58 protein-coding genes and 2 pseudogenes (1 of these 60 cut by a window edge) are annotated in these 55430 nt (G+C 44.6%); 26 read left to right on the top strand and 34 right to left on the bottom strand.

Annotation, left to right across the window (positions count from 1 at the left end):
• Positions 1 to 78: 78 nt before the first annotated feature.
• Entirely contained in the window at positions 79 to 762 is a 684-nt protein-coding gene (locus tag AC3CH3_RS18525) for an SDR family oxidoreductase (RefSeq protein WP_488538943.1), read from the bottom strand.
• A 173-nt stretch (positions 763 to 935) separates the two neighbouring features.
• Here AC3CH3_RS18525 and AC3CH3_RS18520 point away from each other — a divergent pair, with 173 nt between their 5' ends.
• From AC3CH3_RS18520 to AC3CH3_RS18505, 4 genes are all read left to right on the top strand, one after another.
• Entirely contained in the window at positions 936 to 1865 is a 930-nt protein-coding gene (locus AC3CH3_RS18520) for a LysR family transcriptional regulator (protein ID WP_048610092.1), read from the top strand.
• Between the two features lie 113 nt (positions 1866 to 1978).
• Positions 1979 to 2371 (top strand): GFA family protein, encoded by a 393-nt coding sequence (locus AC3CH3_RS18515; protein ID WP_017070209.1) that lies wholly within the window; start codon positions 1979 to 1981, stop codon positions 2369 to 2371.
• A gap of 28 nt (positions 2372 to 2399) precedes the next feature.
• Positions 2400 to 2867 (top strand): OsmC family protein, encoded by a 468-nt coding sequence (locus tag AC3CH3_RS18510; protein ID WP_488538942.1) that lies wholly within the window; start codon positions 2400 to 2402, stop codon positions 2865 to 2867.
• A 176-nt stretch (positions 2868 to 3043) separates the two neighbouring features.
• Positions 3044 to 3388 (top strand): ribosome recycling factor family protein, encoded by a 345-nt coding sequence (locus AC3CH3_RS18505; protein ID WP_019819966.1) that lies wholly within the window; start codon positions 3044 to 3046, stop codon positions 3386 to 3388.
• 144 nt (positions 3389 to 3532) lie between these two features.
• Here the strand turns inward: AC3CH3_RS18505 and AC3CH3_RS18500 are convergent, their stop codons facing one another.
• From AC3CH3_RS18500 to AC3CH3_RS18430, 15 genes are all read right to left on the bottom strand, one after another.
• Positions 3533 to 3772, bottom strand: a complete 240-nt coding sequence (locus AC3CH3_RS18500; protein WP_017061273.1) for an RNA recognition motif domain-containing protein — start codon at positions 3770 to 3772, stop codon at positions 3533 to 3535.
• 133 nt (positions 3773 to 3905) lie between these two features.
• Complete coding sequence (locus tag AC3CH3_RS18495) at positions 3906 to 4169, bottom strand: hypothetical protein (RefSeq protein WP_017061275.1); 264 nt, start codon at positions 4167 to 4169, stop codon at positions 3906 to 3908.
• A 246-nt stretch (positions 4170 to 4415) separates the two neighbouring features.
• Positions 4416 to 4958: a DUF3833 domain-containing protein gene (locus AC3CH3_RS18490; protein WP_019819969.1), complete on the bottom strand. Its 543-nt coding sequence runs from the start codon at positions 4956 to 4958 to the stop codon at positions 4416 to 4418.
• Positions 4955 to 5530, bottom strand: coding sequence for a chalcone isomerase family protein (locus AC3CH3_RS18485; protein WP_488538941.1), 576 nt, complete (start codon positions 5528 to 5530; stop codon positions 4955 to 4957). Before AC3CH3_RS18485 ends, AC3CH3_RS18490 begins: the two co-directional genes overlap by 4 nt.
• A gap of 3 nt (positions 5531 to 5533) precedes the next feature.
• Positions 5534 to 6055 (bottom strand): DUF2878 domain-containing protein, encoded by a 522-nt coding sequence (locus AC3CH3_RS18480; protein WP_372090438.1) that lies wholly within the window; start codon positions 6053 to 6055, stop codon positions 5534 to 5536.
• Positions 6033 to 7313, bottom strand: a complete 1281-nt coding sequence (locus AC3CH3_RS18475; RefSeq protein WP_050712261.1) for an SAM-dependent methyltransferase — start codon at positions 7311 to 7313, stop codon at positions 6033 to 6035. Before AC3CH3_RS18475 ends, AC3CH3_RS18480 begins: the two co-directional genes overlap by 23 nt.
• Before the next feature lie 105 nt (positions 7314 to 7418).
• Positions 7419 to 8225 (bottom strand): DUF1365 domain-containing protein, encoded by an 807-nt coding sequence (locus tag AC3CH3_RS18470; RefSeq protein ID WP_488538940.1) that lies wholly within the window; start codon positions 8223 to 8225, stop codon positions 7419 to 7421.
• Positions 8222 to 9493, bottom strand: a complete 1272-nt coding sequence (locus AC3CH3_RS18465; protein ID WP_019819977.1) for an NAD(P)/FAD-dependent oxidoreductase — start codon at positions 9491 to 9493, stop codon at positions 8222 to 8224. The genes AC3CH3_RS18470 and AC3CH3_RS18465 overlap by 4 nt, the downstream gene beginning before the upstream one ends.
• 2 nt (positions 9494 to 9495) lie before the next feature.
• On the bottom strand, positions 9496 to 10227 hold the full coding sequence (locus AC3CH3_RS18460) for an SDR family NAD(P)-dependent oxidoreductase (protein ID WP_488538939.1): 732 nt from the start codon (positions 10225 to 10227) through the stop codon (positions 9496 to 9498).
• Complete coding sequence (locus AC3CH3_RS18455; RefSeq protein ID WP_488519487.1) at positions 10227 to 10658, bottom strand: nuclear transport factor 2 family protein; 432 nt, start codon at positions 10656 to 10658, stop codon at positions 10227 to 10229. The genes AC3CH3_RS18460 and AC3CH3_RS18455 overlap by 1 nt, the downstream gene beginning before the upstream one ends.
• Before the next feature lie 14 nt (positions 10659 to 10672).
• The gene (gene phrB / locus AC3CH3_RS18450) at positions 10673 to 12088 is read right to left on the bottom strand and encodes a deoxyribodipyrimidine photo-lyase (RefSeq protein ID WP_488538938.1); all 1416 of its coding nucleotides are present in this window, start codon (positions 12086 to 12088) and stop codon (positions 10673 to 10675) included.
• Complete coding sequence (locus AC3CH3_RS18445; protein ID WP_019819981.1) at positions 12085 to 13032, bottom strand: YbgA family protein; 948 nt, start codon at positions 13030 to 13032, stop codon at positions 12085 to 12087. Before AC3CH3_RS18445 ends, phrB begins: the two co-directional genes overlap by 4 nt.
• Positions 13033 to 13206: 174 nt before the next feature.
• Positions 13207 to 13887 (bottom strand): ChrR family anti-sigma-E factor, encoded by a 681-nt coding sequence (locus AC3CH3_RS18440; RefSeq protein ID WP_488538937.1) that lies wholly within the window; start codon positions 13885 to 13887, stop codon positions 13207 to 13209.
• The gene (locus tag AC3CH3_RS18435) at positions 13880 to 14527 is read right to left on the bottom strand and encodes a sigma-70 family RNA polymerase sigma factor (RefSeq protein WP_372129570.1); all 648 of its coding nucleotides are present in this window, start codon (positions 14525 to 14527) and stop codon (positions 13880 to 13882) included. The genes AC3CH3_RS18440 and AC3CH3_RS18435 overlap by 8 nt, the downstream gene beginning before the upstream one ends.
• A gap of 110 nt (positions 14528 to 14637) precedes the next feature.
• Complete coding sequence (locus AC3CH3_RS18430; protein WP_488538936.1) at positions 14638 to 15258, bottom strand: LON peptidase substrate-binding domain-containing protein; 621 nt, start codon at positions 15256 to 15258, stop codon at positions 14638 to 14640.
• Between the two features lie 252 nt (positions 15259 to 15510).
• On the opposite strand from AC3CH3_RS18430, the gene AC3CH3_RS18425 reads away from it, so the two are divergent.
• Positions 15511 to 15897 (top strand): tautomerase family protein, encoded by a 387-nt coding sequence (locus AC3CH3_RS18425; RefSeq protein WP_017070218.1) that lies wholly within the window; start codon positions 15511 to 15513, stop codon positions 15895 to 15897.
• Between the two features lie 143 nt (positions 15898 to 16040).
• Here the strand turns inward: AC3CH3_RS18425 and AC3CH3_RS18420 are convergent, their stop codons facing one another.
• Positions 16041 to 16838 carry a DUF4344 domain-containing metallopeptidase gene (locus AC3CH3_RS18420; protein WP_488538935.1) on the bottom strand — a complete coding sequence of 266 codons (798 nt, stop codon included), beginning with the start codon at positions 16836 to 16838 and terminating at the stop codon, positions 16041 to 16043.
• A gap of 326 nt (positions 16839 to 17164) precedes the next feature.
• Between AC3CH3_RS18420 and AC3CH3_RS18415 the strand changes: the two genes are divergently transcribed.
• Both AC3CH3_RS18415 and gltS read left to right on the top strand, forming a co-directional pair.
• Positions 17165 to 17521 (top strand): YibL family ribosome-associated protein, encoded by a 357-nt coding sequence (locus AC3CH3_RS18415; protein WP_017060971.1) that lies wholly within the window; start codon positions 17165 to 17167, stop codon positions 17519 to 17521.
• A 316-nt stretch (positions 17522 to 17837) separates the two neighbouring features.
• The gene (gene gltS, locus AC3CH3_RS18410) at positions 17838 to 19064 is read left to right on the top strand and encodes a sodium/glutamate symporter (protein ID WP_019819991.1); all 1227 of its coding nucleotides are present in this window, start codon (positions 17838 to 17840) and stop codon (positions 19062 to 19064) included.
• A gap of 124 nt (positions 19065 to 19188) precedes the next feature.
• Here the strand turns inward: gltS and norW are convergent, their stop codons facing one another.
• The 4 genes from norW to AC3CH3_RS18390 all read right to left on the bottom strand — a co-directional run bounded on the left by norW (position 19189) and on the right by AC3CH3_RS18390 (position 24284).
• Complete coding sequence (gene norW / locus AC3CH3_RS18405) at positions 19189 to 20376, bottom strand: NADH:flavorubredoxin reductase NorW (protein WP_488538934.1); 1188 nt, start codon at positions 20374 to 20376, stop codon at positions 19189 to 19191.
• A gap of 1 nt (position 20377) precedes the next feature.
• A complete protein-coding gene (gene norV / locus AC3CH3_RS18400; protein ID WP_019819994.1) occupies positions 20378 to 21883 on the bottom strand; it encodes an anaerobic nitric oxide reductase flavorubredoxin in 1506 nt (501 codons plus the stop codon).
• 554 nt (positions 21884 to 22437) lie between these two features.
• Positions 22438 to 23094, bottom strand: coding sequence for an NAD(P)H-dependent oxidoreductase (locus tag AC3CH3_RS18395; protein ID WP_009846099.1), 657 nt, complete (start codon positions 23092 to 23094; stop codon positions 22438 to 22440).
• Positions 23095 to 23417: 323 nt separating this feature from the next.
• Positions 23418 to 24284: a glycerol kinase gene (locus tag AC3CH3_RS18390; RefSeq protein WP_488538933.1), complete on the bottom strand. Its 867-nt coding sequence runs from the start codon at positions 24282 to 24284 to the stop codon at positions 23418 to 23420.
• A 569-nt stretch (positions 24285 to 24853) separates the two neighbouring features.
• On the opposite strand from AC3CH3_RS18390, the gene AC3CH3_RS18385 reads away from it, so the two are divergent.
• From AC3CH3_RS18385 to AC3CH3_RS18375, 3 genes are all read left to right on the top strand, one after another.
• The gene (locus AC3CH3_RS18385; RefSeq protein ID WP_488538932.1) at positions 24854 to 26746 is read left to right on the top strand and encodes a PTS mannitol transporter subunit IICBA; all 1893 of its coding nucleotides are present in this window, start codon (positions 24854 to 24856) and stop codon (positions 26744 to 26746) included.
• A 190-nt stretch (positions 26747 to 26936) separates the two neighbouring features.
• Positions 26937 to 28085, top strand: a complete 1149-nt coding sequence (locus tag AC3CH3_RS18380; protein WP_488538931.1) for a mannitol-1-phosphate 5-dehydrogenase — start codon at positions 26937 to 26939, stop codon at positions 28083 to 28085.
• 50 nt (positions 28086 to 28135) lie between these two features.
• Positions 28136 to 28672, top strand: coding sequence for an MltR family transcriptional regulator (locus AC3CH3_RS18375; protein WP_193835446.1), 537 nt, complete (start codon positions 28136 to 28138; stop codon positions 28670 to 28672).
• Positions 28673 to 28936: 264 nt separating this feature from the next.
• Here AC3CH3_RS18375 and nagB read toward each other — a convergent pair whose 3' ends face one another.
• Both nagB and AC3CH3_RS18365 read right to left on the bottom strand, forming a co-directional pair.
• The gene (nagB, locus tag AC3CH3_RS18370; RefSeq protein ID WP_004732731.1) at positions 28937 to 29737 is read right to left on the bottom strand and encodes a glucosamine-6-phosphate deaminase; all 801 of its coding nucleotides are present in this window, start codon (positions 29735 to 29737) and stop codon (positions 28937 to 28939) included.
• Positions 29738 to 30357: 620 nt separating this feature from the next.
• The gene (locus AC3CH3_RS18365) at positions 30358 to 30711 is read right to left on the bottom strand and encodes a MaoP family protein (RefSeq protein ID WP_017092459.1); all 354 of its coding nucleotides are present in this window, start codon (positions 30709 to 30711) and stop codon (positions 30358 to 30360) included.
• Between the two features lie 156 nt (positions 30712 to 30867).
• On the opposite strand from AC3CH3_RS18365, the gene AC3CH3_RS18360 reads away from it, so the two are divergent.
• Positions 30868 to 31758 (top strand): LysR family transcriptional regulator, encoded by an 891-nt coding sequence (locus tag AC3CH3_RS18360; protein ID WP_004732733.1) that lies wholly within the window; start codon positions 30868 to 30870, stop codon positions 31756 to 31758.
• A 215-nt stretch (positions 31759 to 31973) separates the two neighbouring features.
• Here AC3CH3_RS18360 and AC3CH3_RS18355 read toward each other — a convergent pair whose 3' ends face one another.
• Positions 31974 to 32177 carry a hypothetical protein gene (locus AC3CH3_RS18355; protein WP_017061519.1) on the bottom strand — a complete coding sequence of 68 codons (204 nt, stop codon included), beginning with the start codon at positions 32175 to 32177 and terminating at the stop codon, positions 31974 to 31976.
• 242 nt (positions 32178 to 32419) lie between these two features.
• Here AC3CH3_RS18355 and AC3CH3_RS18350 point away from each other — a divergent pair, with 242 nt between their 5' ends.
• The 3 genes from AC3CH3_RS18350 (at position 32420) to AC3CH3_RS18340 (ending at position 34939) form a co-directional block, all read left to right on the top strand.
• Positions 32420 to 33850, top strand: a complete 1431-nt coding sequence (locus AC3CH3_RS18350; RefSeq protein WP_488538930.1) for a DNA-3-methyladenine glycosylase 2 family protein — start codon at positions 32420 to 32422, stop codon at positions 33848 to 33850.
• 64 nt (positions 33851 to 33914) lie between these two features.
• The gene (locus tag AC3CH3_RS18345; protein WP_488538929.1) at positions 33915 to 34397 is read left to right on the top strand and encodes a methylated-DNA--[protein]-cysteine S-methyltransferase; all 483 of its coding nucleotides are present in this window, start codon (positions 33915 to 33917) and stop codon (positions 34395 to 34397) included.
• Between the two features lie 158 nt (positions 34398 to 34555).
• Positions 34556 to 34939 (top strand): hypothetical protein, encoded by a 384-nt coding sequence (locus AC3CH3_RS18340; RefSeq protein ID WP_488538928.1) that lies wholly within the window; start codon positions 34556 to 34558, stop codon positions 34937 to 34939.
• Between the two features lie 9 nt (positions 34940 to 34948).
• Here the strand turns inward: AC3CH3_RS18340 and nhaD are convergent, their stop codons facing one another.
• Both nhaD and AC3CH3_RS18330 read right to left on the bottom strand, forming a co-directional pair.
• Entirely contained in the window at positions 34949 to 36388 is a 1440-nt protein-coding gene (gene nhaD / locus AC3CH3_RS18335; protein ID WP_108099477.1) for a sodium:proton antiporter NhaD, read from the bottom strand.
• A 331-nt stretch (positions 36389 to 36719) separates the two neighbouring features.
• Complete coding sequence (locus AC3CH3_RS18330; protein ID WP_171311018.1) at positions 36720 to 36896, bottom strand: hypothetical protein; 177 nt, start codon at positions 36894 to 36896, stop codon at positions 36720 to 36722.
• 529 nt (positions 36897 to 37425) lie between these two features.
• Between AC3CH3_RS18330 and AC3CH3_RS18325 the strand changes: the two genes are divergently transcribed.
• The 4 genes from AC3CH3_RS18325 (at position 37426) to AC3CH3_RS18310 (ending at position 40193) form a co-directional block, all read left to right on the top strand.
• The gene (locus AC3CH3_RS18325) at positions 37426 to 38163 is read left to right on the top strand and encodes a nucleoside recognition domain-containing protein (protein ID WP_017082976.1); all 738 of its coding nucleotides are present in this window, start codon (positions 37426 to 37428) and stop codon (positions 38161 to 38163) included.
• Positions 38163 to 38630 carry a YjiG family protein gene (locus tag AC3CH3_RS18320; RefSeq protein WP_004737023.1) on the top strand — a complete coding sequence of 156 codons (468 nt, stop codon included), beginning with the start codon at positions 38163 to 38165 and terminating at the stop codon, positions 38628 to 38630. The genes AC3CH3_RS18325 and AC3CH3_RS18320 overlap by 1 nt, the downstream gene beginning before the upstream one ends.
• Before the next feature lie 643 nt (positions 38631 to 39273).
• The gene (locus AC3CH3_RS18315) at positions 39274 to 39660 is read left to right on the top strand and encodes an MAPEG family protein (RefSeq protein WP_004732742.1); all 387 of its coding nucleotides are present in this window, start codon (positions 39274 to 39276) and stop codon (positions 39658 to 39660) included.
• Positions 39661 to 39668: 8 nt separating this feature from the next.
• Positions 39669 to 40193 (top strand): DNA mismatch repair protein, encoded by a 525-nt coding sequence (locus AC3CH3_RS18310; protein WP_488538927.1) that lies wholly within the window; start codon positions 39669 to 39671, stop codon positions 40191 to 40193.
• A 41-nt stretch (positions 40194 to 40234) separates the two neighbouring features.
• Here AC3CH3_RS18310 and AC3CH3_RS18305 read toward each other — a convergent pair whose 3' ends face one another.
• On the bottom strand, positions 40235 to 40870 hold the full coding sequence (locus tag AC3CH3_RS18305; protein WP_488538926.1) for an START domain-containing protein: 636 nt from the start codon (positions 40868 to 40870) through the stop codon (positions 40235 to 40237).
• Between the two features lie 190 nt (positions 40871 to 41060).
• A pseudogene (locus AC3CH3_RS18300) lies at positions 41061 to 41462 on the bottom strand (YHS domain-containing (seleno)protein); the annotation flags it as partial.
• On the opposite strand from AC3CH3_RS18300, the pseudogene AC3CH3_RS18295 reads away from it, so the two are divergent.
• A pseudogene (locus tag AC3CH3_RS18295) lies at positions 41453 to 41998 on the top strand (helix-turn-helix domain-containing protein); the annotation flags it as partial. The pseudogenes AC3CH3_RS18300 and AC3CH3_RS18295 sit on opposite strands and share 10 nt — an antisense overlap.
• A gap of 232 nt (positions 41999 to 42230) precedes the next feature.
• The gene (locus AC3CH3_RS18290; RefSeq protein ID WP_488538925.1) at positions 42231 to 43109 is read left to right on the top strand and encodes a 6-pyruvoyl trahydropterin synthase family protein; all 879 of its coding nucleotides are present in this window, start codon (positions 42231 to 42233) and stop codon (positions 43107 to 43109) included.
• 124 nt (positions 43110 to 43233) lie between these two features.
• On the opposite strand, the gene AC3CH3_RS18285 is transcribed toward AC3CH3_RS18290, so the two are convergent.
• Both AC3CH3_RS18285 and AC3CH3_RS18280 read right to left on the bottom strand, forming a co-directional pair.
• The gene (locus AC3CH3_RS18285) at positions 43234 to 44274 is read right to left on the bottom strand and encodes an acyltransferase (protein ID WP_488538924.1); all 1041 of its coding nucleotides are present in this window, start codon (positions 44272 to 44274) and stop codon (positions 43234 to 43236) included.
• Between the two features lie 122 nt (positions 44275 to 44396).
• Positions 44397 to 45353 carry an AEC family transporter gene (locus tag AC3CH3_RS18280; protein WP_488538923.1) on the bottom strand — a complete coding sequence of 319 codons (957 nt, stop codon included), beginning with the start codon at positions 45351 to 45353 and terminating at the stop codon, positions 44397 to 44399.
• Positions 45354 to 45514: 161 nt separating this feature from the next.
• Between AC3CH3_RS18280 and AC3CH3_RS18275 the strand changes: the two genes are divergently transcribed.
• Positions 45515 to 46108, top strand: a complete 594-nt coding sequence (locus AC3CH3_RS18275) for a TetR/AcrR family transcriptional regulator (protein WP_004732750.1) — start codon at positions 45515 to 45517, stop codon at positions 46106 to 46108.
• A gap of 193 nt (positions 46109 to 46301) precedes the next feature.
• Positions 46302 to 47150, top strand: a complete 849-nt coding sequence (locus tag AC3CH3_RS18270; RefSeq protein ID WP_029405278.1) for an alpha/beta fold hydrolase — start codon at positions 46302 to 46304, stop codon at positions 47148 to 47150.
• 136 nt (positions 47151 to 47286) lie between these two features.
• On the opposite strand, the gene AC3CH3_RS18265 is transcribed toward AC3CH3_RS18270, so the two are convergent.
• Both AC3CH3_RS18265 and AC3CH3_RS18260 read right to left on the bottom strand, forming a co-directional pair.
• On the bottom strand, positions 47287 to 49821 hold the full coding sequence (locus tag AC3CH3_RS18265) for a glycosyl hydrolase family 18 protein (protein ID WP_019820178.1): 2535 nt from the start codon (positions 49819 to 49821) through the stop codon (positions 47287 to 47289).
• A gap of 400 nt (positions 49822 to 50221) precedes the next feature.
• The gene (locus tag AC3CH3_RS18260) at positions 50222 to 50686 is read right to left on the bottom strand and encodes a DUF2850 domain-containing protein (protein WP_017065063.1); all 465 of its coding nucleotides are present in this window, start codon (positions 50684 to 50686) and stop codon (positions 50222 to 50224) included.
• A 307-nt stretch (positions 50687 to 50993) separates the two neighbouring features.
• Between AC3CH3_RS18260 and ppnP the strand changes: the two genes are divergently transcribed.
• Positions 50994 to 51275 carry a pyrimidine/purine nucleoside phosphorylase gene (gene ppnP / locus AC3CH3_RS18255; protein WP_019820174.1) on the top strand — a complete coding sequence of 94 codons (282 nt, stop codon included), beginning with the start codon at positions 50994 to 50996 and terminating at the stop codon, positions 51273 to 51275.
• A gap of 203 nt (positions 51276 to 51478) precedes the next feature.
• On the opposite strand, the gene AC3CH3_RS18250 is transcribed toward ppnP, so the two are convergent.
• The gene (locus tag AC3CH3_RS18250; RefSeq protein ID WP_488538922.1) at positions 51479 to 52351 is read right to left on the bottom strand and encodes a pirin family protein; all 873 of its coding nucleotides are present in this window, start codon (positions 52349 to 52351) and stop codon (positions 51479 to 51481) included.
• 157 nt (positions 52352 to 52508) lie between these two features.
• On the opposite strand from AC3CH3_RS18250, the gene AC3CH3_RS18245 reads away from it, so the two are divergent.
• Positions 52509 to 52793, top strand: a complete 285-nt coding sequence (locus tag AC3CH3_RS18245; RefSeq protein ID WP_019820171.1) for a hypothetical protein — start codon at positions 52509 to 52511, stop codon at positions 52791 to 52793.
• A gap of 25 nt (positions 52794 to 52818) precedes the next feature.
• Here AC3CH3_RS18245 and AC3CH3_RS18240 read toward each other — a convergent pair whose 3' ends face one another.
• Positions 52819 to 54009 (bottom strand): GGDEF domain-containing protein, encoded by a 1191-nt coding sequence (locus tag AC3CH3_RS18240; protein WP_488539075.1) that lies wholly within the window; start codon positions 54007 to 54009, stop codon positions 52819 to 52821.
• A 315-nt stretch (positions 54010 to 54324) separates the two neighbouring features.
• On the opposite strand from AC3CH3_RS18240, the gene AC3CH3_RS18235 reads away from it, so the two are divergent.
• On the top strand, positions 54325 to 54663 hold the full coding sequence (locus AC3CH3_RS18235) for a DUF1840 domain-containing protein (RefSeq protein WP_048610005.1): 339 nt from the start codon (positions 54325 to 54327) through the stop codon (positions 54661 to 54663).
• Positions 54664 to 55067: 404 nt separating this feature from the next.
• A protein-coding gene (uhpT, locus tag AC3CH3_RS18230) for a hexose-6-phosphate:phosphate antiporter UhpT (protein ID WP_488538921.1) crosses the window boundary here: on the top strand, positions 55068 to 55430 show its beginning. Its footprint extends 1032 nt past the window's final position; 363 of the gene's 1395 nt are visible here — the first part of the coding sequence; its start codon is at positions 55068 to 55070; its stop codon lies off the right edge, out of view.

The raw sequence follows: 55430 nt of genomic DNA, 5'->3' as shown, positions 1-55430 counted from the left end.
GTTACCTATGTAAATTCTTGTTTGTTAGGACATTGAGATAAACACCCTAACGATTGTTCTTTATGTCTTTGCGGGGTGTTAGCCGAGTAGAGCGCCGCCATCGATGTCGATGATTGACCCTGTTACGTATGGGTTATTAATCGTGAATAGGTAACCCAGAGCCACCTCTGAAGGCTCGCCAACCTTACCTGCGGGTAGATTGTTTTTGGCGTTGTCGTACATGCTTGCACGAGCGGAATCGTCCATGTTTTTGTAGGCTTCTGTCATGGTCAGGCCGGGGCTAACGGCATTGACGCGAATCGGTGATAGCTCTTTCGCCAGTATTTTGGTTACGCTTTCTAGCGCGGCGTTTATGGCGGTTTTTACGTAAGTACCAGCCACTACTTTGCGAGACAACATGCCCGTCGTGAGCGTGATAGAGCCGTTTGGCGTCATGTAGCGTGCGGCATGTTTTGCTACGTTTAAGCTGCCCCAAAACTTAGTGTCAAAAGCTGTCTTAGCGTCTGTGGTTGCGACGTCTGTTACTTTTCCTGCGGGAGCTGATGAGCCAGCCGTTACGATTAAGTGGTCAAACACGCCAATCGATTCGAAGTATTCACAAATTGACTTTCCATTGCTGATATCAAGGCCTGTATGTCGGCTAGCGACGTGCACTGTGTTGTTTTCGTTTCTCAATTTCATCGCGAGTGCCTTACCGATGCCTGATGTGCCACCAATGATGACGAAAGTGCGTTGCTCTTGTTTAGTCGATTCGTTAGTCATGCTCTGAATTCCTGCGTTGTTCTGTTGATTTTTGCCATTATATTTATTCGATTAAATTTGATAATTGGTTAAAATATAAATTCATTATTCGGATAATCTGAACAATGTGGCTAAGTGTTGAGATCGAGCATTAAGATCGAGAAGTAAGACGAAGAGGCGGAAGCGAGAATCGTATGGATAAGTTTTCAGATATGGCGATGTTCGTCAGTATTGTTAAGCATCACGGGTTAGCGGCGGCGGGGCGTGAACTAGGTTTATCACCTGCGACGATGACAGCAAGGCTTCAAGCGCTTGAAGAACGATATGGTGTGAAGTTGTTGAATCGAAGTACGCGCCATGTGTCTTTGACCGACTCTGGAGAGCTGTATCACAAGGCATGTTTGGAGATATTGGATAATGTCAGTGAGGCCGAAAACCTGATTCAAAATGGCGTCAAAGAGGTCAAAGGTCCACTCAAAATCGCCGCACCGAAAGACATCGGAAAACAGTACATTCTTCCTATTCTCTCTGAGTTCTGTCAGCAATATCCCGACGTGATCCCTTACCTCTATTTGAACGATAACCTCTCGAACATTGCTGAATCTGGCATGGATATCGTGGTCCGTTATGGAGAGTTGGTCGACAGCAGTTTGATATCCAGACGTTTGTCGCCAAGCCGACGTGTGTTGTGTGCCTCACCTGAATATCTTGCCAAGCATGGAACACCGTTAACGCCACAAGACTTGGTTGAACACGACTGTTTAGCCATGCTGCGCAGCAATGAAGAGCTCAAGACATGGCACTTCCAAGATCATGATATGAAGAAGTCGATTACTGTTGTTCCAAAGCGATTTTCAGATGACGGCGAAGTGATTCGCTACTGGGCATTAAAAGGCGAGGGCATTGCCCTTAAATCGGTACTGGATGTGCAAGACGACATCAATAACCAGCGCCTTGTAACGCTGCTCAATGGCTACATGAAGAACTTCAACACCGCGATGTCGGTGTCGAGTGCCGATTTGAATGTGGTGTACATCAGCAAGAAGTATCAGCCTAAGCGTATCCGGTTGTTTCTTGATTTCTTGTTTGAGCGGTTTGGAGATTTGGTTGAAAAGTCTAGTTAGATTAGACGAGAAGCAGCGCATGACAGATCTCTCGAACTCAACAACTGGCTACGGACAGAGAGTATTGAGCTGGTTATGATACGACCAACATAAGGATGTGATTGGAGATAAAAATGAAAGTCGTCGGTAATACGGTTATCCAACCTTTTCACAAAGCCACCTGCCACTGTGGTGCAGTCGAACTAGAACTCAGCCTACCTAACGGAATAGAAAAGCCACGTCGTTGTGATTGCTCTATTTGTCGTCGCAGGGGAGCGATTGTGGGCTCTGTTGCGCTAGATGGCATCAAGATCCTCAAAGGTGCGGAGCATCTTAAGCTTTATCAATTCAATACCAACACCGCGAAGCATTACTTCTGCTCAAACTGCGGAATCTATACCCATCACCAACGCCGCTCAAGCCCAAATGAATACGGTTTTAACATCGGCTGTTTGGAAGGAGTGAACCCTTTTGATATTGGTGATGTGGTGACCAACGATGGTGTGAATCACCCTGCTGATCGTTAAGTAATGAACATTAAAAAGGAACGGTTCTATGTCTGAATATGGTGCGCTCATTCGTTGGCAAAAAGCGGCAGATGAAGCCTTTAGCGACAATCAATACAGCCGCGGTCATACGTGGAAATTTGATGGTGGAATCACTGTACCTGCTTCATCTTCTCCTCATGTTGTGCCGCTCCCATTCTCGGTGGAAGCGAATGTTGACCCAGAAGAAGCCTTTATTGCGGCACTTTCTAGCTGTCATATGCTGACTTTTCTGGGAATCGCCGCGAAGCAGAAGTATGTGATCGAGTCTTATGTGGATGATGCGATTGGTGTGCTTGAGGAAGATGAATCAGGCCGCTCATCGGTCACTAAGGTGACTCTGCGACCTGACATTGTGTTTCTAGGTACCAAACAACCAACCGCTAAACAACTCGAAAAACTGCATCACTTGGCACACAAAAACTGCTTTATCGCGAACTCGGTAAAAACGGACATTGTGGTAGAAACTAAAGCGTAAACCACACACGTTAACATCCAAAAACTGCGAGGCTGTTTAGCGCATCACTGGCGGTTTTTTTGTGTCTGTGTAATTCTAAGCATGATTTTATTGAGTTATTGATAGAGCATTTTGAGTTGCTGAGTGGTAGTTAGAGAGCGCTTGAATGGTAGGAATAGATTGGTTAGCAGAAAGTTATGTTTAGCGTCCCACTGAATAGTTTTGTACATCGTGTGAGTGATAAAAGCCAAGTGATGGCGAATGCTGCGGAATGTGGATGTCAGTTGAAACGAGTTCGTCGTTCGCGTAATTGGCTGTTGGTCGCTCAAGAGCATCAACTCATTGAATTTAAAACGATGTTAACCCATGAAAAAGACGGTTGGATAGCAATTGCAATCGACAAAGTGCTGCCTAAACCAGTAGTGTGTTTGGCATCTCTGTTGGCCGCTACACCTTCATTGACTGTGGCTCAACTGGTGATGGAATCTGGATGTTCAATGGCCGAAGCAAGACGTGCTATTGATGAACATGAAGGTCTGTAGGCGTATTCAAATCGTGTGAAAAGAGAATTGCGAGCAGCAAAAAGCCCGTAACGATATTGCGCTGGAAAACGTCATATCGTTACGGGCTTTATCATCTGTGCTGCTGTTAAGCTAAGCCATGCGGCTTATGAAGCATTGACTCGATTAAGAGTTCGCTACTTTTACACGAATCGTGTTTTTGCCAAGCTTTGACAAGTTCAGCTTGTTTAGTGCCGCTTTAGCTTCTTCTTGCTCTGGCATTTCAACAAAAGCAAAGCCTTTTGAGTCGCCAGTTTCTTGGTCTAAAACTAGGCTGCACTCTTTTACTGAGCCAAACTCAGAAAATAGCACACGGATGTCTTGCTCAGAGGTAGAGCGCGATAGGTTACGAACTAGAAGTTTCATAATAAACCTTGAATATGAATTTACGCCGAGCATTGTCGCACACTTTCACGCTCACCTTGGCATAATAATTTAAGTTCACGCTTGCTTTGATTTACTAAACATAGAACCAGCGCTTTTGAGTAATCATAAGTGATTATTCGTCGTCGAACTGTTTGATCGTGAACGCGTCTTCGATTCGGTTAAGCTCTTCTTGTTCTTTCACTCGCTTCTCTTCTTGCAGAGTCGCTCTCGTTTCGTTGAAACGTTTTTTCTCTGACTTAGTCAGGAATTTTACAGCTTTTTTGTTGGTCAGTGCGTAAGCAACTACGTCTTCACCTTTTTCTCTGCGGTCGTTTACGCGTTGTGAGAAACGTTCATTGTCGCGAGCTTTACGCTCCGCTGAGGTCAACTTGCTCATGCTTTAAAGCCTTTTCAATTATTCATGGTAGGGAATCTACGCTTAGCGAAACAAATGGGGACTGCTTAGTGTCAGTCTAGCCCATTTGCATGCTGGTGGCGCATCTTAGCACAATGGCTTGAGCATGCAGGTATGCTATTCGAGGGATCAAACAAAACAGCCCACAATTTTCGCTGTGGGCTGTTTTGTTACGTACTGTAGATGTAGTTCTCGATTTTAAACTGACAATCAGAAACGGCAGCTAAATTAAATCTTCTCTATGTATAAGATGACCTCTCCGACTTTAAAGCCAAACTTGGACATCTCAGTCTTGTTGAATAAGCGCTTGTCGTCCATCAAGAACATCCAATCATCGAGCACCACTTCATAAGTGCTGCCGTCTACTTCAATTTCTAGATCATATTTCCAATACAGCGCTGAACCTTCGGTCTCACCATAAGCGGTTCCAACGACATCGTTGGCAGTCCCAGAATAGGTGTTTTCGCCCGTTTTGATCAGATTCCAAACGCGAGTTGAGCGCTCGCCATCAGCAAAAGAGAACCACTCTTTTATTTCTCCGTTGTCACCGTCCCAAGTCGCGATCAGTTTGGCATCAAAGCGGCGCAGTAAGTTACCAGAGCGGTCGAGCACCATGCCGTAGGCCATTAGCTCGCCATTAAAAAAGGTTTCAAGCTTGAGCTCTGGCGTAGTGTCGACATGGTCTTCTAAACTTGCAGAGCCACAGCCCACTAGCCAAGTGAGTGAAAAAAATGCCAGAGCAAATTTTATTATTGTTGTTTTTGGATTCATTTGTTCAAACCTAAAAGTTGTTTACGAAGACCGGGTTCAGAGGTGTTTTCAGACAACCAAATCGCTAGAAAGGCTTCACCAAATTGCTTGTCTTGGATGGTGCCGATCGGTTGTTCATCGAAATAAAAACGACTTACGTTATCTTCAGCGACACGAATCGTGAGTGTGCTTCCTTCTTCCACGTTCGGCCACATCGCGTACAAGGGTTTCAACCAACGTTGAATGTTGCTGTCAGAGTAGCCAAGCTTGTTCCACTGATCTTTGGTAGCGTCTACGAGGTCTTTGCTATCGATAGAGCGGTAATACTCAAGCTTTAAGGCTCGTTCAGAGTTGGTTGGAGTCGTGTAGAATTCTGCCGAGTAGAGAGTCCAAAACAGGTAACTCATTTCACCTTCACCACGTTTGCTTAAATCATCAACAGCAGAGGCTTTAGCGTTTCCGGCAAATAACAGCTCAGCAAAAATTAACGAGAAAGTAATAAAGCTTAGAAGTGTGTTTTTTGCTTGCTGATGAGCGCGAACAATACCGCGCTCAGGTTTGAACGTTTGTGTCGGGTTGCGTGGATAAGCCATAAGTCACCTCGTTATTGCCATTTTAGGTTGTATTAAGTTGGAGTAGGCGGCCACCAGTAAGGGCAACAAAATCCCCCAACTTATTGCAAGGGCAGCAACTACCGATGCATCTGGCCAAGTAGTAAGAAGAGCACCTGCTTTTATGCCTCCCCAATAACTACTAGTACCTGCTACGAACCCTATGATAAACAAGATCACTTTCGAGCATTTTAAAAGCCAATTTAGGCTGTGGTTAAAACTGATTAAGAACATGATCCACAGGCAGACAAGCCATACCGGGAACCACGATTGATTAGCAATTTCAGAGTCGACGGCAAACACGCCGAAGTGAAGTAAGAGGCTATCAAGCAACAGCCCCAATGGTAATAAGATGAGTATCTTCAAATCGCTACTGCGAGTCGGTGATAGAAGGAAGTGAACCACTACAATCAGTGGTGTGACGAACGGGGCTTGCGCGGTAAAAAAGGCACTGCAAACCCAGGTCGCTTGAAACAGAACGAGATTAATAATCCAAAACCGCTTCATCTTTTGCTCCAAAGTAACGAGGTTTTCTTGCGACTACATGATGAGTGCTGATCACGCGCTCTTTGAATGCGCCTTCACAGTAGCAGAAGTAGAAGATCCACAAGCGTTTAAACTCTTCTGAATAGCCGAGGGACTCTAACTCTTCCCAGCTATTTTCAAAGGCGATGTTCCAATCATTTAGCGTTCGAGCGTAGTGCAGGCCAATGTCATCAATTTCTTGAACCACAAGGTCGGTGCTGGTCGCAAGATGTTGGGTCATCACTGAAACCGAAGGTAGGCAACCGCCGGGGAAGATGTACTTCTGAATAAAGTCGACACCTTTACGGTATTTATCGTAACGACTGTCGGCAATAGTAATCGCTTGAATCAGCATCTTGCCTGATGGCTTTAACAGTGAAGAACATTTCTCAAAGAAGGTTTGTAGATATTCATGGCCGACCGCTTCTATCATCTCGATCGAAACCAACTTGTCGTACTCACCAGTGAGGTTGCGATAATCCTCTTTGAGCAGGGTGATTTTGTCGGTTAAACCAAGTGCTTTTACTCTCTGTTCAGCAAGCGCATGTTGGGCATCTGAAATCGTGGTAGTGGTGACATGGCAACCGTAGTGTTGCGCCATGAAGATGGCCAAGCCGCCCCAGCCTGTGCCTATCTCGACCACGCTATCTTTTTCAGACAACTCTAATCGCTCACAGATGGTTTTCATTTTGTTTTGTTGAGCCTTCGACAAGGTTTCTGCGTCTTCGCTGTAGATAGCGGAAGAGTACTGCATCGAGCTATCTAAGAAGCGCTCATACAGTTCGTTGCCAATATCGTAGTGAGCGAGAATATTTCGCTTGGAGCCTTGCTCTGTGTTGGCATTCTTACGACGCAGCAAGAGGTTTTTGATACGAGAAATCCATTGTGTCTTGTCATCAAGCTCATCCAATTGGGCTTGGTTACGAGCCATGATTTGAATCACACGCGTTAGATTTGGGCTGGTCCATTTACCATCGATGTACGCTTCAGATGCGCCGATACTGCCGTTGATGACGACATCTCTAAAAAAGGTCGCATCATGAATCACGATTCGACCTTTCAAGTCTGCTTCTCGATCACCGAACACCGAATGCTGGTCGCGCTCAATGATCTCAAGCGTTGCGAATTGCAGGCTTTCTAAAACCTTAAAGATTAAAGCTCGATATTTACAGTTGCTTGAAACAGCAACGGCTTTAGCTTGTTGTTCAATATTGTTGTTTTGTTTGGCAAGCTGTTCCATGTAAACCTCGCTGATAACTCATTCTAATATTTTGTGCCAACTAAGCTGAGTTCTGCTCCTTGGCTGGAGCGAACCCAAGCTAGAATCGATTTCTGTTTTATGCGCTTAAGATGTTGAGTCTGGATGCGCCACAAACGGTACTTTTTTCAGGAATAATTTGAGAGCCTGATAATAAATTCCCATCACGACTTTTATCGTCATCGCCGGAATCTTGAATACCGTACGTCTAATGTTTGTCTTGGTTACTGACTGTTTCGTCAGGGCTAGTGTCGCATCGAAAAGCTTGTCGTCTCGGCGGCTTTCGATGTGGACTAACGTGCGTTTCGCTGGTGGCTTAATTTTCCAAAAATAAGTCATGTTTAAGTCCATGAACGGCGAAACGTGAAACTCTTTTTTTACCTTTAACTCTTGGTGCATGTCGATGAGATAGTAGTGTCTTTCTCGCCAAGGCGTGTTACTCACCTCAGCCAACATGTACTTGCAATCTCCAGTTTCGTCGTAACAGAAGTAACAGTTGATTGGGCTGAAGTAGATGCCCAAACAGCGGCACTGAGCCAGCATCGTCACACGGTTTGAATCAGACCAAACCCCACCAAGTTGTTGCACTTTGGAAGCTATACGTTGCTTAAGTGATTTTGGTTCATCCGTGGTGACATTTTCTTTTTTTTCAGCGAGATAATCCGATTCGACAAAGCGAATTGGGTTGAACCAATGAGTTCCGAACAGCGCACTGCGTGCTGTGGTTTGGGGCAGCTCATCAAGATCTAACCCCATCATATACAGCTGATAACTGAACTCATGGGTGATGTCGCCAAAGCGGCGATGTCTGACGTTACCCCAATAGATACCGCTGAGCTCTTCACTCTTTTCGGATGCTAACCCCATCTCGGGTGTCAGGGCTTGACTGTTCATAGCGCTGAACTCGTGCTCAAATCTAAACCGAAGCGTTTGGTCACATCGAGTGCACTGTGGACACCGTCTTCATGGAACCCGTTGTACCAGTAAGCACCAGCAAAGTGAGTCTGGTTTTTACCACATATCTGCTCACGCTTGTGTTGAGCTTCGACCGTGTTCGAATTAAGTACCGGGTGATGATAAACAAAGCTGCGAATGATTTTTTCTGGGTCGATGGCTTCGCTTTGATTCAAGGTGACACAGAAGGTGTCTTGGCTTTCGATGCCTTGCAGAATGTTCATGTTGTACGTGACACAAGCAGGTCGTTTACTGTCACCATCCAACATGTAGTTCCAGCTTGCCCAAGCCAGCTTTCTGTCTGGTAACAAGCGAGTATCGGTGTGCAGAACCACTTCATTGCGGCTGTATGGGATCTCGCCCAGTACCTGTTGCTCTTGTTCTGTCGCATCACCAAGCAGACGTAATGCTTGGTCTGAGTGGCAAGCAAAGATTACTTCGTCGAAGCCTTGTGTGCTGCCATCTTCAAATTCAATCGTGACGCCTGTTTCTTGGCGAGTCACTTGTTTAATCGATGTATTGAGTGCAACAGGCTTACTTAGGCGTGAAAGGATGATTTCAACATAAGAACGCGATCCTTTAGGTATCACATACCATTGTGGACGGTTCGCAATGTCGAGCAATCCGTGGTTGTAGAAAAACTGGATGAAGAACTTGAGCTCAAACTCTTCCATCTCTTCCAAGCTTGTCGACCAAATCGCCGCGCCCATCGGTAGAATATAGTGCTGACTGAAAAAGTCGGAAAATTGATTATCACGTAGGAAGCTGCCGAGGGTAACGTCTGGTGTGAATTCATTGCTTTCAAACTGAGCCTTACACAGTTTGTTGAACTTGAGAATGTCAGACACTAAAGACCAGAACTGAGGTTTGAAGATGTTGCTCCTCTGCGCGAATAACGAATTTATGCTGTGGCCGTTGTATTCAAACTTAGTAGTAGTGTTGTGGACGCTGAAGCTCATCTCGGTAGGTTGCCTTTCGACCCCGAGTTGTTCTAGAAGCTGATTGAAATTCGGGTAGGTTCGATCGTTGAATACGATGAAACCTGTATCTATCGAAAACGCCGAGCCTTGATGTTCAATATCAACGGTCGCGGTGTGACCCCCAACATAATCGTTCTTTTCGAATACCGTTACGTCGTGGTGCTTATCTAATATGTGTGCGCAAGTGAGTCCAGAGATGCCTGAACCAATAATGGCGATTTTCTTCATTGTTATACCATCCTTGAAGCGAGTTTTTGCCAAACTGGAGTTGGAAGCATTCTTAGTAGCTTCATCAACATGATGAATCGTCTTGGGAAATCGATTTCACTCTTTCCTTGAGCGATACCATTTACGATTCGCTGAGTTGCGGCCTCACTACTAATAATCATAGGCATAGAGAACGTATTTCGCTCGGTTAATGGCGTTTCAACAAAGCCTGGGTGCACAATTGAGACATGAATGTTGTGCGTTGTCAAATCAACCGAAAGTGTTCTGCCTAAGTAGGTGAGGGCTGCCTTTGAAGCGCCATAAGCCTCGGCTCTTGGCAGAGGTAAAAAGCTGGCGCTGGAGCTGACTAAAACCAAACGGCCGCCGGGCTTGATGTTTTTTAACCAAGCTTTAAGGGCGTAGCCAATTGAAATTAGGTTTATGTTGATGACGCGCTCGAAAAGCTCGGCATCGAAATTCACTGGGTCGTCGATGTACTCACAATCACCCGCATTTAAAATCAGCAGGTCGAGCGGCTTGTCTTGATCGAGCTCTGGAAAGTTGTGGTAATCAGTCAGATCGAAACAGAGCGGTGTAATGGATGAGTGCGCGACGTCTGTATCGTGAGAGTCAACTAAGGCTTGCAGCTTGTCTGAGTTGCGGCCACAAGCAATCACCTGATGCCCTTGCTGAGCGTAATCTTTAGCTAGGGATTGGCCGATACCTGAGGTCGCGCCTGTAATCATAATACGCATTATCGACTCGCTCTCTTTTTGATGGATTTGATCGCGCAGCCCAGTACTGGAATGTGTTCATACAACATAGAACCGACGTCGAGGTAGTCTCTGTGGTAAATCACTTGACCGTCGAGCATCTTGAGGTGGCTGTGTCCTTGTACTTCGATTGGCTTTTGCCCATTTAATTGCTTGTGAGCAAATTGCATCGTCCAGTAAACAGAAGCTTCGTCGTTCGCTTCGAAAGTGTGTTCGATATGAAAGTAACAGCTCGTAACCTGTGTGTAGAGGTTCTCGAAGTAGTGCGTGAGCGCCGAAATACCGTTGACATGATGCAGCGGATCTTGGAATTCAATATCAGGGTGATAAACCGTCTTAAGCACGTCGAAATTTTCGGTTCCGAGTTCTCGATACATGTTGAGAAAGTTATCAAGCCATAGAGAGTTATCCATAATATTCACTCTAATTATTTGAAGAAGGCTAAGGCTCTCAATCGTGCTTCTTTATGCTCAACGATGGGTTGCCAGTATTCGCTGTCTAATCCGTTTTTAGCGATAAAGTCATGTGGGAAATGCACATGCTTATCTGGGATATTTTGCAGCTCTGGTATGTACTTACGAATAAAAATTCCTTTTGGATCAAACTTTTCACTCTGAGTGATTGGATTGAAAATTCGGAAGTAAGGTTGAGCATCACAGCCCGTACTTGAAGCCCACTGCCAGCCACCATTGTTGGCACTAAAGTCACCGTCGATAAGGTGTGACATAAAGAAACGTTCGCCCCAACGCCAGTCAATAAGCAGGTGCTTGGTTAGGAAGCTTGCCACCACCATTCTTAGCCTGTTGTGCATCCAGCCCGTTTCAACTAGTTGACGCATTGCTGCATCAACCAATGGATATCCTGTTTTTCCTTCGCACCAAGCTTTGAAGCTAGGATGATCGTGATACCAATCTAAACCATTGTATTTTTGCTGAAAGTTAGCGCCTTTAACCAGTTTAGGATGGTGAAACATCAAATGCTTATAAAAATCTCGCCAAATCAATTCGTTGAGCCAACAAAAGGCCGGTAATTGCGTATCAAATAACAGATCGGGTTGTTGCTGAATCAATTGAATCGCTAACCAACGTGGGCTCACGGCGCCAATCGCTAAATAAGGCGATAGCCCCGATGTTCCTTTAACTGAGGGAATATCTCTCAGGCGCGCATAGTCGTTGACTTTATTGCCTAAGAAATTGGGGATCACATTGCCCAATACATCTTGGCTTAATGGCCAGCGACTCGAATCAACACGCGGAAAATCGAAATCATAGTCAGCGGAGAGGGTTAAGGCTTGTAAGTCGTCAGGAAGCTGTGTTTGTGAACGTTCAGCTGACTCGACAGTAGCTGGACTGCAGATGATGCCTTTCACCTGAACTTCTTTTAACCAAGCGTTCTTAAAGGGCGTAAAGACTTTGAACATCTCGCCTTGTTTGTTGAGAACGCTACCGAGTGGCAGCATAACGTCACAATCGCTGATCTTGAGGTTTAGGCCGCTTGAAATCAGCTTTTTATCGCGAGCTTGTTCATCGACCTCTGGTTCAGAGTTAGCGTAGACGTACTTGGCATCAAGCTGCTGGCATAGATCGATGAGTTGATTGGATTGGTCGTCAAAATCGGTCGCTTTTAGGTGAAGCAACGTTATCCCGAATTCAACGAGCTGGGAATCGAGTTGTTTTAGATGACGATAGATAAAATCAGCTTTGATTGGCGCAAGGTGGTGTTGCTGCCACGTTTGAGGTGTTGAAATGAAAACGGCGATTGTTACGCCGTTTTCAACTGCTGCGACGAGCGCTGGGTTATCGTGAATCCGCAGGTCTCGTCGTATCCATAGTATGTCGCTCAATATCCGTATCTCAGTTTAAGTTCTTGTGGATGAGGGTTGAGGTAAACCTGTGATTCCAAGTACTCGTTTGGGTACTCCATCAAGTAGTGATTTATCAGTGTCAGCGGTACTAACAGTGGGATAACACCTTCTCGAAAAGCTGCAATTTGGTTGGTCAACTCTTGTTTGTGGGCGCTACTCAGTTGTTTCTTAAAGTAACCCTGCAAATGATGCAGCGTATTGGCGTGACTGCCTCGGTTCGCGTGATGTGATAATGCTGTCATTAAGCCCTCGATGTATTGAGCCGCCAATTCGTCGATTTCTAAGTGATTACCCGCTAGCAGTTTGCCTAAGCTTTTGTAACCCTCAACGTGGTGACACATGACTAGGTACTTGTGGGCGCTGTGGAACTGGATCAGTTTGTGTTTGGTCACACCTTCATCCACAAGATCGAGCCATTTTTGGTATGTGAATACTCGAGTCATGAAGTTTTCACGCAAAATGGGATCGTTAAGGCGACCGTTTTCTTCAACGGGAAGTAACGGGTTACCGTCCATAATTTGTTGGGTGAACATGCCTACGCCAGTCGATTCAGATCCGCGACCGTGGTGGTGATACACCTTAACGCGCTCCATACCGCAGGTTGGGCTTTTTTGACACACAATAAAGCCAGCAATGTGTTGGTTTTTCTTTGAGTAGTTTTGACCGAACTCGATCAGTTCGTTGGTCACATCACCTGAGCCATCAGGGCGAGAAACATGGATGATGTCATCTAGCATTCTTGTTTGACGAATGGTTGGACGAGGGGTTGGAAGACCAACAGCCATCTCTGGGCAAACAGGTTCCAATTCCACGTAGTCTGCTAGGTCGTCTGTACAAAAACGAGAGCGTTTATGACCTGTGTCGAAACGTACTTTGTGTCCAGCAACACATGCACTGATACCGATTTTGATTTTCTTTTCCATTGGCCAACTCCTTTGCTCTTGCTCTGAGCTTTTTCTTATAGTTCAACATTGCTAATCGTACTTACAGAGCTGGGTGTGTTTTTACTTTGACACCGTAGTTGTTTTTATTCAGATGTATTGACGATATACAGGATAGCTTCATGCCATCCTGTATATTTATAGCCTGCAACTGGGTTAATAGATATATTTTCCAAGTGGATTGAATAGTTGGCTCACACCTTTTGTGAAGTAAAGCGCATCACTTGAAACGGTTAAACAGACACAACCTTCTTTTGTTGCCGGTTGATGAGTGTGATTGCCATCCAACCAGATGAAGTCACCTTTGTTGTAAACGCCCATTTCGTCTTCGAAACTACCTTCTAGAAGAAGCGTGATCTCGAAGCCTTTGTGGGTGTGGCAAGGCACTTGTCCATCTTTGTCGATGTGCAATAAGCTGGTGTGGTGTGCTTCGTCAGCAAAATCGAGTCTTGCTCGAGAAATTTTGCCTAGGTTCATCCAGTCCTTTCTCGCTACTGAGTTAAGGGCGCGAGGGATTGTGAATGTCGTGTCAGCGACAGTTACTTTCTGAACCTCTGGAATGACCTCAACTGACTGAGAAGCATCGGCTGTGATTTGATCTATCGCGTCGAAATCAAAGTCCATGTCGTCTGTTGAGAAGCTGTCTAGATCTTCATTTGAGAATACTGGCTCTGCGTCAAATGCAACATTTGCCGCTTCGGCGGTCAGCTGCTTAACTTGTTGTTGGCAGTGTTCGCACAGTTCTACATGGCTAGAAACAATCAAAGAAACAGAATCAGCCAACGTGCCATTGACGAAGTCTTTCAATATTGCCGCGTTTGGGTGATGTTTAATCATGGTCTTGTTCCCCCATGTGAACTTTTAATTTGGCTAAAGCGAGTCTCAGACGTGATTTCACCGTTCCAAGTGGGACGCCAAGTTGCTGAGCGAGTTGCTCTTGAGAGAGCTCTTGAAAGTAAACGCCTTTGACGATAGTTTTCTGAGCGAGAGGCAACTTTTCTATTTGAGTCATTACGTGTCGGCTCATCAAATGATCACCGAATGGCAAATCTTCGCTTTGAGACTCGGCTACCATCGCATCGATTGGCCAAATATCGTCGGCTATCGTTTGTTCGGCTTTCGCTTTCACTTTGCGCAACATATCGAACGCTGCATTGCGCATAACGGTGTAAACCCAAGTGGTCGCTGCGCCTTTGTCTACATTGTAAAGATGTGCTTTCTTCCAAACATTAGTCATCGTGTCTTGAACTAGCTCGTTTGCAGCCGCTTCGCCACCCAACTTACTAATACCAAAACGCTTAATCTTAGGAGCGAAAAACTTGAACAAATAGGTGAACGCCTGCTTGTCTCGGTCTGTACCAACCAACATCAACCAGCTCGATAGCTCTGTCGGTACTTTGTTGTCTGTAGGTACTTTGTTATCGGGAATAATGACATGCTCCTTGCCGTTCCCTGAACTTCTGCTTTCCACTTGCATAGTAACTAACCATCATGCGAATTTGATAGGCACTACGTGAAAGGAGAAAGTCGGGATCACTTTAATTTAAATTAATTTCTACTATACAAAATTATAGTGGAGAAAAGTGCTTATTGCCCCGTAATGATTTGATTCAAAAAAGGAACTAGAGACGGAAAACTGGCTGGTTCAGTAAATTCTGTTTTCTTTTCCAAAGGGATAGGCATCATTTCGAGTAGTCGCGCGCAAATCCATTGTGGGCTCTCGAAATCTGGAGTGGGATAGAGTGTTCTTATCGAATCGTGGTCGCGAAACAACTGAACCAAAAATGCGGTAAACACGTTAGGCACTTTATATTCATGGGCTGGCCAGTGAGGCATCAAGCTGAAGTTGCTTTTAATCAGGTCGTCGTCGTCTCGAAACGAACCATGTAACTGCACCAATTTTTCTCCTTCGACATCAATTTCCAAGATTTGGTCATCCGACATGTTGAAGTCGACGATGGTCACCTTTGTTCCCCAAGAACTGAGATGATCAGAGTTAGTGTTGTCTTGAGTGGCGATAATGAAACCATCGCCCTGCGCTGCGTGAGCAACCATCGCGAGATACTTTGTCTCAAAAATGCGCAGTCTTTGCCTGCCTCCCGGTAAAAGAAAGATAGGGAGAGGAAACACAGCAAGCTTTAGAGAAGACTCTACGGGTGTTTCCGGTTCGGCGTCTGTCCGCGTGGTCTTCCTAGGTGAATTCGGCACATAGCACTCCTTAGTTCAAATGTGATTTGAGAAGATATACGCGGGGAGGGTGGTGTTCGATCAATTCGCTTCGGCTTATGTTGGCAAAGGGATAGGTATTTTGTTGCACCTGTTCATAAATTCATTGTTTTTACCTTTTCTCATACGCGTCATTAGGTAATATGTGAACAAATAGTAAGCGAATGGGTAGTCGCCAGACGATGCTTCTATCTGACGTTCTTCTATACCTAACATCGCATCAAAGGAATGGTCATGATTGTTATTTATGGTATCAAAGAGTGCTTAAATCCAATTAAGTTGCAGCTCTCTAATGTGTTGCAGCAGTGCTTAAACAGTGAAATGGGTTTACCCGATGACAAGCGAGCACATCGGTTTGTGCCATTGGAACGAGATGACTTCTTTTACCCAGAAGGAAGAACAGAAGCCTATACCGTCATTGAAATCAACATGATGGAAGGTCGAGCGGTAAACACCAAAAAGCGCTTAATTAAGAAGATATTTTCTGAGATAGAGAAGCAGTTAGCTATCTCTCCAATTGATATTGAAATCACCATTAAGGAACAGCCATCGCACTGCTGGGGATTTCGAGGTATGACGGGCGATGAAGCTCAAGATCTGAAGTATAAAGTGAAGGTCTAGGGTTTAAACTCTTAACTCTTAACTCTTAACTCTTAACACGTAAGACTTAAGCCAACCTACCGAGTGATGGCTTTGGTATTTAATACCAAAGCCGTTTTCCTAGTTCTCGACACTAACTTTTAAGCATTTAAGCATTTAAGCATTTAAGCATCGTCACTCTCTTTTAAATACTGATGCCAATTTTCATTGATCACGTCAAAGTGCTCGACGCAGAACTCTTTTCTGTCTTTCAAATAGTCGTTTTCCACTTCATCGAGCAAGTTCTTATAGGCATCGGGATCGCTGCCATACACCAAGCATAACGTGGAGAAGTAACGCTGCAGGTCGAAACTGTGCTCGTCGATGTATTCCCCTAAGTCGTAATACTCTGGGCGGTCTTCTGACTCGAAAGCGAACATGTCAGCAGCGCTGATAGCGGCGTCAGCCCCATGCTCTACGTAGTTAAGCAGTAGCACGGTTGCTAGGTTATCAACCGCATCTTCTTCTTTACCCAATATGGCAATGTACTGATCTTCGATATACGCATGCGCAGCTTCGTGTAGCAGAGTGTGCAGTAAGGTATCAATAGCGCCGGTTTGCGCAGATTTCCCATACTCTTTTTCGTATTGGTTCTTCTCGAAATAATTGAGTGACTCAGCGTAAAAGCTATAAGGGATCAGCACTTGATGGTTTTGTGGATCGTAGAGTGGTCCTTCTTCCCCGCCATATTGAATGGTTAATGGCTTCTCAAACATGAACAGTTGGTTTGATAGGTCGACCACGGTGTCATTAACGCCACTGCTTTGAATCTCTCGTTTGAGCTGTTCTTCTTCTGTATTTTGCGGTGTAGAGTACTCGACGAGCAGGTTACTTTGGGTGGTTTGTTCACTAGATGCATAAGTTGTGGCAAACATTGCACTCAGGGCTAGGCTGCAGGTCAATGTTCGTTTCAATAATGTCATCGGCTATCCTTGTGATTACATGGTGAATCAGAGTCGTGCTGGAGGTAACAACGCCAAGCTGTGTACCCTGATTTAGTTACTGCGTTAGAGTATAAGTTTAGACGGAATTTTGATGCATCGAGAACTGCAATTTTTGAAGTAGACGCTATCCTATCAAGGAATAATCCGCTTAGAGTTTCGCCACAAAGAATAGGTAAGCTGAATGAACGGTGTCGATGTGATTCGTTTCTGTTGGTAATTAACAGATAAATTTCGGTTCAACAGAACCCTTGTGCTATACTCCGCGCCCCAATCCGAATTGGCTTGTTTAATCTTAGGAAATTATTATGAGTGTTAAAAACGAACTTCAACAAATTAACAACCGTCTAGACAAGTGTCGCCACAAGTTAGATGCTGCTAAAACTCGTAATGATCGTCCTGTTGTTCGTCAATTCGAGGAAGAGATTAAGAAGCTAACTAAGAAAATTGCCCAGCTTAAACACAAAGAAAGCTACGATGTGAACCAAGAGCGTAAGTCTCTGGTTGATATGCCATTTAGCCGTGAAATCACTAAGGCTGAGCAAGCGGATATGGGTAAACTTAAAAAGTCAGTTAAAGGACTCGTAATTGTTCACCCAATGACGAAGATCGGTAAAGAACTTCGCATTGAGGTTATGACTGGTTACGCACCGAAAAAATTCTAATTACCAGCGATGGTGATGAAAGAGGAGCTAGAAATAGCTCCTTTTTGCTTTTTTAGGTATTAAGAAAGCAGAGTCAGCGGCATAGATACTCACGCCGTTTTCAACTTTTAGGAGGTGATTGTTGTCACAAATCCTTTTATCTCCTATAAAAGTTAACGTGCTACTAACATGGCACTAAGCGATCGCAGTAATGTGTTCGCTTTTCGAATCCACACTTTCTCTCCAGTTTGTATAAATATAGGTAGAGCAGCACAAATAATTACAGATAAAACTAGACTCATTAGGGAAGATGAGAACGTAAAAAAATAGAGGTTATATGAATCAATTAATTTCAATTGGACCACTAGAATCCTTCCTAATCGCGATTAGTGTTTTGTTTCTAGGTCATTTCGTCAATGCAAAGCTTCCGATTCTCAAAAAGTACAACATTCCAGAGCCCATTGTCGGCGGCTTGATTGTCGCTTTTGCTATTACAGCCCTGCACTTTAACGGCCTTGATCTTGAGTTTTCTTTGCCCCTGCAGAACACGTTTATGTTGATGTTCTTTGCAACGGTCGGTCTTGCGGCGAATTACACGCAGCTGATAAAAGGTGGTGCTAAGGTATTCCTATTCTTAGGGGTAGCGTCGGTTTACATCATTATCCAAAACGGTGTAGGCGTAACCTTAGCTACGGCACTAGGCCTTGAACCCTTGATGGGTTTGATTGCTGGCTCTATCACCCTTTCGGGCGGTCACGGCACAGGCGCAGCTTGGTCTCAAACTTTTGCAGACACGTTTGGCATTGCCAATACGCTAGAAATCGCGATGGCTTCAGCGACCTTTGGTTTGATCATCGGTGGTATTATCGGTAGCCCAGTAGCGCAAAAGCTGATTGATAAAAACCAGCTTGAATCTGAGTACGGCACTGGCACGCAAACGCATGAACGCTTCCCTGAACTTGTTACTTACAACGAGTATGAAGAAGACAAAGTGACGGCAAAGAAGGTGATTGAAGTGTTGTTCATCCTTCTTATCTGTATCACGGGTGCGAAGTACCTAGAGCAGTGGGTGGCAACTTTTGAAATTTCTTGGTTGATGATTCCTGATTTCGTTTACGCGTTGTTTATCGGTGTGTTCATCACTAACGTGTTTGAAGTGACTAAGCTGCATAAGACTGACAGCGAAACGGTCGATATTCTTGGTACGGTGTCATTGTCATTGTTCCTAGCAATGGCGCTAATGAGCCTTAAGCTTTGGAACATCTTTGACCTTGCGATTCCGTTCTTGGTTATCCTTGGGGTTCAGGCGGTTGTGTTAGGTATCTTCTCTTACTTTGTGACGTTCAAAGTAATGGGTTCTAATTACGACGCAGCGGTTATGGCAGGTGGTCACTGTGGTTTCGGCCTAGGTGCAACACCAACAGCGGTAATGAACATGGGCTCTTTGGTGAACCGTTTTGGTCCTTCACCACAAGCCTTCATGGTGGTGCCAATTGTTGGTGCCTTCTTTATCGATATCGTTAACCTGATTATCCTTCAAGGTTACATCTCGTTTATTGGATAGTGCGAACGCACCAATAACGAAGTATGCAGATACAAGAAAGCCAGTCGATTGACTGGCTTTTTTTTGTTTTAGCGAACGCCGCTTATTTTATTCAACGTATATTATTGAGCGTATGTCATTGAGCCTATGCGGGTGAGCTTGCTTGTAGCTCTTTGAGCAGAGGGAACGCCGCTTTGGTGTGTTCTCCCGTGACAATGAATCCAACCAACTGGTTATCTTCATTAAAGCCCTTAGCGACAATGCCTTTAGGATCGAATCGAGTTTCCCAACTCTGAGCGGTTTGAATATCGCGCCCTGCGAGTTGAATCGGGTAACTCGGTGTTTTCACCTTAGTGATGATATGAGGCAAGCTGAGCTTTCCTTCGCCCACTTTGCCCACTTTGCCCACTTTGCTTTCTCCGTTACCCATAACCAGCTGCTTAGCCAACACGTTTGCAGACAAAATAGCGGGCTGAAGATAAGCCATCACACGCCCCTCTATTTCGGCACAGTCACCAATCGCATACACATTCTCGACATTGGTTCTCATGATGGTATCGACCACAATCCCTTTGTTTACTTCTATTCCCGCTTGTGTGGCTAACTGTGTGTTTGGTCTTAGCCCTGCTGCTGCAATCACGATATCGGTTCGTATCAATCGAGAAGACGTGGTTTGCAACCTCACGCCATCAGGGAGATACGTTGCGCGACACACTGCAGAATCGGTTTCGACGGTAACCCCTGCTTTTGTTAGTTCCCTTTCCAATTCAAGCGAAACGAAAGGTGGCACTAGGTTATTCAATAGATAACTTGCGGGTTCGATAATCGTGACATCTTTACCCGCAGTTTGAAGGTCGAATGCGAGCTCGACCCCAATTAAGCCTCCACCCATCACAGTGATGCGTTGAGCGCGATCGATCTGAGCTTTGTGTTTATCAAACTCTTCCAAACTATTTAACGTAATGGTTGCGCTGCGTTTAAGCCCTTCCGCTGGTGGTATAAAAGGCGTCGCGCCCGTCGCTAATACCAACTTTGAATAGTGGATAGATTGGCCATCAACATGAACACACTGCTGCTCAGTATCTATCTCGCTCACAAGTGCTTTGGTTTTGATGACCACGTTGTACTGCTCTGCCAATTGTTGAGCGTTATGTACTGCCAGTGTTTCCGGCGTTTGTTCCTGACTGAACGCGTGCGAAAGATTCGGCTTACTGTACTCAACCCCGGCATCGGCGGTGATCATAGTAATCGCGATATCTCGGTCAAGCTTACGTACCATCTTGATGGTTTGTAGGGCAGCGAAACCGCCACCCACAATAACAATGTTCGACATGCTACTTCTCCACAAACACTTCTTTGCCTAAATGGCATTCAGGGCAAAGGAAATCATCAGGTACTTGCGCCCAAGGAGTTCCAGGTTCGACGCCTTGGTAGGGTTCGCCCAATTGTGGGTCGTACACCCATTCACACACTGTGCAACGCCAGCAAGTGCAGTCTGCACTGTGTACTGGCTTATCTTGCGCTTCTTCTGGCTTCAGCTCTGTTGTGTCTTTGAGCTCGGCAGTGGTGTTTACCGGTGCTGGTGTGGCTTCAAGCGGTGTTACATTACGTGATACTTGTTTCGGTGTGCTCACTTCATCTGCTTCTACACGCCAAACCTCGGCCAGTGTCATGCCGTAATCGATACATTGGCGAAGAGCGTCTGTGTCTGGTTTCCAATGGATGTGTTGTGGCGCACTCACCTCGAAGTTGGCTTCACGTAGTCGAGCGTCGATACGTTTTACTGCGCCGCCTGTCCAACCTGAAGAGCCAAATGCCGCGGCTCTTTTACCAGCAAAGCGCAGTCCGTGTATTTCTTCTAGTAGCGCTGCGATTTGCGGCATCATCACATTGTTCATGGTCGATGAACCGACTAGAACCCCTTTTGAACGGAAGATATTGGCAAGGATGTCATTCTTATCGTGCTTAGAGATATTGAAGACTTTGATTGCTGTTTCTGGGCTGCCTTTACGGATACCTTTTGCGATTGCGTCAGCCATCATGCGAGTGTTGTTCGACATGGTGTCGTAGACAATGGTGATACGATCTTCTTTGTAGGCTTTAGACCACTCGTAGTATTGTTCAACAATTTGCGTCGCGTTGTCGCGCCAAATACAGCCATGAGAGGTGGCGATAACATCGATAGGCACACCTAAGCTCAATACTTCTTCTATCTTCGCTTTCACCAAAGGTGCGAAAGGTGTGAGGATGTTCGAGAAGTAACGCAGACATTGATCATGAAGCTCGACTTGGTCTAGCTGATCGTTGAATAGGTTTTCATCACAGTAGTGCTGACCGAACGCATCGTTGCTGAACAGGATTTCGTCACCTGTGAGGTATGTTGCCATTGAGTCTGGCCAGTGCAGCATTTTCATCTCAACAAAGATGAGTTGCTTACCGTTACCGACATCGAGCGTGTCGCCTGTTTTAACGGTTCGGAAGTTCCAGTCTGGCTGGTGGTGATGGCCAACAATCGAGTTAACGCCAGCTTCTGTGCAGTAGACGGGTGTGTTTGGAATTTTGGCTAATAGTGCCGAAAGGGCACCTGAGTGGTCTTCTTCAGCATGCTGACAAATGATGTAGTCGATCTCATTGATGTCGATTTCCATCTCAAGGTTTGCAAGGAATTGTTCAGTAAAGCGATGATCAACGGTATCAACAAGCACCGTTTTCTCTTCACGAATCAGGTACGAGTTATAGCTGGTACCTTTGTTCATGTGGTATTCCTTACCATGGAAGTGTTCTGTTTCCCAATCGTGGACGCCAACCCAGTGAACATTTGATTTAACGTGAATAGTCATAATGATAATACCTTATTTAAATATCTAAGGTCATCATTGCACTAGTTATGCCATGTTTTTAAGTGTCTGTTTTCGATGTATTTATTTGGTCTTCGTGCCGTTTGGTGAGTCATTTTGACATGCTGCGTTTTGTCGTTAAAATGAATCTTAGGTGTCTTTATGACTTTGTGGGTTTATAGCGGTTTGGAAAGAAAATTAATGATGTTTGCTCAGAAAGAGCAGGGTGAGGAACCTGTTTCAACAAAGGGGATTATAGCGTAACTCCTGCGCTTCGCGAATTAGAACACGTGGATTGATTAGGTATTGGTGGTCTAAAAAGCGGCTGGAATGGCTAAAGCTGAGATAGAAAGGATGGATGCGAAATACGACATGAAAAAGGCCAGACGAGTGTCTGGCCAAAACAAGGCAGTGTAATTTAACAGTCTGAAGTGCTGTTGAAACTATATTTTGTAAAACGAAAAAGCGTTTTAAAAATTAAAGCGTTGTAGCAGTTAAGCGTTGTAACTGTTTAACGTGTTATAGCTGTTGATTCATTCGTCATCTTAATTCACGCGTTAAAGCGTCGTCACGATTTCATCAAGAGCTAGACGTGCTTTTGGTTTACCGTGGTTATAGTCTTCACCGTCTTTGTGGTAGCCGATTGCTAGCGCTACATCAACAACGTGACCGTCTAGTTCGTCAGCAAACTCTTCACCGATCATAGCGGCATCTACGCCTTCCATCGGTGTTGAAGCAATACCAAGGCGTGCTAGCGTGTGCATTGTGTTACCTAGTGCGATGTACACCTGAGACTTAGTCCAGTTTCCGTTGAAACCAGTCTCATCTGTGTTCATTTCTGCGAATGCGTAAGCCCCTAAGAACTGCTCGTACATTTCAGCAGGTAGGTGACCAGAGCTTACTTCTGTGTCAGCACGCTTTGCGAATTTCTCTTTAGTGTACTTAGGATCGTGAGCAAACAGGATCGTATGTGACGCTTCTTTCGCATGCGGTTGGTTAAACTGGAACATGTTCTCGAAAGTATTGTGGAAGCGTTGTTTTGCTGCGTCACTCTCAATGATGATGAATTTCCAAGGCTGAGAGTTGATAGAAGAAGCTGACAAACGAAGTGCTTCTTTGATTACTTCCATGTCTTCCGCAGAGATGCGCTTTTCTGCATCGTATTTTTTAGCTGTGTAGCGAGTGTTTAGATCTGAAATGATTGGATGAGTCATGTTGAATCCTAATATCTATCAATATAAATGTTGTAGGGTTTTATGTTCGGTAACGTCAACAATAAACGGATAACGCATTTAGGCTATATCTCTATAGAAGTCGTTTCTAGAACAGTCATCCTCTAAAAGGCTGAACGCTTAAATGGCTATCGAATATGCCCCAATAAATCGAGTATCTGCGGTAGCTCAAGTCGATGGGTGTAAGATAATAGAAGATTGGCTCGGGAAAAATAGCGAACACATCAAATCACTATGGTTAATAATGTCCATAATGATTTTATTAGTGTGATCTGGATGTGTGTTGGTTGTCGAAAATCAGCCAGTTAGTACGCTTTGATTCCATATTGGCGTAATAAAGAGGGAAGTACACTGTCGAGGTTTGGGATATCTTCAGGGTTAAGTTCAATCAAGCTAAAACCGTGCTCTTGGTAAACTTTCTTGGTCGCATTTCGTTTGTCTTCTTCTATAGGGCCTGAATCTGTTCCCCAGAACTGAATGTATACCTTACCGCTTGGCAGGTAGAAATCGCTCATTACTTCTTTTGATATCGGGAGCGGACGTTCATAGGCATGAACCACTCCCGCCATATAAAGCCAGTTATCGATGATCAGCTCTCCCTTTGAACGTACATAATGTCCGTCTAAGGTTCGGTGTTTCGCCTCAAATTTCTGACGAAAGCTAGAAAACGAGACATCGGTAGAGTGGCTTTCAGCATCATGCCCTAGAAATTCGACAACAGACTGCTTCAAACGTTTATTGCGAACCAATGAATCGTGCCATACCACAAATAGGTTTTGAGTCGCTTTATCTTCCCTTTGCTCACCGCCTGCTTTTAAGCCTGTTGAGGTGACATGCCAACCATCTTCTTCACGTGTTATCCAACCAAGCTCGCTGAGCAACAGGTTAATTTTTTTTGCGCTAAGTTGAAAGGCACTGCCTAATTGAGTTGCCGTTAGCGTTTTTCCAGAGAAAGAATCTAGGTCGATGAGTAGTTTTTCTGGCCAGACAATAAAGACACCAAACTTCTTGTGTTCGACATACTCCCCACCAAAGCTTTCTCCCCGTTCTGTGAGAACCCAACGCTCTTGTGAACGCACGATATACCCCGCTGTTTTTAGATCACTAAATAAAGTTTTAGCTTCTATGCCTTTTTGTTTAGCGAGTGCGGATGTGGAAATTTTGTCTGACATAGTCTTTTCTCAAATAGCGGAGTCATCAGCTGATGGGTGTTGGAGATATATCATGCGATAGCGTTGGTAAATACCATATCACATCTATCAATGCTAACTGCAGTTCAGTCGTCTATGTTTTTAGTCGAGCGTTAGGTCTCGTTTTGTATTTTTAGCAAAATGTAGTCCTTCCTGTAATTAAATTACACTTATAGCGATTTTACTCACCTGGGTGCATGCTTTATATACGTGACACGATGTTCTTTTATACGGTTTATATAGATTCCAGATGCTATATTTCACTGAGTGTGATTTTGATCACTTTTTATTTTTAAGTATTACAAAGCAAAATGTGATATTGATCGTGTGTTAATGATATTCATTCTCATTAATTTGGCTTTGTAATTTAAATTCATGGTGTTTTTGTGATCTAAGGTGTACTTGTTAACCCGAAAGTGTTTTTCGTGTGTGATGGTCATCACTAAAGTTGGGCTAAGGTGCATTTTGGAAATGTTGTGATACATTTTAATCGACTTTTGAGTACACACTTTCGGTCATTTGACCAACCAATACACTACGGGGTTCTACCTATGTTATCACCAGAAGCAAAGATTAAGGTTCAAAACTTTGGTCGTTTCTTATCCAATATGGTAATGCCAAACATCGGCGCATTTATTGCGTGGGGTTTCATTACTGCACTATTCATCCCAACGGGTTGGTGGCCTAACGAAACGTTAGCATCAATGGTTGGTCCTATGATTACATACCTACTGCCACTATTGATTGGTTACACCGGTGGTAAAATGGTTGGTGGTGACCGCGGTGCGGTAGTGGGCGCTATCACAACAATGGGTGTTATCGTTGGTACTGACATCCCGATGTTCATGGGTGCAATGATTGTAGGTCCACTAGGTGGTATCGCAATTAAGAAATTCGATGAAGCTGTTCACGGTAAAGTGAAGAGTGGTTTCGAAATGCTAGTGAACAACTTCTCTGCGGGTATCATCGGCATGATCTGTGCGATCATCGCGTTCATCGTGATTGGTCCTGCGGTTAAGATTCTGTCTGGCGGACTTGCGGCTGGCGTAAACGCAATGGTAGAAGCGGGTGCACTACCTCTAGCATCTATTTTTGTTGAACCTGCGAAAATTCTATTCCTAAATAACGCAATCAACCACGGTATCTTCTCTCCACTAGGTATCCAGCAATCTGAAGAGATGGGTCGCTCTATCTTCTTCCTAATCGAAGCAAACCCAGGTCCTGGTTTTGGTCTTCTACTTGCTTACATGGTGTTTGGTAAAGGTAGCGCGAAGCAATCTGCTGCTGGTGCATCTATCATCCACTTCCTAGGTGGTATCCACGAAATTTACTTCCCTTACGTTCTAATGAACCCACGTCTAATTCTTGCGGTAATCGCAGGTGGTATGGCGGGTGTATTCACTAACGTAATGTTCGATTCTGGCCTTATCTCTCCAGCATCACCAGGCTCTATTTTCGCAATCTTACTGATGACGCCAAAAGGCTCTTACATCGGTGTTGTATTGTCAGTTATCGCAGCAACAGCAGTATCTTTCTTAGTGGCTTCAATTCTGCTTAAAACTTCAGCTCAAGATGACGACGAAGACTCTCTAGAAAAAGCTTCTGCACAAATGAAAGACATGAAAGCGTCTTCTAAAGGTGCAGCAGCAGAAGCAAACGTAAACCTAGCGGATGTAAAAGCAGTTTATGTAGCGTGTGATGCGGGTATGGGTTCAAGTGCAATGGGTGCAGGTCTACTACGTAAGAAAGTAGCAACAGCTGGCCTAGACATTGAAGTAACCAACTACGCAATCAACAACCTACCAGCTGATTCGCAAATCGTTATTACGCATAAAGACCTAACAGACCGTGCTCGTAGCACTGTGCCAGGTGCGATGCATATGTCTCTAAGCAACTTCCTAGACGGCGGCGTATACGACCAACTAGTTGCAGAACTGGTTGAAGCACAAAGTGGCGAAGCGAAAGTAGAAGCTCCGGCTCCTGCAGCAGCCCCAGCGCAAGAAGGCAACAAGCTTGCACTCACTGACGACAGCATCTTCCTTGGCCTTAAAGCGACTCAAAAAGAAGACGCAATCAAGTTTGCTGGCGAACAATTAGTAAAACTTGGCAACGTATCACCAGAATATGTAGATGGCATGTTTGCTCGTGAAGAGCTTGTGTCTACTTACCTAGGCGAATCTATCGCAGTACCACACGGCACAATAGAAGCGAAACAGTACGTACAAAAAACCGGCATCGTGTTCTGCCAATACCCTGAAGGCATTCAGTGGGGCGAAGACGAAGATGATATCGCTAAGATGGTTATCGGTATTGCAGCACAAGGCGATGAACACAACATGGTGTTGATGGCTATTACCAATTCACTTGATGACGAAGAAGCAGTGGAATGCTTACAGAACACAACTAACCCAGATGATGTTCTACGTATTCTAAACGGAAATTAATACGCTCTAGTCAAGCTCCTGAGTGAAGGAGGCCGGTGTCCCCCCACTGGCCTCATTTTCGGTCTTACTCTTTATCGGTTTATTAAAGATTCAGTCTGAATAGCTTACTGCTTAATGCCTAGGGCACGTCGTCAAGGCATGTTGTTGAGCCGTTAGCTATCTAGATTCAAATATTTATAAGGTCAAAATTATGAAAGCGTTACATTTTGGTGCAGGTAATATCGGTCGTGGTTTCATTGGTAAGCTTCTTTCTGATGCAGGTATGAAGGTTACGTTTGCTGACGTAAATGAAACGGTTGTAAATGCGTTAATTGAACGCCAAGAATACCCAGTTAAGATTGTTGGCGAAGAGTGTGTTGTGGAAGTGGTTAAGAACGTGACAGCAGTAAACTCAGCGACAAGCGCTGTAGTAGATTGCATCGCTGAGTCTGATCTTGTAACAACAGCGGTAGGCCCAACGGTTCTTAAGATTATCTCTAAATCGATCGCTCAAGGTATTGAAAAACGTGCTGCGGCAAACAACACGGCACCAATGAACATTATCGCGGCAGAGAACATGGTTCGCGGTACTAGCCAATTGAAGGCAGCACTGTTAGAGCACCTTTCTGATGAAATGAAAGCCTTCACTGAAGAGCACATTGGCTTTGTTGATTCAGCGGTCGACCGTATTGTTCCACCGGCAGAAGCGGGCGAAACAGACCCTCTAGCCGTGACCGTTGAAACGTTCAGCGAGTGGATTGTAGATCAAACACAATTTAAGGGTGAGATTCCAAACATCCCTGGTATGGAATGCACTGATAACCTAATGGCTTTCGTTGAGCGTAAACTGTTTACCCTTAACACTGGTCACTTGGTAACGGCTTACCTTGGTGTTCTTGCAGGTCACGAGACAATCAAAGATTCTATTGAAGACGCCGTAATCCGCGCTGAAGTAACTGCAACAATGGAAGAAAGCGGTGCTGTGCTTATTAAGCGTTACGGTTTTGACCCGGAAGCTCACGCAGCATACATCCAAAAAATCCTTGGTCGTTTTGCAAACCCATTTTTACGTGACGAAGTTGATCGTGTTGGCCGTCAGCCAATCCGTAAACTGAGTCCACAAGACCGCCTAGTTAAGCCATTAAACGGCACATTGGAGTATGGTCTTCCAAACGCTCATCTCGTAAAAGCGATTGCAGCGGCTTTCCATTACAAGAATGAAGATGACCCGCAAGCGGTTGAACTTCAGGCAATGTTTGCAGAAAAAGGGTTTGCTGAGACATTAGCGCATTATTCTGAGCTGAATAGTGACTCAGAAGTTGTTAAACTAGCGGAAGAAGCTTATCTAGCATTGAAATGATAAACCATCAAAGTGCCACACCAGTGGCACTTTCTTATTGCCGAGCCGTTATGCCAATACAAACTAGCCACGAAACTGAATTACTCGAAGCCCTATCTGAAGCTGAGAGCGCTAGCGCCTGTCTAATGGCGGCTTACGATGCATTGGACGACACGGTAGATGCCGTATTAAAAAACATTTTCAAGAAAGACGACACGGCAATTAAATTCGTTGTTGAACCACTTCTCAACAGTGGCGGGCCGTTGGGCGAGATTATGATCCGCGCTAAGCTGCTATTAGGGCTTGGTGTGATCAGTAAAGAGCTCTACGATGATTTAGAGATTTTCGTTACCTTGAAAGAGTGGGCGAAAATACAAGGTGAAGACACCAGCTTCACAGAAGTCGACGTTATATTTGAGCTCAACAAGGTGCAGGCGATTCAACGCATAATGCCTATCGAATATGACTCGGAGATGGTGGAAACCATGTCGGGCCCAATGCTTCAAATGTTTTTGGGTCGACATAATCAGAAAGTGAAGTCGACGATCGTTTTGGCTATCACTGACATTATCACGACCTTATGCCGAGATAACGCACTGAGTTCTTAGTTCTAGTTTGCAGTCCTGCTTATCTTGTTTCGCATCCTACATATCTTGTAGCTGTTCGTTCGTATCAATACAAAGTTTAAAATGATGGCGGTTTCTCTCGTTGGAGAAATCGATTTGTTGTTTTTGTGTCTATAAAAAATACCCGAAACCTCTCTTCCCATTAAACACAAAAGCAGCAGGTACAAAAAAAGCCACATTCAGTGGCTTTTTCTATTCAAGACGCTCTCTTTATTAAAAACGCCCTTCTATCCAAGACTATGCGGATTATAGGTCTTGGATGTTCTCAGCTTCTAGCTCTTGGAAGTAGCGTAGAGTCTTAACTTTTAACTCTTGTTGAGCTGGCTCATCAGCAACGATGATAGCTTTACGGTGCATCTGTAGAGCTGTAACAGTCCACATGTGGTTTACAGAACCTTCGATAGCCATTTGAAGCGCTTGCGCTTTGTTGTGGCCTAGAGAAAGGATCATTACTTCTTCAGAATCTAGAAGAGTAGCAACACCGATAGTTAGTGCGTATTTAGGAACTTGATTGATGTCGCCATCGAAGAAACGAGAGTTCGCGATACGAGTGTCTTCAGTCAACGTTTTGATACGAGTGCGCGAAGATAGAGAAGAACCTGGCTCATTGAATGCGATGTGACCGTCGATGCCTACGCCGCCCATGAATAGGTTGATTTTGCCGTATGAACGGATTTTCTCTTCGTATGCTGCACAGTGAGCATCGATGTCTTCAGCTTTGCCGTCTAGCAGGTTGATGTTTTCTGCTTGAATATCAACGTGGTTGAAGAAGTTCTCGTGCATGAATGTGCGGTAAGATTCTGGGTGGTTAGGGTCGATACCAACGTACTCATCCATGTTGAATGTTACAACGTGCTTGAAGCTTACTTCGCCCGCTTTGTGTAGTTCAATTAGCGCAGCGTAAGTAGTTAGAGGTGTGCTACCAGTAGGAAGACCTAGAACAAATGGACGCTCAGCAGTAGGAGCGAATTTGTTGATAGAATCTGCGATGTGACGAGCAGCCCATTTACCTACTTTAGCTTTGTTGCTTAATGGAATAAGTCTCATTGATTTTGCCCCTAGAAATAAAATTTTATAGTGTTCTGAAACATTAATTCGCATTATAAAATAAGTTATTAAATTCCGCTATTGTTTTAGGTCAAGTTTTTGCTTTTTTCGTCGTATCTGTGACTAGAACTCTCAAATTTGCACAATTATTGTATGGATATTTGGTAGCGTTAAACAAGATTAATACGTTTGTCATATATCGTCAGGTAGGTTTGATTCAGGGTCTGAAAGATCAACAAGCTTTGCTGAGTGGATGAGTGGATGAGTGGATGAGTGGATGAGTGGATGAGTGGATGAGTGGATGAGTGGATGAGTGGATAGATGGATGGTCAGGAGTGCAATGGACGTATGATCAAAGAGTGATACTTATGTGGCACTGCCGTGCAAAAAAGAGGAGAAAAAGTGAGAAAGTATCACCGACAGGCGTGAATGAGCATGGGTATATTTAAGAATAGTGATTATTCAAAGCTATCACTATGAATTTTATATAAATATTGGTAAAACTGGACAGGTTGGCTAAACTTACCAATTACGAAGAAGATGCGTGTTTGTTTTAAGTTGCCGCTAATATGCTATGAAAAAAAGCCCAAAGTGATTAGGTATCACTTTGAGCAGTTTTACTAATCTTCTAACACTAACTCTCTGTCGTATTCTTCCCTAGGCACTTCACCGCGTTTGCAGCCGTTTAGGGTATGAAAGCGACGGCGTCCACGAGCCAGTTGAATGTACTTCAACCAAACACGGTCTAACTTGGACTTAGCCTTATGAGGGTGAGCCAATACTTTGATGAAATGTCTTTCTTCAGCATTGGTCGGTGTGAGTTCACCAGTCTCAAGTGCAAGCATAGTGTCACCAAACAAGGTTAGGATTTCTTCTTCTGAAAGAGTAAAATCACCTGACTTAGCGAACCCTCGTGGGAATTTAATGGTGTCATAAAAACGTTTTTTTCCGTGTCGGAATTCGGTCTCAGACATATCAGCCTCAGTAATGTGGTTAGATAGAAATTAGTGTTTATTGCTCACGCGAAAATATTGTTAAAAGGCTAAAATAGGAAACAAAACGTTTTTGCCTTTACGATAAACAATCCTAGATCGGCTAGTTAGCAGATTTATTACAGAGATGTATTTTTGATGGATGTGAAAGTATTTAGAACCTTTCTTGAGGTTGCAAGGGTGCGCCACTTTGGGCGCGCAGCTGAAAACTTGTATTTAACACAAGCAGCGGTGAGTGCGCGGATCAAACAGCTTGAAGGCTATTTTGATACTCAGCTCTTCATTCGTGACCGCAATAACATCAAGCTTACCTCTTCCGGTGAGCGTTTGATTGGTTATGCTGAAGTGATGGTATCCACCTTACAACAAGCCAAGTTTGAGCTGTCGTTAGAGAGTGGAAAAGCCTTGCAGTTAACACTAGGTGGCACTCCGAATATTTGGGATGCGTATCTGCAAAACTGTTTAAGCGTAGTGACCGATTCTTTTGGTGGTTATGGCTTCATGGCTGAGGTGATGGGGCGTGAGCAACTGAACCGTAATTTGCTAGAGCGAACCTTAGATATGGCTTTCGCCTTCGATCAAATTAAAGCGGAAGAGCTGAACTGTAAAAAAGTCGCTGATTTGGTTTTGGTACTGGTATCAACGCAGCAAGATGATCTGGAATCTGTGTTCCAACATAAGTATGTGTATGTTGATTGGGGAACGCGCTTCGGTTCAGAACACGCAGAACGTCACCCTAAAGTTCCAGCTCCGTATTTACGTACCTCTACGGCTCGTATTGCCCTCGATTTCATTTTAGAGAAAGGTGGCAGTGCGTATTTACCTGTTTCTATGGTTGAACCTTTTATCGATTCGGGTCAGCTGCATAAGGTGAAAGGGGTAGAAGATTGGTATCGCCCAATTTATCTCAGCTACCGTAAAAGCAGCACCTCGGTTGATGCGATCATGCAGGTTGAGAAGCTGGTTAACGAGATTGACCCATCGACCGCCTACACGCTGCAACAAGCCGCTGAACAAGCACCTGAGTAGCGGCATTCGCGGTAAGCAACGGCTTTGTTGATTAGATTCAATAAAAAATGGCTCCTAACTAATTGTATAGTTAGGAGCCATTTTTGTTTTAAACCAGAGATGTACTTCTTTTCTGAATTAGAGATCGTTTCCAATTCCATCAATATCGTTTAAGCCTGGCATGTGTAGCCTTTTTTAAAAGCCCTATCACTTCAAAGCACTATTCTTCGAAAATTCTAGAGATTCATTAGATTCTCAATAGACTCTTCAAGAGAGTGAGACATGTACGAATGGATTTGATTGCCATCCGTTGCGTCAATTTCAATCATAGAAATCCCGTTGTCCGCTTTGTCTTCAAGAAAGCTTAGAGACTGCTCGACTGATTGACTGGTGAGAACCTGTTGGTTTGATAAAACAATACGACACGTGTGAAGAACCATAGCCTTTTCCTTTTTATATTTATATTCGATCGGTCTCTGCATCTTGGGCGTGCTAAGTACCGATCGTTGACGTTGTGAGAAGTTTGCCTCCTCTAGATTAAATTTAGTCGAATTGAATAAAATTAAAACCCTTTTTTGTGATTTATCTGACCTTCGCTTCCGAAAGTGGCTAGCGACAATGGTGGTTCACGGTAAACTTTTAGGTATCGGATCAAACGCTATGGTAAATGGGAAGAGTACGGATGTCGAAAAAGATCAATCACAACAGCACCTTAACCAGTGAGCAGTGCCATTTGGCTCGATATGCGCGAGACGCTCGCTTTGACGGAATGTTTTTTACAGCGGTAAAAACCACCGGAATTTTTTGTCGTCCGATTTGCCCAGCAAGCCCGCCCAAAGAAGAAAATGTCGAGTATTTTTCTCATCAAGCTCAAGCCTTGAAGGCTGGATATCGCCCATGCTTACGTTGCCGGCCAGACAGCGCACCTTTTTCTCCAGCTTGGAAAGGTGTTGAAACGACTTTCTTGCGTGCTTTACAGTTGATTGATCATGGTGCGCTGAACTCAGGATCAATCGTCGACCTTGCCACTCGATTAGGTATTTCAGACCGTTATTTACGAACCTTATTCGATAATTACATCGGCGTGTCGCCGAAGCAATATAGCCTTTATAGCCAATTGATGTTTGCCAAGCAGTTGCTGCACACCAGTAGCATGAGCATTACCGATGTTGGCTTTGCGAGTGGTTTTAATAGCACGCGTCGTTTCAATGATGCCTTTCTAAAAGAGCTGCAGCTCTCGCCAAGCCAAATCCGACGAACAAAGCTAAGTGAAAACCTGAGCAATCATATTCAGCTAGTCTTTCACGGCCCATTAGACTGGAAGCATTTACTGGGTTTCTATCGACGAAGAATGATTGAGGGCTTAGAAGACGTTGGCGAAGACTATTACAAGCGCACAGTGAATGTTAACGGGTCAAAGGGTTGGTTCAAGGCCACTTTGGCTAAAGAGAACCGCTTAGATATTGAATTTGAGTTGGATGATATAAGCCAGTTAAGAAGCTTGATTGCGAACATTCGACGCATGTTCGACCTTGATGTCGATATTGCCAAGGTTGAGGCCTTCTTTACAACCATTGACCCCAACTTAGTGGCTAAGAGTGGCATCCGCATTCCTGGCGTGTGGAGTGCTTGGGAAGCCGGAGTAAGAGCGATTCTCGGGCAGCAAGTTTCGGTAACCGCGGCGATTGGTCAGCTTAACTTGTTGGTACGAGAGATTTCTGGAACGCATTCGGCATCTTCTTTAGAAGATCCTGCTAATTCACAAGAGTCGTCTGGAATCCAAGAGAAAGCCTATTTCCCAACACCTAAACAGATAGCGGAGACTGATGTCAGCTTCTTAAGAATGCCTGGAAGCCGCAAAGAGACCTTAAAGCGTTTTGCCGAATACATGGTCGACAATGAAGCAGAGCACCCTTCAAAATGGATTGAGCTAAAGGGCATTGGGCCTTGGACGATTCAATACGCGCTACTTCGCGGGTTAAGTGAACCTAATCACCTGTTGGTTGGTGATTTGGTGGTGAAGAAGTTTATTGAGCATCGCCCAGCCATCAATACAGAGAGTGTTTCGCCTTGGGGAAGTTACGCCACGTTCCATTGTTGGAATCAGTCTTAATAGAAAGAGCACCCACAAACATCTGCAACCCACAAACATATACAATAGCAGGCTAGGAGAGATTATGACTAACCGTTTTACTTACTATGAGAGCCCGTTGGGCACGGTGACTTTACAGGCGAACGATGAAGGGTTGCTAGGTCTTTGGTTTGAAATATACACCACCAAGCCTGAAGAATTAGGTGTTCGAGATGATGGCTTTCCGATCTTTGAATTGGTTGCCGAGCAGCTCAATCGCTATTTTTCTGGTGAGGTTATCCAATTTTCTGTGCCGATCGCCGCAAAGGGCACGCCATTTCAGCAATCGGTTTGGCAAGCGCTCATGACTATTCCTTATGGAGGAACCTGGAGCTATGCACAACTGGCTGATGCGATTGGTAACCCAAAGGCCGTTCGAGCCGTGGGTTTAGCGAATGGTAAAAATCCAGTGTCAGTGATTGTGCCGTGCCATCGAGTTATTGGTAAAAATGGCAAGCTGACCGGGTATGCGGGTGGCGTAGAACGCAAACAACGCTTGTTAGTTATTGAGGGAAGAGAAGAAGATTAAAGAGTCTTTTTCGGAATGTTTGTTGAAAATTGCGTATCAATTATTGGTGAACGTTAAGGGTTCTTAAAGTGTGACTTTGCAATAAAACTGCCACTTGCTGGAAAATACCTGTTTGGTTGCATATCCTTTAACCATGTTCTCTAGGCAAGGATGCCCAAATGAATAGCCATCATTCACTTATACTCTGCTGCAGTAGCGCACTATTGCTGACCGGTTGTTTAACCGACACCAGTCGACCCTTCGAAGTACCACAACTTGTTCTGTTTAAGGGCATGTATGAGAACGCTGACAATGACAGTTACTTGCTTTTTGAATCTGGGCAAGTGACTTATCAAACAATGGATAAGTCTGTTACTCGAACTTATCGTGTTGAAGATGACTTAATCAATATTGAGTTGAATTCAGCGAACCGCCGATCTGACTCCGGGCTAGTGATGCGAATTCAACACGAGGGTGCAGTGTTAACCTGCAACCAGTGTCCAGCGATGCAGTTAAGTAACGTCTGGACACGCGTTGAGAAGCCTCTAGCTGATATGCATTAGAGCGTTTTACTAGAAAAGATCGCCATTCAACCATAGGTGAGCGGCGATACTGACGGCATAGCCAATCATGATCACTGGCATCCATTTCAAGTGGCCAAAGAAGGTGTATTTGCCATGCGCCGCGCCCATTAACGCCACACCTGCCGCACTACCAATAGATAACAAGCTGCCACCAACGCCGGCGGTTAAGGTGATCAGTAGCCAGTTGCCCATCGACATTTGGGGTTCCATGGATAACACGGCAAACATCACCGGAATGTTATCGACAATAGCCGATAAGATCCCCACCATAACGTTGGCCCAAATTGGATCCCATTGGCTATACATCACGCCCGAGGCTAATTCCAAGTATCCAAGTAAACTCAAGCCACCGACACACATTACGACGCCGTAGAAGAACAGCAACGTGTCCCATTCGGCATGCGACACTCTTCGAAATACATCGAATGGCACAACAGAACCGAGTCGTTTCAGGGTGCCTTCATCGTTATTGGCGATCGCCACCGCTTTTTTCTTCGCGAGTGAGTTGGGTAAAGTCTTACGTAAGTAATAACCAAAGAACTGCAGATAGGCGAGCCCCATCATCATCCCCATTACAGGAGGGAAGTGGAGTACGGCATGGAAAGCAACCGCGGTCGCTATTGTCATGATGAACAAGAAGACGATTCGTCTTGCACCACGTTTTAATTCAACGTGTTGATGAACCGTGTCGGGCTGAGTCGTGGGTACAAAATAAGACATGATCAACGCAGGGACGAGGTAATTCATCACCGAAGGAATAAACAAAGGAATGAACTCACTAAAACTCACATAACCAGCCTGCCACACCATTAGCGTTGTGATGTCGCCGAATGGACTGAACGCGCCGCCAGCATTGGCGGCTATCACGATATTCACACAAGCGAGGTTAACGAATTTAGGGTTAGAACCAGCAACCTTGAGAACCACGGCACACATCAATAGAGCTGTCGTAAGGTTGTCGGCAATAGGCGAGATAAAGAAGGCTAGAATACCGGTTATCCAGAACAGAGAGCGGAAATTGAAGCCTTTGCCTACCATCCACGCTTGCAGCGCATCAAACAGTCTTCTCTCTTCCATGGCGCTAATGTATGTCATGGCGACGAGCAGAAAGAGTAATAGCTCGGCATATTCCAGCAGGTTGTGTTCGAGTGCTTGTTTGGCGACTTCAACAAGGTTGTGTTCTTGGTAGGTAAAACCAATGATTATCCAGATCAGGCCCGCCGCAAGTAGAACCGGCTTGGATTTTCGGAGTTTTAGGTATTCTTCCATCATCACCACGATGTAGGCGACAACGAAAATGGTCAGCGATAGGTAGCCAGCAAATGAACTGGTTAGTTTGAGCGGCTCTCCCAACTGAGAAGTGGCAGCGCCTGCTACCGTAGAAAAAAATAATAAAGAGAGAACAGCAGAAAGCTGGATACCTAACATGGATTACGCTCCGAAGTTAATAAGTTATTAACACGGGTAAAAGCGTAGACCTAAATAACCATGTGCAGTGTGATAGATATCTTAATAATTCAATAGATTATATAGAAAACAGTAGATTGGGTGAAAACGTGAGGTCACAGTGAAAGCCGTCGATTATAGGAACCCATCGTTCATAGGAAAACGGTCGATCATCGGTAACTCGTCAATCATAGAGAAATAGAGAAATAGAGAAATAGAGAAATAGAGAAATAGAGATTATAGAGAAAATAGAGGTTAGGGAAAAAGCCCTACCGGGTTTATTACCGATAGAGCTTATTCGCCATTGCCAATATTATGCAGCATTGAGATCAAACGTTAGTGTTTGTTCTGCGGCACATACTTCAACAGGCCAGCCGTAGGATTGATATTCCCGCGCAAGTTTGTCCGCTACTGCGCGAGATACCGTTGCAGTGATCCACATGCCTTTGCCCATTACTTGATATTTAAGCGTTCTCATTTCCATCATCATCACCACCGTTCTCCTTCGATATTGGCAGCGCGAAGTCTATAGCACCTCTAAGGGCTGAAATTTCGGATTAAGCTCAAATTCTTTATAAAATGGCTCACGGTTTAGCCATGGCTCAAAACTCAACCAATAATAGGTAAACGATTGCATTTTAGAAGCGTAACCACGATTTAAGCCGCTGTATTATAATCGAATTAAAATTGAACAGAAAAAGCATGTAAGAGATCACTTACATCATTATCAGAGATCAGACTAGGTAAAAACCTGTCATTTGAAACCTTATTTGTGTGGTGATTGTGTGCGTTTTTGGTTGCGCTGTTGAAGCGAATTTTGTTTAGTTTTGTATGTGAAATATTCTAATTATTTTAGCGTATACCTCTGCTTTTAAATCTAAATAACAGTTTTATATGTTGCTGTGGTTCTTTTGTTCAAACCGATACGCTATTTGATTTTGGTCATTAACCTATTGCTCATTAGTTTGCACTATCTATACGTGTTCTGTTCCACATAAACGAGATGTATAGAGGTCCTTATGACTAATCCAACTAAAACCGATCGTAAAGTCACGATCGGCAGCTATATCGCACTCGCATTCGCGATTGTGTTCTTTTCAGGCTTAATGCAGTCCAATGAATGGTATGGAGTGCTCGATTTTACAACGCTCAACGGTTCATTCGGTAAGGTCGCTTACGATGTAAGTGAAACGGCCGATGGTATACAAGCGGCAACGACGTCATTGCGTGGCAAAGGCGGTAGTGGTGCTCGCGACGGTTTCATTTTTGCTTTGACACTTATTCCGACCGTGATGTTTGCACTGGGTATGATCAACGTACTTGAGCATTACGGCGCACTGGACGCGGCTCGTAAACTATTGACACCTCTGCTTCGCCCTCTGATGGGTATTCCGGGTAACTCAGGCTTGGCACTGATCGCGTCTTTGCAAAGTACCGATGCTGGCGCAGCGATGACACGTCAGCTGAAAGATGAAGGGCATCTCACTAAGCGCGAAACCGATGTGTTCACCATGTTCCAGTTTACGGCGGGTGCGGCGATCGTTAACTTTTTCTCTTCAGGTGCGGTTTTGTTCACTCTAACCGCGATGGATGGCTCTTTAGCGGTGACATCGTCAATTGGTTTGGCTGTCGCTGTGATGTTCATCTTTAAATTTGTCGGCGCGAACCTGTTCCGCATTTACCTCAATATAACTGAAGGCAAAGAAGACAAACCAAAATCAGACAAAGAACAAAAACTGGAAGAGGAAGTAGCATAATGAGCGAAGTTAAAGCAAAGAAACCAATGGTTACTGATATTTTCGTTGAAGGTGCTAAGAAAGGCTGGGTTATTGCAACTACCTCTACGGTACCAAATGTTCTGATGGCGTTTGTGATCATCAAGGCATTGCAGATTACGGGTGCGCTGGATTTGATGGGCAGTGTATTTGCTCCAATCATGGCGGTATTTGGTTTACCTGGCGAGGCGGCAGCAGTATTGATCGGTGCGTGGATGTCGATGGGTGGTGCAGTGGGCGTGGTTATCACGCTGTTTGACCAAGGTATTCTGAACGGCAACCATATCGCTATCTTGGCGCCAGCTATCTACTTGATGGGCTCTCAGGTGCAATACATGGGCCGTATTATGGGGCCAATTGGTACTGAAGGTCGCTACATCCCGGTGATGATCGCGATTTCAGTGTTGAATGCCTTTGGTGCAATGTTCTTGATGAACATTATTTTGTAACGTGACTTTTAACGGTTAGCTGCTATTAACGGTTAGCTACTAACAGCTTTTAGACGTTACAAAAAAGGAAACCCCGTTTGGCTTTCACCAAACGGGGTCTATTCTTTTCGTAGCCATCCTGCTACTGCGCGTTACTTATCTTTCAATAGGTAACTGGTGCTCCCTGCATCGTTCCTTGACGTGGCTAAATCCTTTAACCTATCCAATTCATCGCCGTCCTAGCGGTGTCCTTGCAAACTCATCATCCTGATAAGCGACTCTATCCTAGAGTATAACTTCCTTGCTGATAACTCATCCTAAGTCATCAAATCTTCATCCTGAAGATACTTAATCCGTTAGGCTTTTTCCTGTTCCTGCCAACTCCCTGTCGACATGTGTATTAAACGCTGCAGAGGCTTTACTCACAATCCACCTCAAGAAATAAATGTACCCACTGAGCGAAAGAAATATGCGTGGATTCATACAAAACAAGGGCTTGGGTTTGTATTTTACGAATTTTCTGCGAAGCTTGATTGTGATCTCTTACGTTCGGTGTGAGAGATCTCTTACAAGTGCTCGGGCGCGATTTTCATTTTATCTCGGCGGGTGTTGTCGAACAGATAACAAAGAACACTGAGTAAACACAAAATAATAGGGAAATATGATGGTTACAGCACTTTACGCAGCCTTGCTGACGGTCGTAATGATTTGGTTAGCAATAGAGGTGATCAAGCAAAGGCGAATCAATCTTGTTGCTCATGCTGATGGCGGTGTTGAGTCGTTACAGATAGCACGTTCGGCACAAAGTAACGCGATGGATTACATCCCAATCACCGTGATTTTGATGGGATTGTTAGAGATGAATGGTGCCGGTGTGTGGCTGATTCATGTCATTGGTGTAGCGTTTATTCTGGGGCGAGTGATTCATGCGAAAGGGATCTTAGCGAAGAACTTCAAAGGTCGAAAAGTGGGGATGGTGTTAACGCTTATCTGCATGATCTCTTTGATTGTCCTAAACTTAGCTTACCTACCTTTTGATAAAATGTTCTAGGGAGCATTATGGCGTTGCGCCTTCCAGCTGCTTGGGCGATTGTCCTCGCAGGCTTGATACTCAACATCATGGCGATTGTCATGTCGAGCTTGGTGCTCGATAAAATTGAAGCTGAGAAAGCGGAATACAACGATCGCAAATTCGGCAATGTGTACTCAATACAGCTTGCTTGGAATACGATTGAAACCCTAGAGCGTAAGCGTGAAGCGATTCTGATTCACCTTGATAAACCAGAAACGGGGCAGCCTACCACTGTTCTTGATGAAGCACTGCGTGGGCAACTTAGGCGTTGGGTGAGTAGCGAAGTGCCAAATATCTCTTTGTCTAACTTGCCGAAACTGATGATGCTGATAAACAGTGCTCAAGAGTCGCAACGAACTCGAATCGATGACTACTATTTGGATAACCTGACCTTGGTTGAGTTAATCCAAAGGCTTGATGAGAAAATGGCTTTCTATAAGAACATAGCCCTGTTTCTTCAAGTATTTGGCTTGGCGCTTATCTTAGCGCGCGATCTCGCTAGAAGACCTTAGTCTTTAACTTTATTTCCTCTATTTACTTGTCTACTTTACCGTTAGCGAGACTCACTTGGCAGGTTAGGATGCTGCTGGCCTTGGTACTTTGGTAACTGTTCTTTTAGTCCCTTAAACGTGCTCAGTGCACTGCCTATCGATAACTTGTTCATCAACCAATTCGGTAGGATGCCACCTGCGTTCGCATATGCGGTGTAGGTAATGTAGGTATTGCCATTAGTCAGCGGTTGCAGAGTCCAAAGTGCATCCACATCGTAGATTCGAATGAACCCTGACTCTTTCGCTAAATAGTTCGACGCATCCTTTATCGACAAGACAAACTGACCATCTTCAATGCTGTATTTTGAGTAGGTCACCATATCGCGATCTCTGGCAGGCCACGGTGCTTTGAATTGGGTATAGACGATGTTTTCGTCTTCAGATATCTGCATCAACACTCGGCTTTGCGACACGTTATCTATCCAGTTTGGTACGTTCTCGCTGTCTTCCAGCAACAACAGAAAACCGGAATAAGTGGTAGGCGTTTGCATTTGTGCTCGTATTTCGACCAAGCCTTCGCTGTGTGGCCTTTTATCAATCATGATGCAATCTTCACTTTTGACGAACTGCCATGGGTTGGCATAAGTCAGTGTCGGTAGGGCGCAGAGGCCAAGTACCAAAATCCTAGGTAATGTCATTATTCTTCCATAAAAAGAAAAGCTTATCTGCTAAGAGTATAGAATAGAAATGGACTTAGTAGGTGTTGCCAATCGCTTTGGGTTGACCTCTTTGGGGAAAATCCCAATGAAAACGGAAGCGTTCGGTCGCTTCCGTTTTTATTAATGGGCAATGGATAAAAGTTAAAGTTACTAGGCTAAAATTTGTAGACTAAAGCTTATAGGCTTCTACGGTTTTGATCGTCGTCCAGTTACTGTTGGCGTCTTGGATGAACTCTTGCGTATCTTCCAACCATCGCTTTTGTACAGATTTGTCTAAGTTCAGATACAGCTTTCCATCTTCGACTTTCCATGCGTTAGGGTCGGTCTCAAATTTCTTACCCATAGCCACACCAAAGGCACAATAGCCACCGTATTGAGGCGCATAAGCTTCAGGATTGGTGCGGAACTGATCTCGGTTGTCACTGTTTGCGAACTGATAAATAGCGTTCTTATAAGTAGCCGTGAATTCTGATGAACCTTGAACGGCACCAGCATCAGTAAAGTAAGCGACAGGGTCATAGCCTTTGATCGCGAGGTCATTGCTGTCGACACTCATATCAAGGTCTGCTGAATCCTTTATTGTCTGCTCTGCCTGACGTGATAGTCATTCCGTTTGCGGATGCACCTAACTTAATGCCAGTGATCGAAGTGTTATCTAACGAGTCGAGCCAAGAATTGTCGGGGCAGCAGTACTTAATGGACAAGTTGAGTGACGCTTTGATGGCTTTGATTTTCCGTCATCTTATTGAGCAACAGAAAATTGATAGCGGTGTTTTCTCAGCTCTTGCACACCCTCGATTAGCTTCTGTGGTAACGGCTATTCATCGATTACCTACTCGTCATTATTCGATTACCGAAATGGCCTCACTGGCCGCGATGTCTCGTACACAGTTTATTGAAGCGTTCAAACGAGAAGTGGGTGAAACTCCGGGAGATTATGTACAAAAGTGGCGAGTCTCTGTAGCTCAATCTCTGCTATTGCAAAATAAGCCGATCAATTGGGTTGCTGATGAAGTGGGTTACAATAGCTACTCAGGATTCTCACGAGCTTTTCAACATGTTGCCGGAGTGTCGCCGCGCTTGTGGCTAAAGCAAAATGTGTCGTGAAACGCCGGGCAACCCCCACTCGATTTATGGCTATTCGAATCAGGCTGGTCTATGTTTTAGCGGAAATTGTATGTAGTTTGTTCTTTTATCGGAAGAGGGTGTAAAAAGGTGGACTTTATAAGCGCGTTGTAACATCCTGCCCGTCCTATTTTATCTAGACACCAATGAGACGAAGTGCCTGCTGAACATTATTCAGCCTCCCGTATCTCATTAAAGTATTAAGGAGTTCAACTTGAACCTATTTGTAAGAGACCTTACCGTTATCGATTCTTCATACATCTGTGAACACAGAGGGGTCGTAGGAGATAGTTGGATTTTAGATGTCACCATGTCTGGTGAACTTAATGAAATGAGCATGGTGCTGGATTTTAGCAAGGTCAAAAAGCAGATCAAACAGCTCGTCGATGAGCACGTTGATCACCGTTTGCTACTGCCGATGCAAAGTGCTGCAATTGTTCTTCAAGCGAGCAAAGCGGGCTACTCTAAGGTTGATGTGTTGCGTGGTGACAAGAGTCTTCACCTACATTGCCCTGACGAAGCATATTGCTTGATTGATGCAGAAGCGATCACTATCGAGAGTGTGACCGCACACGTTTATCATATTCTTCGCGATAACCTGCCAAGTAACGTCACAGGGTTAGAGATCACCCTTCGTCATGAGAACATTAATGGCGCGTTCTACCACTACACCCATGGCTTGAAAAAGCATGATGGTAATTGCCAACGTATTGCGCATGGTCACCGTTCTCCAGTAGAAATCGTGGTTGATGGTCAGCGTGACGAGCAACGCGAACAAGCATTTGCTCAGCGCTGGGAAGACATTTACTTAGGTTCTAAAGAAGACCAAGTTTCAGTTTCATCACTTAACCTGAGTGAACAAGCGAACAGTGTTAATGATGAAAGTCACTATGGCTTCCGCTACACAGCGCCACAAGGCGAATTTGAACTAGCGATTGCTAAGAGCGAAACGGAAATCTTACCAACCGATACCACTGTGGAATTACTGGCAGGCTATATCGCGGATCAAGTGGCTCCAAGCTTGGCCGAAAACCAATCATTACAAATCGTGGCTTATGAAGGGGTAGGTAAAGGCGCGATGGCGTTCTTATAACACCTCACGAGTGAGATAATCTCAGCTCCAATATGATGAGAGAAAGGCAAGATATTAAGTTATCTTGCCTTTCTTTTTTGTGGCTGTTTAAAACTGATTTAGCTGATAGTTTTAGGTACAAGCACTAACGCAGTAGCACACGTCGTAATGGCGTTTTTTCGATACCAACAACTAACCCGAAGCTCAACAATACGGTGCCAAAAAATACGGTCACGTCTTTTGCTAACTCAGTGATACCCAAAACTCCACAGACATTGAACAGCACGATAATGATCAGCAAATGGCAAACGTAGATGCCTAACATACGATTCGAGATCGCGCGAACCCACGCATAGTCGCCGATGTTTGGATTAGCCAAAAGCCACATAAACACGCCCATTCCCCATAGTGCAGTACCAAACAAGAAATCATTCATGTTGAATCCGACGTCGAACGTGGTTAGCCATGCCGCCTCAGAAAAATGAATCAACATGCCTAACGCTAGTAATCCCAACGCTTTAGTTGATGACACCTTCCATTGATTCTGACGAATGAGGAAGCCTAAGGTCACCATTAACGTGCTAAAGAACGGGCCGTTACGAGTAAAGAAAGGCGCGCTCAGATCGGTCAAGCTCGCGTAGCTGCCCGCTAAAACACCATAAACGTAAAGTACAATCGCCGTTGGTAATAGCAGTTTGTCGAGTTTCATTTCGACCATTAGAGCGATGATCAAAACGGCACATACCAGAGCAGGAATAAACCATAAATGAACCAATCCACCCTCTAAGAAAGAGTTGAGTGGTGTGCTCATTAAAAAGCCCCAATAGCCTTGGCGTTCGCCTAAGTAACCGAACTCTTCCACCTTCGCGAGGTTGAATGGCATGACTAGGCAAATGATGCTCCAAACCAACCAAACCTTGAGGAGTGGTTTAGAGTAGTTGACCACGGTTGCCCAAAGCGATGCCGTGAGCTTAGGTTGAATCAGATACCCTGAGATAAGGAAGAAAAGAGGTACGGCGAAGCGAGCGGTTTGGTTAAGCACATAACCAATCCAAGGCACTTCATCGATTTGCCAGTAAGTAAGTGCCATTTGGCCATGTAAGCCAATGATCGCCAAGATAGCAATCACTCGACCCAACTCAATACTGGCGATGCGTTGTGAAGGCGTATGTTGAACGGAAGACATATCAGATCTCTAAGAAAATTTTCGTAGAATCTAACAGCCTTTTTATTGAACCAGTTAGCGCTAAATCAAGGGTTGCGAGCTTTGTTTTAAGGCTTGTATTGATTCTTTGAAGCCTGTCGCAGCTATATTAAATCCATTGCAGTAAGTACGAAAATGCCAAGCGTGCAACTGATAAGTGAAACGACGGTGGTGAGTGCGATAATGTTGGCTGCCAATGTTGAATTCCCGCCCATTGCACGTGCCATAACATAGCTCGCAGCAGCGGTCGGTGCAGCGCTCATCAAGAAGATAAGACCAAGATCTAATCCTCCAAAACCGAAGAACAGAGCAGCTAGCGTGATCAGCAGCGGAGCCAAAACCAGTTTGTATCCGGTAGAGAACCAAGTCGGGCCCTTATTTTTTTTCAGAGAGCGTATATCAAGCGACCCTCCCGTGCACAAAAGGGCTAACGGTAAGGTCATGTTAGCGAAATATTGCCCTGCATCAGTCACCATTTTCGGTACAGGAATCGACAGTAAGTAGAACAATACACCTAAGCCGATCGAGATAATAAGAGGGTTTTTGGTGAGTGTTTTAACGATGACTTGAATGGCTTTGTCACCCGACTCTTGGCCCTTTGGAGTGAGCGCGATAACAGCCTGAATATTATAGAGAACCGTCAAGGAGGCGACATACAGAGCAGCGAGTGCGACACCATCGTTGCCGTATATATTGGCAACATAAGCAAGCCCGATAATAGCAGTGTTGGCACGAAAGCCACCTTGCACTATCACACCTTGGTCTTGAGGCTTTTTAAAAGCCATTTTAGTGCTGACAGTGGTGAACACGAAGAAGGCAAGGTTGGCTAATAAGCCAAAGATGACGAGCTTTCCACTGGCGGCAAAATCGTGGTTAGACTGAACAATGCTGAGAAATAGCATTGCGGGTAGAGTGACTTGAAACACCACCTTGGATGCGACATCAATGAAGTTGTCATTGATTAAGCCAATTCGCTTGAGCATCACACCAAGAAACAGCATTAAACAGATAGGGCCTGTTACTGACGCCGAAAACGCAAACTGTTCCCAAAGTGAGTTCATTCTTTTTCCTTTGTTAGTCGATTTCAATTTCCTTTGAATACTGTCGCATTTTTCCACAGTTCTTTGATAAGACAAAATGAATACCAAGGGTTAAGTAAAAAATCTTGAAAAAAAGAACGAACGTGCTAAAAATAACGTATCAGATTTATTATTGGTGAATAATGAGCAAGGGAAAGATAACCAAAGAGTATATTTTGAGCCATGCATTCGCACTTGCGAGTGAGAACGGGCTTGAGAGTTTGACCATTGGCGAGTTAGCCAAGCAGTGTGGCATGTCCAAAAGTGGCTTGTTTGCACACTTCAACTCTAAAGAGAACCTCCAGCTCTCTGTACTCGAATATTCCAACGCCATATTCACTGAAAGAGTCATCATTCCCGCAAGAGAACTGGGAGATGGTGATATTGAAGCGAAATTGAAACAGCTGCTCGACAATTGGCTGGGCTGGAACCATTCATTCCAAGGCAGTTGCATGTTTATTGATGCATGGAAAGATGCGGGCAGTGAAACGTCTGTGATTCAGAAAGCACTGCAGAAAACCATTTCAGTGTGGATTGATTACTTGACGATTCAGGTAGCAAAAGCGGTTGAAAGCAAACAATTCAGAGCCGATTTAGACCCGAAACAGGCAACCTTCGAGTTGTACGGTCTTTATTTAAGTGCGAACTTGTTCTACTCATTACGAGGCCAACAAGCCAGCCACACGCATTTTTGGAGTGGTGTCGAGCGCTTGGTAGCCAGTTGGAAAGCGGTTTAATACATACAGCAGGTTAACTCGCAAATCATGTGAGTCTTGTTGAAGTAAGGTTTACAACAAAATTTTAGAGAAGTGGTGGTAAGCGATGATAAATCGCAGTAGCGCCATTTTTTATATCAACAAATAGCACGGTCGTTCGATTTTTAGGGCCGAGCTCGATCCGCCAATGATGATGGCGATACAAGGAACGGTCATGAGTGACAAAATCTACTTTAATACATCGAACAAATTCAGCTTCAAGCGCAGCTTAATTGGCGCAACAACCAATCTGCATTATATCTTAGCGCCGAGCCATGCGAAGAAAACGGCACGTAAGCTGCTGCTCACTCCAATGCGTACCGAGCAAAAAAATGCTGATCCCCAAGGGCTGATCAAGAGTGAAATTGAAGGTCGTGATGGCGTTTTAAAAACCTATTCTTTAGGTACCGGGCCTGTTTGGGTGCTGACTCATGGTTGGTCTGGCACCGCGAGTCAGTTCTTCCCGTTGATGGAACACATCGCCACCAAAGGTTTTACGGCTCTGGCTTATGATCACCCTGCTCATGGTGGCAGTGATGGTGTACATGGTCATATTCCTGCGTTTGTGAACGGCCTTGAAGCGATTCTCGATTCGGTGGGTGAGGTAGCAGGTTTGGTCGGTCACAGTATGGGCACGGCTTCTGCGTTGGAATGTAAGCACGTTAAATTGGAAAGCAAGCCATTATTGCTGATTGCACCTGTACTGGATTATCTAGAAAACCTATTTGGCAGCGTCGCGCGTTCTGGTTACTCAATGAAACTGTTTGAGGCGGTAGTCGGAGAAGTCGAAGAGCAGTTTAACTACCCAATTCAGTCTGTTGATCCCTATGGAAAGCTAGCGCTTCGAGAGTCTCAGACGATCATCGTTCATGATGAGCAAGACAAGTTTACTAAGTTTGATGTGTCTCAGCGTGCTGCTAATGAAATGGGTCGCGTTACTTTAATTGCGACTCAAGGACAGGGCCACGGGCGAGTAATGAAGTGCCCACAAGTATTTGAGAGCTTTGATAACTTGATTGGTTAACTTTAACTAATCAAGCCAGTAGAACGCAGGTTAAGAAAACAAACACTAAAAAGGCCAACCAGACATTATCTGGTTGGCCTTTGTTTTAGGGATTTAGTTAATGCTTAGTTGGTGTTTAGCTCAACCCTATTTTTAGTTAACAGCTTGCAGGACCAATCTCTTTCCACACGCCCCATTGGCCTGTCGTTGTTGGATCTTCACCGGTTGTCCACCATTTCGCTTCCCAAATCTTACCGCCTTGAGTTACTTGGTCGCCGCCAGTGTAGACCGCACTTGAATCCCAAGCGTTAGTACATGTACCGCCGCCAGTGGTTTTCTTAAGAACGTTCACTGAAGTAGCCGCGACTGATGTATCTGTACCATCACTCACTGTCACAGAGAAGTTTAGTACCGTGTCTTGCGTGTATTCCGCCGCGACAAAGCTCACTGAAGAACCTTGAACCGTAGCATTAATACCAGCAGGCACATCCCACGTGAAGGTCAATGTATCTTGGTCAGCATCGCTCGAAGCCGAAGCATCAACCACGACTACGTCACCCGCATTGACTTCAGCTGGAGCTGAAACAATTGCAACTGGTGCTGTGTTGACTGGGCCTGTGTCTTTAGGGTTTACCGTTACAACAACCGTATCTGTTGACGTTGCACCTTCGTTGTCTGTTACGATTAGGCTGAATGTTAGAGTCTCTTGTTGTGCGACTTCAACCACATCGAAACTCGCAACAGCCGCATTCGCGTTGGCCAGAGTTACGGCTGTTCCGCTTACTTGTGACCAAGCGTAGCTAGCAATCGTGCCGTCGCTGTCTTTTGAAGCACTGCCATCCAGAGAAACAGAAGCTGGGCCTTCAACCGATTGGTCTGCACCTGCAGCTGCCGTAGGTTTGCGGTTGACAGGATCTGTCGTACCGCCCGCAAGACCTTCATGCATAGCATTCAGGATGTCGCCGTTGTCAGCATCAATTTCCCAAGAGAATAGACCCGCAAGGCCAAGACTACGAACGTACGCACCTTTTGCTTTCACTGAGCGGTCATCGTCAAATGTAATCAACTTTCCTGAAGTTCGGTTCCAAACGTAAGGTGCTTCTGCCATTTCGTCGTAACCATATTCAAAGCCGTTGATTCCTTGGTTGTTTGCACCAAGCATGTTCGCTTTAATGCCTTTGTAATCGATAACGCCATCTTCCCATACACCCTGAGCAGAGCTTCCGGTCAGTTTGCCATTACCCACGCCTGTCATTGGATCGCTTGGATCTGAAAGTGATGATGGTAATACGCCTTCCCAACCACGACCATACATCGCTGTACCAACCACAAGTTTGTTCGCTGGAACACCTTGCTCAAGCAGCAATTGGATGCCGTTGTCTGTGGTGTAAGCAGGGCCAGTGTACTGTTCGCCATTTTCATCAAGGCCTGTGCCATCACATTGACCAGGGCGCATGAAGTTACCGCAGTTTAGTGCTGTTTGGTGACCTAACACGTTGTTCCAACCGCCGTAGAAGTCGTAAGTCATTGCGAAGATGTAATCCATGTATTGGATAGCATCGCCGTAGTCCACGTCTTCAATCTTATCGTGACCAACACCGATCGCTGATGTTAGCTCGTAAGTACGGCCGTTCTCGGCTTCTAGCTCATCTAACATCACGCGCAGCTCTGCCATCAATGCAATGTAAGCTGGGCCATCATTTACAGGGTCGCCAAGGTCTGGCGCCGCACCGCCTCCACCAGGGAATTCCCAATCGATATCTACACCGTCGTAGAATTTCCATGTGTTGAGGAATTTCTTAACCGATGCAACGAAGGTGTCACGGTTGGCTTTGGTTGTGAAATCAAAGAACGGGTCAGACAGCGTCCAGCCACCAATCGATGGGATGATCTTTAAATCAGGATTACGCTGTTTGAGCGCCATCATCATTGCGTAGTTACCCTTGATCGGTGAGCTGTATTCGTGTCCTGCTTGAGGGAAACTCTTTTGGAATGCCGCCCACGGATCATGAATCACCACTTCGTAATCGTTAACACCCTGACAAGCTGTCATGAGTGCGTTGTAGCTGTTACCGCCTACTGATTTAACTGATTCGTTCGGACCACAAATTGGGATGAAGCCATAAAGGATATGGGTCAAGTTGTCAGCGGGTAGGTTATCAACGGTGTAATCACGACCGTAAATACCCCACTCAACAAAGTAAGTACCGACTACCGTGTTTGGATCTGTGTTGTATGACTTGTTGTTCGGATCCACATTCATCGCAAGTGGCGCTAAGTGTGAGCCATCGGTATCAGCGATCGTGATTTGAGCAGGTGCGCTCTTGCTACAACCTGTTTCATCACACGCTTCGATTTCCATCTCAAATAAGCCGCCTTGGCCGTATTCGAAAGAAGCTGTAGTTTGGCTGCCAGTGATTGGGCCGGTGGCCACTTTAACGCCATCAAAGTAGATGTTGTACGTGTTTCCTGACGTTCCGCTCCATTGGTTGAACTTAACGTCGACCTTTGCTTTATCGTGATATTTCACCATCTGGTTGTAGCCAGAGGTGGTTTCCATCGCGAGTTCAATTTTAGAAAATTGCAGGTTGTTGGAACCGTACATGTCGATGCTAGGTGCTGTTGGAGCAGCTAATGCTGTACCAGATAGCGCTAGAGCAATGCTTGCAGCACAGGTATTTATACGAATCATACTATTTCTCTCATTCCTTGAAGATTACGAGAACCAATTGGCCCCATAAACGGCTCCAATCAGTTTTGAAGGAGCTTCCCAGTCAGTATTCGAGAGAGTTTTAATTTCATAACTGAAAATAAATCCGTTTTCGATGGACAACTAAAAAATTGTATCTTGTTACAATTCTGTTGCTTAATGAATGAGAGGCTGAGTCCATGTTTTATAAAATAAAACATCCTTCAGTAGGAAAATCTCACAAGTGAAAATTCACGACATGAAGTTATGAAAAGGTGCGACAAACTATAAGAAAATACTGTGAATTGAAGCGAAATCACAAAGTGAAGTATGTTGAGCGGGCGTGTTCGATCGACGAGTAAACTTGAGGGCGAATGCTGTTCTGAGTATGGAGAAGCGAGGGTTATCTTTTGAATTGCTCAGCTAAGGAAGCGCGTCGTTGTTGCATGACACTATGGGTATCACCAGTCGCAGTATCTTCGTAGCCTTCTTTAATAAATTGCTGAGATGGCACGCTTGGCTCTAATCGCTTCAAGCGAGGTGAATCGTAAGTACCACTGATGGTGTAAACTGTGGTTCCAGAGCCAGTGTTGATCGTGACGATCTTCCCGTCAAAATCGAATGAGGTAGTGATAAGACGATGATTCATCATCACACCGTTTTCTGAAAGTGTCAGGATGTCGGTGTTGTAAGGTGGCGCCGCAATCTCTATCCATGTGCCATAGACGTTGCTTGGGCTGACAGATTGCTGGTGGGCTTGGTAAGCAAAATAGCCGGCGGTGAGGGCAACCATAAAGCCAGCTAATAGGAAGCCGTAGAGTAACGAGTTGGCAAATAGATCTCTGCTTTTAGTCGGCTTTTTTGCCATTATCTCTTCATTTTTCGACTGATATTGTTTTAGATTCTATTAACTAAAATCTTAGTTTGCAAAAATTATTCTAAGAGTTAGAAGCAGGATCGAATGTTCAAATAAATTTGGTTGCGTTAGTGGTTTTTAGCCTTGCTCCTCAGTATTTACGTTATCAATGAAAGCGAATTCCAGAAATGCTTAAGCTATGCGTATTTATTTCTTGTAGGAAAGTCTCGAATTGGTTAAAACAATTATCACCTAAATTTACGCATAGGCTTACTCAGTGAGCTCAATAATTGCAATTTGAAGATAACAAGGAAGTACAATGATTAAAGAAAACACATACTTTGAAGGTGGCGTTAAGTCGTTAGCGTTTAACCAGTCTGGTGCTGATGTGAGTGTTGGTGTAATGGCAACTGGTGAGTACACGTTTGGTACTGCGGCTCCAGAAAAGATGACCGTTGTTAAAGGTGCTTTGATTGTAAAGCGTGTTGGCGATGATGATTGGACGACATACCAATCTGGTGAGTCTTTTGACGTTGCGGGTGATTCATCATTCGACCTACAGGTAAAAGAAGCGACGGCTTACCTGTGTGAGTACTTGTAATCAGATCTAAATTTGTTCAACCAGGGCATCGTTTGTCTCTGATTGAATAGAAAAAACCACGCTCTAGGAGCGTGGTTAAATAAGTGATAGTAACCGGCAGTGGATAGTGTCACTTGTTTTTGTAGTCATCAAATGGATGACCAAATCGTTGTTCGTTACAAAATCTCTTCAATCTTCAAAGCTCAAAGCTCAAAGCCAAGATATCAGTAAGTCTCAAACACACCGTTGTTGTAGTCTTGAATTGTCTGTTCAATCTCTTCCATCGAGTTCATGACAAACGGACCATAGTGCACAACGGGTTCATTAATCGGTTCACCAGAAAAAATCAGTACCCCTGAATCTTCTAAGCTACCCAAAGACAGCAAGTCAGCTTTGGTGAGCAGGGCAAGTTGACCTTGGTTGATCACTTTGTCGCTGATCTTAATACTGCCTCGATACACGTAAGTCATGGCATTGTGATTAACATTAGTCCCTAACGTGATTTTTTGCCCATAATAAGAGCGCCAATCCGCAACGCTTAACGGCACACCTGTTTTCTGTAATGGGCCTTGCGCTCGTAAAGCTTCTGAATCCTTGTCAGTTTGGTTGTGCAGTTCAAACCCTCCGGCAATCACTCTTAACAAACCACTTTTTTCACTTTGATGCTCCGCGATGCTTTCACTTTGGAAATCGTGATACTGCGCTGGCTGCATTTTGTGTGTCGCAGGTTGGTTTATCCAAATCTGAAAACCATGCAGCGCACCTTCTTCTATCATTGGCATTTCACTGTGAATGACACCACGACCTGCGGCCATCCATTGAGCACCACCGCTGCGCAGCTCTCCAACATTTCCCATGTGGTCTTTGTGTTGGAAGTGACCTTGGAGCATGTAAGTGAGAGTTTCTATCCCACGGTGAGGATGTGGAGGAAAGCCGCCAACATAGTCTTTGCTTTCATCCGATTTTAGTTCATCAATCATCAAAAATGGAGAGAAGCGCGCGTTATTAAAACCCGCGAGTCGTTGGATTTTGACGCCGTCACCATCTGAGGTGGCATGTGCTGCAATCACATGATCTACTGCTCTTACATTCGTCATTTTGAAAACCTCATAAACTTGAATGGCTGTAGTTTATGTAATTTGAATTAAAAAGAAGATGGCACAGCGTTGAGTGACTTATTCGAAAATCTTGAACAGGTAACAATATGAAATTATGTCTATACTCAATAGAGAGTATATCGCCAAGGAGGCCGCTATGGCAGTTCAGCAAAAACATGGCGAAAGGCATAGTCGGATGGGTTTTGATAACGACTTTACAACGGAGCAAAGTCAGCGCTTTACAGAGGTTGCAAACAGCGCAGTTAAACGCCGCGTGAAAAAACGTGAGATAGAAGCGCCGTTTATTAAGTCAGCTAAGCAAGCCGCTTTTAAAACCGTGGTGAGGCGACCTAAAGGGAATAACCCAAACCGAACACGTCAAGTCATATGGATTATTATGATCGGGTTAGTGAGCCTTTGGCTTATGTACTTTGCAGGTTAGCAGCGCCGCTCCGTTATAGGAATGGCTAGCGTTGACGCGCTTTTAATAGCGTAACATTGTTCCCTTCGATCTTCGCTTCAAAGCAATCTTCAAGTTCAGATGAATCCGGTGCTGAGCTAACAAGGCTCGTTGGTAGTTCTTCTATCAAAGTCGATACTGGGTTGTCGTGGTAATAAGCGTAGCGGTTTTTTCCTGAATGCTTAGCAACATACATCGCTTTATCAGCACATCTCGTGAGCTCATGTAATTCTTGGGCATCTTGCGGGTATAAAGCAACCCCAACACTTAATGTCAATTCCTTGATTCTCTCGTTTGTTTGGCAGCCGCTTTCGAACAGCCCGCAAATCCTATCTAGAATGCCGTCTAGATCTTTACGTGTAGGGATATCGTAGAGCATCAGAACAAACTCGTCTCCAGCAAAGCGCGCGATGGAATAATCGTATTCATGGCTTTTTCTGTCTCTGGTTCGAATGTTGTTGCTCAAGCGATTGGCAAAATGCTGTAAGACACTGTCTCCCACATCGTGCCCGTAGCTGTCGTTAATGCCTTTAAAGTCATCTATATCCAAAAAGACCAGTGCCGTAAGTGACCGCTCACTATCCACTGTTGCTAGTTTTTCTGTCGCCCAACGTTCAAAGCTCCAACGGTTTGCCAAGCCGGTTAACTGATCTCTGTAGGCGAGATCTTCAATGCCTTCTTTATACAGGCGTTGGATATAACTGACGGCTTTTGTGTAGTAATAGGCGGATGTGTGGCACACCAAGCTCATGGTAAATAAGCTAAGGACAAATCTGTGTGTGCTGTTAAATGGTAAAGAAAAGTTGTTAGGCATTGCTGTGATCAAGGTGCTGATGAACAGGCAAAACGAGGTGCTGAAGATTATGCCAATTCTGAAATCATTAATGAAAATGACCGCGGCCAGAATTGGGTAGAGCCAAAGTATGCGATCGGGGATGGCGTGACTGTACAAGAATAGGATGACGCCCTGCACTAGAAGAACACCACTCAGAATCAATTCGGAATACTCAGGGTTGATGACTTTTCTTACGTAAAACGCATTAGAAATAGCAATGATGGCGAAGCATAATTCGAAAATTGACAGCGTGTAATGCTGGCCTTGGAAGTAGGCCCAAGTATAGAAAATGAATAACGCAGCGGCAGTCAGTGAAAAGGAGTGGACAATTTTTTGCTTGCGGGTGGATCGTATGTCCGCCATTTCTTCTAAGTGTCTGCCGACGAGCCTTTTCATGTGATCTGTGCCAAGGTTTTTGATAATGGTGTTAATAGTAGATTAAATAACAAGCTATGCAGAGGCTTAGATGTCTATTTAGTGTGACTACTATCAAGGTTTCATATGAAAGACTGTTTAACCAATTCCAAATAGTGATGTATATCACCGACGGTGCAGGTCATCTCTAGAAGATTAGATTCAAGCATCAAATTTGTAACCGTTGTTTGATGTTTATCTACTTGCTTTCCAGTGAGTTACTCCACATAGTTTGTAAACCACCAAAATTAAGAAAGGCTCACTATGTTAATTACCTTTAGTTGTAAAGCTCATGCTAGCGTCACGATGTTTGGTGAAGTTGGCCTTCAGTTCATCAAGATGCTTGGGCATAGCGGTTCCATTCCAGGTGCTATGGATGCTTCAGAGGTTCCTCAAGCTCTGGATAATCTACGTGCTGCTATTGCAGCAGAGCAGAGCAAGCCCGTAGAGCAAGAAAATACTGATGACGACAATGAAGAAGAGGTTGTTGAAGCGCCTGTTAATATCGGTAGTCGAGCTTTTCCGCTAGTCGAACTATTGAAAGCGGCTATCAAGGATGAATGCGAAGTGATGTGGGAAGACGGCAGCGGTAAACGACTGTAGTACGATTCGCGCAAAACACGTAACAAGCCTATTGAATCTATTTTAATAGGAATGAATGTTGAGCCAGTATTGATCATGTCATGGAGTTTGATGGTGATGAATCGACACTGGCGCCTTTTTTAGGCGAAGTGTTTCACTTGTGTCTGTTCGTTTACAAAGTTCATAAGCCTTGAAATGAGTGACTTTTGTTATCGTAATATCAATACATAACAGACCGTAAACAAAGTGATGCTGTTCACGCTTTCTTGATTCCCAATTCTGAACTAGGAATTTTTCTTAGTTATTCTAAGACCCTCTCTCATGCGGTCGATTTTTAGACTCCTTATTATTTCACGGTCAACTAACAAAGAATGCATGGTCGCAATTATGCCGTGCAGACCTCATAAATAATAAGAGAGTTCACAATGTTAAAGTTCCTAGATCAGGTTCGAAAACCGACACTGGATCTTCCGGTCGAAACTAGAAGAAAAATGTGGTTCAAGCCCTTCCTACAATCTTACCTAGTCGTGTTCATTGGTTATCTAACCATGTATTTGATCCGGAAGAACTTCAATGTCGCGCAAAACGACATGATTTCTACTTATGGGTTATCAATGACGGATCTAGGTCTTATCGGTCTTGGTTTCTCAATCACTTATGGTATCGGTAAAACCGTCGTTTCTTATTACGCCGATGGCAAAAACACCAAGCAGTTCCTACCATTCATGCTTGTCCTTTCTGGTATTGCCATGTTGGGCTTCAGCTTCAGTATGGGTGGCGGCAGCGCT

This window comes from Vibrio sp. QJM3NY_35 (assembly GCF_057785915.1).
The sequence above is the reverse complement of the archived record's forward strand: the minus strand, read 5'-3'. Positions and strand labels throughout refer to the sequence as shown.

Excerpts from the sequence above, each read along its gene's own strand:
- AC3CH3_RS18525 (WP_488538943.1), bottom strand. The coding sequence starts at position 762 with ATGACTAACGAATCGACTAAACAAGAGCAACGCACTTTCGTCATCATT.
- AC3CH3_RS18520 (WP_048610092.1), top strand. The coding sequence starts at position 936 with ATGGATAAGTTTTCAGATATGGCGATGTTCGTCAGTATTGTTAAGCAT.
- AC3CH3_RS18515 (WP_017070209.1), top strand. The coding sequence starts at position 1,979 with ATGAAAGTCGTCGGTAATACGGTTATCCAACCTTTTCACAAAGCCACC.
- AC3CH3_RS18510 (WP_488538942.1), top strand. The coding sequence starts at position 2,400 with ATGTCTGAATATGGTGCGCTCATTCGTTGGCAAAAAGCGGCAGATGAA.
- AC3CH3_RS18505 (WP_019819966.1), top strand. The coding sequence starts at position 3,044 with ATGTTTAGCGTCCCACTGAATAGTTTTGTACATCGTGTGAGTGATAAA.
- AC3CH3_RS18500 (WP_017061273.1), bottom strand. The coding sequence starts at position 3,772 with ATGAAACTTCTAGTTCGTAACCTATCGCGCTCTACCTCTGAGCAAGAC.
- AC3CH3_RS18495 (WP_017061275.1), bottom strand. The coding sequence starts at position 4,169 with ATGAGCAAGTTGACCTCAGCGGAGCGTAAAGCTCGCGACAATGAACGT.
- AC3CH3_RS18490 (WP_019819969.1), bottom strand. The coding sequence starts at position 4,958 with ATGAATCCAAAAACAACAATAATAAAATTTGCTCTGGCATTTTTTTCA.
- AC3CH3_RS18485 (WP_488538941.1), bottom strand. The coding sequence starts at position 5,530 with ATGGCTTATCCACGCAACCCGACACAAACGTTCAAACCTGAGCGCGGT.
- AC3CH3_RS18480 (WP_372090438.1), bottom strand. The coding sequence starts at position 6,055 with ATGAAGCGGTTTTGGATTATTAATCTCGTTCTGTTTCAAGCGACCTGG.
- AC3CH3_RS18475 (WP_050712261.1), bottom strand. The coding sequence starts at position 7,313 with ATGGAACAGCTTGCCAAACAAAACAACAATATTGAACAACAAGCTAAA.
- AC3CH3_RS18470 (WP_488538940.1), bottom strand. The coding sequence starts at position 8,225 with ATGAACAGTCAAGCCCTGACACCCGAGATGGGGTTAGCATCCGAAAAG.
- AC3CH3_RS18465 (WP_019819977.1), bottom strand. The coding sequence starts at position 9,493 with ATGAAGAAAATCGCCATTATTGGTTCAGGCATCTCTGGACTCACTTGC.
- AC3CH3_RS18460 (WP_488538939.1), bottom strand. The coding sequence starts at position 10,227 with ATGCGTATTATGATTACAGGCGCGACCTCAGGTATCGGCCAATCCCTA.
- AC3CH3_RS18455 (WP_488519487.1), bottom strand. The coding sequence starts at position 10,658 with ATGGATAACTCTCTATGGCTTGATAACTTTCTCAACATGTATCGAGAA.
- AC3CH3_RS18445 (WP_019819981.1), bottom strand. The coding sequence starts at position 13,032 with ATGGAAAAGAAAATCAAAATCGGTATCAGTGCATGTGTTGCTGGACAC.
- AC3CH3_RS18440 (WP_488538937.1), bottom strand. The coding sequence starts at position 13,887 with ATGATTAAACATCACCCAAACGCGGCAATATTGAAAGACTTCGTCAAT.
- AC3CH3_RS18435 (WP_372129570.1), bottom strand. The coding sequence starts at position 14,527 with ATGCAAGTGGAAAGCAGAAGTTCAGGGAACGGCAAGGAGCATGTCATT.
- AC3CH3_RS18425 (WP_017070218.1), top strand. The coding sequence starts at position 15,511 with ATGATTGTTATTTATGGTATCAAAGAGTGCTTAAATCCAATTAAGTTG.
- AC3CH3_RS18420 (WP_488538935.1), bottom strand. The coding sequence starts at position 16,838 with ATGACATTATTGAAACGAACATTGACCTGCAGCCTAGCCCTGAGTGCA.
- AC3CH3_RS18415 (WP_017060971.1), top strand. The coding sequence starts at position 17,165 with ATGAGTGTTAAAAACGAACTTCAACAAATTAACAACCGTCTAGACAAG.
- gltS (WP_019819991.1), top strand. The coding sequence starts at position 17,838 with ATGAATCAATTAATTTCAATTGGACCACTAGAATCCTTCCTAATCGCG.
- norW (WP_488538934.1), bottom strand. The coding sequence starts at position 20,376 with ATGTCGAACATTGTTATTGTGGGTGGCGGTTTCGCTGCCCTACAAACC.
- norV (WP_019819994.1), bottom strand. The coding sequence starts at position 21,883 with ATGACTATTCACGTTAAATCAAATGTTCACTGGGTTGGCGTCCACGAT.
- AC3CH3_RS18395 (WP_009846099.1), bottom strand. The coding sequence starts at position 23,094 with ATGACTCATCCAATCATTTCAGATCTAAACACTCGCTACACAGCTAAA.
- AC3CH3_RS18390 (WP_488538933.1), bottom strand. The coding sequence starts at position 24,284 with ATGTCAGACAAAATTTCCACATCCGCACTCGCTAAACAAAAAGGCATA.
- AC3CH3_RS18385 (WP_488538932.1), top strand. The coding sequence starts at position 24,854 with ATGTTATCACCAGAAGCAAAGATTAAGGTTCAAAACTTTGGTCGTTTC.
- AC3CH3_RS18380 (WP_488538931.1), top strand. The coding sequence starts at position 26,937 with ATGAAAGCGTTACATTTTGGTGCAGGTAATATCGGTCGTGGTTTCATT.
- AC3CH3_RS18375 (WP_193835446.1), top strand. The coding sequence starts at position 28,136 with ATGCCAATACAAACTAGCCACGAAACTGAATTACTCGAAGCCCTATCT.
- nagB (WP_004732731.1), bottom strand. The coding sequence starts at position 29,737 with ATGAGACTTATTCCATTAAGCAACAAAGCTAAAGTAGGTAAATGGGCT.
- AC3CH3_RS18365 (WP_017092459.1), bottom strand. The coding sequence starts at position 30,711 with ATGTCTGAGACCGAATTCCGACACGGAAAAAAACGTTTTTATGACACC.
- AC3CH3_RS18360 (WP_004732733.1), top strand. The coding sequence starts at position 30,868 with ATGGATGTGAAAGTATTTAGAACCTTTCTTGAGGTTGCAAGGGTGCGC.
- AC3CH3_RS18355 (WP_017061519.1), bottom strand. The coding sequence starts at position 32,177 with ATGGTTCTTCACACGTGTCGTATTGTTTTATCAAACCAACAGGTTCTC.
- AC3CH3_RS18350 (WP_488538930.1), top strand. The coding sequence starts at position 32,420 with ATGTCGAAAAAGATCAATCACAACAGCACCTTAACCAGTGAGCAGTGC.
- AC3CH3_RS18345 (WP_488538929.1), top strand. The coding sequence starts at position 33,915 with ATGACTAACCGTTTTACTTACTATGAGAGCCCGTTGGGCACGGTGACT.
- AC3CH3_RS18340 (WP_488538928.1), top strand. The coding sequence starts at position 34,556 with ATGAATAGCCATCATTCACTTATACTCTGCTGCAGTAGCGCACTATTG.
- nhaD (WP_108099477.1), bottom strand. The coding sequence starts at position 36,388 with ATGTTAGGTATCCAGCTTTCTGCTGTTCTCTCTTTATTATTTTTTTCT.
- AC3CH3_RS18330 (WP_171311018.1), bottom strand. The coding sequence starts at position 36,896 with ATGATGATGGAAATGAGAACGCTTAAATATCAAGTAATGGGCAAAGGC.
- AC3CH3_RS18325 (WP_017082976.1), top strand. The coding sequence starts at position 37,426 with ATGACTAATCCAACTAAAACCGATCGTAAAGTCACGATCGGCAGCTAT.
- AC3CH3_RS18320 (WP_004737023.1), top strand. The coding sequence starts at position 38,163 with ATGAGCGAAGTTAAAGCAAAGAAACCAATGGTTACTGATATTTTCGTT.
- AC3CH3_RS18315 (WP_004732742.1), top strand. The coding sequence starts at position 39,274 with ATGGTTACAGCACTTTACGCAGCCTTGCTGACGGTCGTAATGATTTGG.
- AC3CH3_RS18310 (WP_488538927.1), top strand. The coding sequence starts at position 39,669 with ATGGCGTTGCGCCTTCCAGCTGCTTGGGCGATTGTCCTCGCAGGCTTG.
- AC3CH3_RS18305 (WP_488538926.1), bottom strand. The coding sequence starts at position 40,870 with ATGACATTACCTAGGATTTTGGTACTTGGCCTCTGCGCCCTACCGACA.
- AC3CH3_RS18285 (WP_488538924.1), bottom strand. The coding sequence starts at position 44,274 with ATGTCTTCCGTTCAACATACGCCTTCACAACGCATCGCCAGTATTGAG.
- AC3CH3_RS18280 (WP_488538923.1), bottom strand. The coding sequence starts at position 45,353 with ATGAACTCACTTTGGGAACAGTTTGCGTTTTCGGCGTCAGTAACAGGC.
- AC3CH3_RS18275 (WP_004732750.1), top strand. The coding sequence starts at position 45,515 with ATGAGCAAGGGAAAGATAACCAAAGAGTATATTTTGAGCCATGCATTC.
- AC3CH3_RS18270 (WP_029405278.1), top strand. The coding sequence starts at position 46,302 with ATGAGTGACAAAATCTACTTTAATACATCGAACAAATTCAGCTTCAAG.
- AC3CH3_RS18265 (WP_019820178.1), bottom strand. The coding sequence starts at position 49,821 with ATGATTCGTATAAATACCTGTGCTGCAAGCATTGCTCTAGCGCTATCT.
- AC3CH3_RS18260 (WP_017065063.1), bottom strand. The coding sequence starts at position 50,686 with ATGGCAAAAAAGCCGACTAAAAGCAGAGATCTATTTGCCAACTCGTTA.
- ppnP (WP_019820174.1), top strand. The coding sequence starts at position 50,994 with ATGATTAAAGAAAACACATACTTTGAAGGTGGCGTTAAGTCGTTAGCG.
- AC3CH3_RS18250 (WP_488538922.1), bottom strand. The coding sequence starts at position 52,351 with ATGACGAATGTAAGAGCAGTAGATCATGTGATTGCAGCACATGCCACC.
- AC3CH3_RS18245 (WP_019820171.1), top strand. The coding sequence starts at position 52,509 with ATGGCAGTTCAGCAAAAACATGGCGAAAGGCATAGTCGGATGGGTTTT.
- AC3CH3_RS18240 (WP_488539075.1), bottom strand. The coding sequence starts at position 54,009 with ATGGCGGACATACGATCCACCCGCAAGCAAAAAATTGTCCACTCCTTT.
- AC3CH3_RS18235 (WP_048610005.1), top strand. The coding sequence starts at position 54,325 with ATGTTAATTACCTTTAGTTGTAAAGCTCATGCTAGCGTCACGATGTTT.